Below are 55,963 nucleotides of genomic sequence, written 5' to 3'. Positions count from 1 at the left end.
CAGACCGAACTTGTCGGCGTACAGCCGTCCGAGCGCCTCCACGGCCACCTTGCTCACCCCGTAGAGGCCGTCGGGGCGTACCGGATCCCGTGGTTGCTGCTCGCCAGAACCACCCGCTCGATTCCCGCGCGTCGCGCCGCCTCCAGGACCTGGGCGCGGACCCCGGGTCGGCGCGTTCGACGCGCCGCGAGGAGCGCGACGGCCCCGACCTGCTGAGTGTGCATTCCCTGGGCGGAGATTGGTTGTTGGCCTTCGAACCCAACGGGTTCGAGGGTTTCGTGGACCTCCTGCACGAGTTGTCCGTGGGGACGGAAGTGGTCGTGTTCAACCGGAACGTCCTGGCCCACTGCCGTTTCCGGCACGTCGTCGACGGCGCAACCTGGACGTATTTCGGCGAGTTCGAGCTGACCAACGATCCGGCCTCCACCCCGACCGGCTGAACGATGCCATGCGGCGCATCGGACTCGACCCCGACGACGACCACGACGAGGACGGCATGCCCGTCGGCGGCGAGGACCCGGAGTTCGCGGGCCGGGATGAACCGGTTCTCCCGCGCGCCGAGCGGGGACGGCTGACGCTCGATCGAGCGGAAGCCGGTTTCGGTCATGCCGGGGCGAGTGTGCGGACCATCTCGGTGTACACGTCCCCGTACCTCGTCCGGGCCCGCAACAGGGCCGGCATCGCCGAGGCCGTGCTCGGCGTACTCGTGCAGCTGTCATCCCCCATCGCCGACCACCGCCCCTGCCACAGAGCCCACTTACACCGACCGTGACCTCCCGGTGAGGGCGTCGTGCTCGAAGCGCGCGGGTCCGCGTCGGAGTTCGTGGTCCCGGACGGCCGGCTCGTTGCGATTGTTCACCCGACAGGGGTCACCGACCGGCCACGGAGCGTGCCCGCGATGTGGTGGGATTGAACCGGCCCACACCCGTCACCGACGACGAAGGATCCTCATCATGGCGACCACGCGCACCGCACACACCGAGTGGGAGGGCAACCTCCTCGACGGGAAGGGGCTCGTCACCTTCGACTCCTCCGGCATCGGCGAATTTCCCGTCACGTGGCCCTCGCGCGCCGAGACCGCGAACGGCAGGACCAGCCCCGAGGAGTTGATCGCCGGCGCCCACTCCGCCTGCTTCTCCATGGCACTCGCCCACGGCCTGACCGGCGCCGGTACCCCGCCCACCAAGCTGGAGAGCAAGGCCGACGTCACCTTCCAGCCGGGCACCGGCATCACCGGCATCCACCTGACCGTCGTCGGTACGGTGCCGGGTCTGGACGAGGCGGGCTTCGTGAAGGCCGCCGAGGACGCCAAGGCCAACTGCCCCGTCAGCCAGGCCCTCACCGGAACCACCATCACCCTCACCGCCGAACTCGCCTGAACTCCCGCCCCGCCCGCCACACCCGGGCCGGAGGCCGCCGCGCCCCGCAGCGCGGCGGCCTCGGGCACGCACGCTCAGGACCACCCGCACTCCCGGACCGGTTGCCTGGTCCGGGCCGCGCCTCGCCGATGGTCAGGCGATGGCGCAGCGGGTGGCGAGTGTGTGTCGTTCGGGGGTGGTGCGCCCGCCGACGAGGAGCCCGGTGACGAGGGCGTGGGCGGCGATGTCGGTGAAGTAGCGGCAGCGGCGCTCCACCGTGGGCAGGGTCGCGGGCGTGATGGTGCAACAAGACCCGGCGTCCGCGCCGAGGCCGGATCGCCCGGGACGTCGCGGGACCATTCCGTTGTGGGCGACCGATCCACGGAGCCGCAACCGCTGTGGATCGGTCCCCACTCGGCAGGTCCGGCCGCGGGCCGGCGTCCCCGTGCCGTCGCGAAGGGGCCGACCGGTAGGGGGTTACGTGTGGGGGCGGCCCGGAGGTTGGGACGTAGGGCGTCGGGGTCGGCGTGTTGCCCTGCGGTGGGTCATGCGGCCTGTTCGCCTTCCGAGCGGGTGTGGCGGCGGGCGCGGCGGCGTCGTGCGAGGCGGCGGGCGGCCGAGGGGGCGAAGGCGGCGGCGAGTGCGGAGGGCAGGCCGGCCGCGAGGCCGATGGTGGCCTGTTCGAGGAGCAGTCGGACGAAGGTCATGGCGTCCCTCCGAGGGTTGCGGGCGGTTCCCGGTGGCGAGTGCCTCCGGTGTTTCCTTGATAGGCGGGCGCCGCCGCAGGACCGTGCATCCTGCGCGAAGTCGCCTCGCACCTGCGCAAGTTGGGGGAATGACGAGTGAGGGCGCGGAGGCGGCTCTAGGCTCGTGGGCGGGGTTGGGGGCGCAAGTTGCGGCGCAACACCGGGGGAGGGGTGCGCCGTGGCGGATCTGGAGGACGTGGACACGCCGGAGGGTTTCACCGCGGTGTTGGCGGCGCTGCTGGACGAGGCGCTGCGCACGCGATCGGCGGCTTCGTTGGCGAGGTCCGCGGGCATCGCCGAGAACAGCATCGCGAACTGGCGGGCCGGCGCGATTCCCCAGGCCGGCCCGTTGGACGAACTGCTGTCCTCGTGCCGGGTCCCGACCGAGCGTGCCAGGCTCTGGCAGCAGGCCCGCACCCGTGCCGCGCAGGCCCGCAACGCCCGCCGTGTCGACGCGCCGCACGGTCGCGGCCGACTGGGAGGCAACCACCTCCTCGCGGGCTTCGCCGGCCCCCCGGCGTGGATCGCGGTCTTCGGTCGGCCCCCCTTCCGTCTGTACATCGGCACGGCGGCGGGGGAGGAGGCCGTCGTGGACCTGGAGACCGGGGACCGGCTCGCGGACACCTCCTGGACGGACCGGCGCGCCGCGGCGCAGCGCCAGGTCGGCGAGCGCGGGTACGTCCAGGTCGACCGTGACGGCTCCGTCGCCGTGTGGGTGACGCTGCCCGACGGGAACGGGAGGGTGGAGGTCCGCAGCCCCTGGGTCGACGAGCGGGACTACGAGACGATCACCTGCACCGCGGTGGTACAGCCCGGCGACACGCTCACCCCGATCGCGTATTCGTCGGACCGGCGGTGCCGGGCCTTCGCGATCGGCGGCACCCTGTTCGTGTACCGCGGGCAAGCCCTCGCGGAGGCCCGGAGCCCGTATGCACAAAACGTGCCGAATCCACGCGACAGCTATCCGCCTTCGCGGCCGGAGCAGATCTCACACGTCGTGGTGGCGCCGGACGGCGACCTGATCGTGACCGTCTCGGAGGTCTCCGGAGTGGACCTGTGGGACCCGGCCTCCCTGCGCGTGGTCGGCAAGCCCTTCGCGGTCCCCGGCCGGGTCGAGGCGGTGGAACTGTCCCCGGACGGGACGGTGCTCGCCGTGGCCTCGGGCGGTGCCGTGCACCTGTTCGACCCCTACGGTCTGCGCGACCGGAGCGGCCGACCGCTCGACGGCCACACCGGCGAGGTCCGGCTCATGCGTTTCTCCCCGGACGGCACACTCCTGGCGACCAGCGGCATCCACGGCGGCGTGCGCCTGTGGGATCCGGCCACCGGCCGCCCGATCACGGACCGCCTGGCCCACGACCCCGACACCGTCCTGCGCTTCGCGTTCTCCCCCGACGGCACCCGGTTCGCCGTCGCCGAGACCGCCGGGATCCGCGTCCACACCCTGCACCCGAAGACCTGACGCCTCCCCACCCTGCACCCGAAGACCTGACGCCTCCCCACCGGCGACAACCCGTCCCCGCCACCAGACATCACCACCGGCCGCACCGACACCACCACGGCGCGGCGGGGAGACCCTGTGCGACCTGGCGTACGCCTCGGTGCGGATCCTTCCCGAGGGGCGCCAGAAGCGGGCTGTTGCGGGCGGTGCGGTGCTGGTTGTACGCGACCGTGTCGCGGGCATGAGGCTCAGCGTCCTCGGCGAAACGTGCACCGAGGGCAGGCGACCCCTCGGGAGCCTCGCACCACCAGCGCGGGCGGCCAGGCTGCCTCCAGTTCCGTGCGCTGCCCGCAGCTGCGGCACGCTCCGCCCCGCCCTACCTCGGCCACCTACACCAGCGGTGGAACGAGGGCCGCACCGACGGCGCCGTCCTCCGCGCGGAGATCCGGCAGCTCGCGTATCGGGGCGCCACGCGAACCGTCCGGCCACACCCACCGTACGCCTGGCCGCCCGGTGACTCGCCCGGACTGCTTGCGGTCGGGGCATCGTCCGACGGCCGTCAAGACATCTGTCCCGACGGCGTCGACGGGCGCGGTGAGGGAAGGGGGAAGGGATCAAGGCTGCTCTGCTCGCAGCGTGCCGGTGGCCGGGCGGGAGGAACGTTTTCGTGGACGACGACCAGGACACGCGATGTGGGCGAATGTTGTCCGGCCTGCTGGAGGCCAGCCATTTGATGCCGCTCGAGGATTTGCCGGCGGCGGTGAACGAGTACGCAAGGGGCGCGGGCTTCACCCGGGTGCTCGTCTACCTCGCCGATGTGCAGCGTGAGGCGCTGCAACTGCTGACCCGCGACGACCCGACCACCGACCCGGACACCGCGAGTGCGGAGACGAGGATGCGGATCGACGGCACCGTGGCGGGCCGGACGTACCAACTCGGCAAGGTCTTGTCGGCGACTCCGAACGACCCGGCGCGCGGGCCGTGGTGGGTGCCGTTGGTCGACGGTGTCGAGCGCCTGGGCGTGCTGCAGGTGAGCACCGAAGCCACCGGAGAGCACCGGCGTACCCGACAGGACGTGCACGCGCTGGCCGCGCTGATCGCGCTGCTGGTCGCGAGCAAGCGGTCCACCAGCGACTTCCACGCGCGCCTGACCCGCACCCGACCGATGGACATCGCCGCCGAGATGCAGTGGCACCTGATGCCGCCGGCCACCTACGCCGACGGCCGCGTGGTCGTCTCCGGCGTGATGGAACCGGCCTACCGGATCAGCGGCGACGCCTTCGACTACGCCCTCGCCGGACCCGTGCTGCACCTGTCGCTGTTCGACGCCATGGGCCACGACACCGCCGCCGGGATCACCGCCAACCTCGCCATGGGCGCCTGCCGCGCCACCCGGCGCCGCGGGGCCACCCTGATCGAACTCGGCGAAGCCGTCGAGAACGCCATCGTCGAACAGTTCGGGACCACCCGCTACGCCACCGGCATCCTCGCCGACCTCGACACCGACACCGGCGTACTGACCTGGATCAACCGCGGCCACCACCCACCCGTGATCATCCGCGGCGGACGCTGGATCACCCTGCTGCACTGCCCGCCCGGACACCCCATGGGCACCGCACTGGGCCTGGAGACCACGCTGTGCCGAGAGCAATTGCAGCGCGGCGACCGCCTGGTCCTGTACACCGACGGCATCACCGAGGCCCGCCGCCCCGGCGGCCCCGAATTCGGCCTGCACCGCTTCCTCGACTTCCTCGTCCGCCACCACGCCGACGGCCTTCCCGTGCCCGAGACCTTGCGCCGTTTGGTTCGAGCGGTCATGGACCACCACCACGGACACCTGGGCGACGACGCGACCGTGCTGCTGTGCGAATGGATCGGCCCGGGCTCCCGGCCCGACCCGGAGGTCGCCGCGCTCGTGGGCCTCCCGCGCTGACGCAGGGGACACCCGATCCGCGGGCGAAGCGACGCCCCGTATGCGGACGCCGGAGTGCTCGCGGGCCCGGGCTGTGGGACGCGGGGACAGGGCCGTCTCCTCGTCCGCCGGGGTCCGCTCGTCGTACAGGTGGCAGGCGACGACGGCAGGGCTCAGGCGCGGGCGGGGCGAGGAGGTGGTCACGCCGGCAAGCGCCTCGCGGGTCGGGTTCACCCGGACGTCGCCATCGGTGGTGGTCGCCGATCGGACGGCGCCGGTGTGGAGCCGCCACCGTGTGTTGTCCACCCGCTGGACGTGGGGCCGGGTCTTGACACCGGCAGGTGTCAAAGGTCGGGGGCAAGCATCACGAGGGGTCGGGTCTTGCCCGTGCTCAGCAGTTCCAGCAGGGCGGCCTCGGTGAAAAGGGCGTCGGGGGTGTGGGAGACGAGGGCCCGGAGTTTCGGGTGGCGTGCGAGTGTGCGGTCCGCGGCTCGTCGTGCCGTGCCGACCGGGTCGGGGGCTCGTGTGGCCCGGGGTTGCACCCGCAGGCCCAGGCGCAGCATGGTGCCCTCGGGTTCGGTCGGATCGGCGGGGACGGCGAGTAGTTGGGCTCCGGTGATTTCCGGGGAGTCCGCTGCGGCGAGCCAGAGGCTGTCGATCGGGAGGTCGGTGGCGTGCAGTCGGATGGTTCGGTCGGTGCGTTCGATCACGCGTACGGCCGGACGCGGGTTCGGGCAGTCGCATCGGACGGCGGCCAGTGTGTCGCCGAGGGGCATGCGCAGTGCGGGTCGGTCGGTGCCGGATTCGGCCGCGCGGGTCAACAGGCATGCGGCGGGGGACAGTTCCAGTAGTTGGTTCGGGCACAGGTGGAAGGTGCCGGGGGTGCAGGTGGGGAAGCCGACGGCGACGCAGCCGGATTCGGAGGACGAGTAGCTACCCCACAGTTCGATGCGGGGGTTCGGTTCACGCAGGGCGGCGCGGATGCCCGGGGTCATGTGTTCTCCGGTCCACAGGGCTGCGCGCAGGTTCAGCGGAGCCCCCTGGTCGAGGAGGTGCTCGGCGAGGGTCGCGAGCGTGCGGGGATAGCCGGCCGCCACGGTTACTCCGATGTCCCGGAGTTGATCGGCCATTTCGGCGACCTGGCGCAGATCGGAGCCGGCGGGGACGGTATAAATGCCGCGCCTTTCGGCGTGGCGTTCGGTGTGGAGGTAGGCGCCGCCGGCCGGATAGCAGTTCAGCAGTACGTCCCCCGCCTGGAGCGGCGGCCGGTTGCCCGTGTGTTCGTAGCTGCTGTAGTCGTCGAGTGCCGCCAGTGCGCGAACCGTGCGTCGGCCGGTGCTTCCGCTGCTCAGCAGATATTGTCCCGGCCGGGCCCGCAGGTGCTCGGAGGCCGCTTCCATGGCCTGTGTCTTGGTCATGAGCGGCAACTCGACCATGTCGCCCGCGACGATCCGGTTCGGCGGCTCGTGTACGGCTGTGGCCTTCAGCCACGACTCGCACGCAACCGTCAGGTCCGGGCAGGCGGTGGCCCACCGCACCGTCGCGCGCAACTGCTCCATGGCGAGGTCGCCCAGCACGGTATGGGCCGAAGGGGAGGAACAGTGTGTATCCGCCATGGATTCACTATCGCCACGGCGCACACCGCCCGAAAGCCCCCACCCGAGTGAGGCCGGCGACCATCGCGCCGCAACGTCGGACGACCGCTGCCACGCCCCCTGTCAATGTCGGCAAACCGGGACAAACCCTCTGGGGAAGGGAATCGGCGGCACCCGGAATCCGGTGGCCCATTACGGCCTCTGAGCAGGATCGGAACGGCTTGTAACGACATCGGCGGAGGTTCGGTCCCGGCTGGGTGAGGTCGGGCGTTTGGGCTGGTGGGTGGGCCTACGGTCCCGGCTATGCCCGCGGAATTTCTGTCTGCCGGTGCTCATGCGGTCCTCCTGCGGTGGGGATCGAACGATCATGACCGCAGTGGGCTCCGTCCGGGGGCACGTTCGGGTGGGCCCCCCGAAGGTGTGTCGCCTACGGGGACTTCAGGAGGGCGTTGACGATGGTCGTCTGGGCCGTCACCCGGAACGGGTCCAGGCGTCGAAGGCATTCGGTGAGGAGTTTCGACCGGGTTCGGGGGGACGCCGAGGTGAGGATGCCCACGAGGGAGGCGACCTGTGCGCCATCCTCGGCCACGAGGGCGCGGGGGATGTTTCGGTGGATGCCGCGGATGGTGGCGGGTCCGATGGGGAGGCAGCCGGCGAGGACGGCTTCGAAGAGTCGTTGGCCGACGGCTCCGACGGTGGAGTATCGCTCGGGGGTGAGCAGGACGGAGGCGACGCCCTGTCGGTGCAGTTCCCGGCCCACCGGGTAGCCGACGCGGCCGATGAAGTCGACGTGCGGCCATGCGTCGGTCCGGGTCCATTTTCCGGCGACCCGGTGTGGGTGTACCCGCGCGGCGGGCGCGAAGAAGGTGGTGAACGCGGGGTCGCGGCCGTACTGGTTGCCGACGTACACCAGCAACCATCGGCGTGGTGCGGCGGCGAGGGCCTCGGGGTCACATGGAACCCAGGAATTCGAATTGATCATCCACGGAGATGGACTCCTCACCCGGATGAGACACGGTCGGGAACGCGTGGGCCCGGCCGACCGGGGCGCCGCGGGTTACGGATTGTGTGGGCCCGCACCGTTTCACGCCTCGCGTGCGCTGCCAACGCCCGCAAACGGTGCGGGGTTTCGGAAGTCGCGTTGTCTGGTGGTCTTGCCTTGGGCGTCGTATTCCAGGGTGCTGCACCCGCGGATGGCGAAGGTGGTCTCCGCGGCGGCGGCAATGCGCGCCCGCGCCCTCGCCGACGTGGACGCGGCCGGGTTCATCCGGTGGCGGACAGTCGCAGCAGCAGGCGGCGGGGGCGGTAGACGACGGTCAGGCGTTGGGGGCGGGTGTCGGTGCCGTCGGCCGGCCGTATTCGCCAGTGGCTCCGGATGGTGGCCAGAGCCATGGCCGTCTCGGCCCGGCCGTAGACGTCCCCGATGCACTTGCGCGCACCTGCGCCGAATGCCATGTAGGCGCCGCGCGGAAGATCGGCGGAGCGTTCCGGGAGCCAGCGGTCGGGGTCGAAGGCGTTCGGGTCGTGATGGCTGTGTCGGTTGCGGTGCACGGCCGAGGGCGCGAAGACGATCGTTGCCCCGGCCGGAAGTCGGAAGCCGCCCAGTTCGACCGGTGCGGTGGTGACGCGCGTGGTGAGCCAGACCGGGGGATACAGGCGCAGGGTCTCGGTGACCACGCGTGCGGCGAGAGCGAGTTCGGGCAGGTCGTCGTGGCCGGCGGCGGAGCCGCCCAGCGTGGTGGCGACCTCGGCGTCGAGCCGGCGCGCCCAGTCCGGGTGGCGGGCGAGGAGGTGCAGGGACCAGCACAGCGCTGCCGCAGAGGTCTCGCTGCCACCGATGATCATGGTGATGATCTGATCGCGGATCTCGGTGTCGTCGAGCGCCTGGCCGTCCTGGTCACTGGCGTGGACGAGGGTCGAGAGCAGATCCCCGTGGTCGAGGCCGTCGCGGCGGTATTGCGCGATGAGGCGGGAGACGATCGCGTGAAAGCCGGAGAGCGCGTGCCGGTATCGACGATTGCTCGGGAGCGGGAGGTCCTGCCACCTGGGCGGCATGAACAACCGTGGCACGATGCCGTCGACGGCGATCTCACAGGTTCGGTGGATCTCCTTCATGGTGGCGTCGTCCACGTGAGCCGAGAAGAGCGAACGTGTCACCACGCGCAGGAAGACGTCGAAGAACGTCGGGTAGGCGTCGACGACTTGGTCGTTGTGCCAGGAGCCGGTCATGGCGGCGATCTCCTGCTCCATGATCGTGCCGTACCCCCGCAACCGGGTGCGGCTGAAGGAGGGCTGGAGCAGGCGGCGTTGCCTTCGGTGGTCCCGATGTGGGCAGCTGGAGAGTCCGTTGCCCACGATGTCGCGGGCCCGGTCGAAGAAGGGGCCGCCCTTGTCGAAGGTCTTGTCGTCGTTGAGCACCGTTCGCAGGAGCTCCGGGTGGCAGGGGACGTGGGCGCGGTGGGCTCCGATGCGGATCTCCACCAGGTCGCCGTACTGCGAGAGGGATTCCATGAAGGCCATCGGATCCCTCATCAGTTGCCTTCCGTGACCGATGAGGGGCAGTGCGCCGGGTGCCGTCGCTGCGGTGAAGGTGATCGGCATGGGTTCGTCCTGCCTGCGCGGTGGATGGGGGCGGGTCACAGGAGATCGGTGGGGTAGGCCGGTCGATCCGGTGGGACCGGGTGGGAGTAGCGGCGGCAGCACCGGCTCCACTCCAGATAGCCGGACATGGCCGAGCGCATGCACACGCACAGGCGACGCGCCTGCTCCGACTCGTCGGCCGACAGGTGATGGGCCTGGGCGAGCGCAGGAAGCCGGTGCTCCAGGGCGAGGAACTCTCCACACCACGCGCGGATCATCTCGCGCACCCGGTGAAGGCTTCGATCGCGAGGCAGCCGCATCTGGTTCTCGATCACCAGGACGAGGTTGTGCACGTCGCCGCGGGACTCCTCCTTCTCCAGCGAGTGGACGTCGTTGAGCGTGTCCACGACGTCCGCGGTGATGTCGATCATTCGGCCCACCTCGGGGATGTCGCGGACGCGGGGGGAGCTCTCGAACCCGTACGCCTTCTCGCTCAGGTCGAGCATGGCGTGTACGAAGCCGGAACGGCGACGCAGTGCGAAGTGCTCGTCGATGGTGGGGACGTGGCGCCTGGCCCGATTGCGGCCCTCGGCCGGATAGGCGTTCAGGTACCACTGCCAGTGCGTGGATGTGCGTTCGCGCCACGGTGTCGACGCCTGGGCGCACAGGCGCGTCCACACGTCGGCGAAGGCGGCCACGAGCGGTCGCGGGGACGTGGGTGTCGTCCCGTGGCGGATGAGCCGGAGGAAGTCCGCGCACCCCGCGGCGATGCGTTCCGGCTGGTTCGCACGGTCCCCGTCGAACTGGTCGTCGAGGATGGTGGCCACCACGACGGCGTCGACGGCCAGGTCCAGCGCGGCGCCCTGCGCGGCGGGCAGCCAGTGGGCCATCAGTCCCGCGATGTCCCATTCCAGGAAACGGTGTTCGTCGTTCGCGTTGGTGATCAGTCCGTGCCGCTGTGCCCACAGGAGACTGCGGGTGCGGGCGGCGTCCCGATCCGGACCGACGTGTGGGGGGAACGGAAGGTCGATGTCGAAGTCCTGGGGCATGTCGGCTCCCTCGGTCGACGCCGTGCTTTTGTCATGGTGGGGGCGCCCGGCCCGCGGCTGCGGATCGGCCGGTCTCGCGGACGCTCCGGTGTCGGGGCGGGCTCGCACGGCATGTCGTCGTGGACGGTCGTGTTCGCTCCTGGCCGCAGGCGCGGGTCGGTCGTACCGAATCGGGCGCAGGCGTACCGAACTTCCTCGGGCCGAGGGGCGAGATGAAGCAGAACCCGGGTGCCGGACGTGGGCCCAGGCCTGCTCGCTGCGGGCGATCGGTGGCATGGCGGAGCGTCCCCACCATCGACACGGGACGGGCCCGCGCACAACGCGCCCCGCGCGCCGCGTGCGGGTTTCACGTTCGCCGTGCCCAGGACAACTCGTTCGCCAAGTGCGTGGCATACCCGCCGGGCCGGCCCATCGGGGCCCGCGTCGCGACCTGCGGGTAGCCGAACGCCTCGACGAGGGTGTCCGTATGCGCGGCGAGATCGTCGCACCGGGCGTCGAGCGTGTCGTCGAGGAGGTCGAAACGACGCGCGTCGATGAGTCCGTCGCGGATCAGTCGACCCGCCTCTCGGTCGAGCCGGCCCAGGGCGTACACCGTAGCCAGGGTGTGCGGCAGGGCGCGTGCCTTCGGTTCGGTGACCGCCGCGGTGGTGGCGAGCGGTGTGCAGCATCGGATTCCATGCCGAGAAGGGATCCGTCTCCGCACCCGCATCCACCGTGCGCCTGCGCAGCAAGGCGACGAGGCGGTACTCCCGGGCGCGGGCCAGGTACAGCCACAGTTCCGGGTCCGTCAGGGCGAGATCCCGCGACGGCGGCGGGGCGGTGTCCAGGACGATGAGCAGGCTGTTGCCGCCCGCGTCGTTGAAGACGTGACCGAGCCCTTGGTAGGAGAGGAAGCGGTTGACCGTGAGTTCGCCGGCCACGCCACAGCGCAGCCGGCGTTCGGCGGTGGTTTCCTCGGCGGTCCACACGGTCAGCACCTTGGTCAGGGCGAGGGTGTGGTCGGTGGGTGCCCAGGGCGCCCAGGGTGCCCATGTCATGGTGCCCACCGCCGCTGCGTGAGGGTCGGCCCGGGCTTCGGACGGGCCGTACCAGGCGCGTCCCGCGTCGTTCGCCAGGCAGGTGGCCGCATAGGAGTCGGCGAGGGCGACGAAGAGCGCGCGGCGCCGAGTGCGGTAGGCGAGCGGGCCCGTCCGCGGGGCGATACGGGCCATGGTGGGGCGTCGGTCGGCGTGGGCGAGCGCGAGGGCGGTGGCGGCGCGGGCGGTGAAGGGCAGCCGCGCGTGGTCGAAGCCGGCGAGAGCGTAGTCGAAGTCGAAGGGGGCCAGGGGGATCTCGGCGGGCGCCGACATCCGCACGCCCGGCAGGGGTCCGGCGGTGTCGCTGAGGGGCACCACGAAGGGGAACACGCCGCGTTCCACGCCCTCGACGTGAAGGCTCGCGCACACGATGCCGGTGCGTCGCTCGACCCAGGCGGGGTCCATGCCCGCCGAAGCGGCGAAGTTTTCGTTCGTGCGTACCGTCCCGAAGATGCAGGCGCCGGTTGCCAGGATGCCGATACGGCGTGATGTCATCGGATGCCTCCGTGTCTTCCTGGGTCGGTGGGGCGGAGAGCCTCGGCGCGACGGGGAAGGCTGTGCGTGGCCGGCGCGCACCGGGTGCGGCGGCGGACCTGCCCGCCCTGGATGACGATCGGGGTTGCGGGCGGTGTCGTCGCTGCCCAGTTGGGTGGCGAGGACGGCTATGGCTGTCGTTGTTTGCATCGACGCCCCGTTACGGCCGACGCGAACGCGTCGGGGAGCGGACACGACGTCGGATCGGCGATGGGCTGACGACAGCCGATTGGCTGCTCCGCTTCGTACATCGCGGACCGGAGGGGAGGTGCCCGCGGCGGCGCTCGGAGCCGCAAGTGGCAACACCGGTGTTCCGCCTCGTCGATCACGCACGTAGCTGTTGTCCGAGCTGCGGTGACGGCGACTCGCGCGGGGACACCCCGGACCGGGCCGTCGTCGTGCTGTTCACGAAGGATCACCTCACCCTCATGGTGTCGAGGTGCCGACACATTCAGACCAGCACCGAGCCCGTCGAACGGATAGAGCCCTGCAGAGCGTTAACTCGAATGGCCTAATCCGCCCAGCCGTTCCAGGCACTCTGGGCTGGTGGTGCAGGGCCGGCGCCCTGAGGTAGGGACGGCGTACGGAGTGCGTGATACGTGAAGGCCGCGCATTCGGGCCTGCGCGGTGCCGGCACCCGATCCCGTCGGCGACGACACGGCAACGCGGGAACTCGCGGAACCGGACCGGTCGCCTGACACGTTCATGCGCAGCGGGGACGTGGCGGTGGTCGGTTCGGACTCCTGCGCCGATCTGTACTGCCAGTTGATGAGTGGGGAGGAGTGCGCGCCGCACGTCGCGGGGTTCTGCGAGCAGGTCGGGATCCCGGCCGACGCGACGGCCTTGGTGGCGGATTACCGGGCGCTGCTGACGAGGACCGCGCGGGAGGTCGACGCCGGGTATCCGGCGAACGTCGACCTGAGGTTAGAGGGCGGACGGTGTTGGCCCGCCGCAGGGAGCCGAGCGGTACCGCAAGCAGCGCTTTCCGAGAGGATGGGCTCAATCGGGGTAGCTGACGCCGGGGAGTCCCACCGCGTCGTAGAGGTGGTGCAGCCAGCCTCTGGCGAAGGCGTGCTCGATGCCGGTGGGGTCGGCGGTGAGGCCTGCTTCGGCGGCCCAGGCGACGGCTCCGGCGACGGCGCGTTCGCGCCGGTAGTCGGTGGGGAGTGCGTCGGGGTAGTCGCCGAGGATGCATTCCTCGGTGAATACGCCGTCCCAGCGCAGGCCGGAGGGTGTGGCGGCTTCGCCGATCGCGCAGTCGTCGGCCATGACGTAGAAGGCCATCGCGGGCGCGCCGGTCGCGGCGACCACGGCGGTGATATCGGCGTCGTCGCCGGGACGGGAATACATCCAGATCTCCCGCCACGAGCCCCTGGGATAGTCGTCCAGGACGCCGTTGCCGAACGCGGCGACGGCAGGATGCTCGGCGAGTGTGTGGTCGCCTTTGGCGACGACGATGTAGCCCCAGTAGCCCATGGCAGGAACGTAGCGGCGCGAGGTGACAGAGGTTCGGCGGGCTGTGGCAACGGAGCGAATTACCGCTGGAAGATGGCCGGCGGCTCGGTCAGGAGGACGACCCGGTCGGCCCCGACCTCGAATCCGAGCACCGGATGGCCGTGGTCGCCCTCCGGGTCCATGAGCACGGGCTTGCCCAAACCCCGCCCGATCTCCCGCAGAAATCCGCAGAACGCATCGAGTCGCTCCTGGCCCCGCAACTCCCGCAGGTCGACGTCGAAGTCGATTTCGTCGTGGGCGTGGAAACGGAAGATCGCCAACACACCAGCCGTCGGCCAGACCCGCAGGTTCGGACACTCGGCGTCGCGCGGGCGGGACAGCACGGCCCTCGCCCGAGGCATCGGCAGCACCGTCTCGCCTTCGGAGTACCGGCACTCCCAACCCCCCGCCTCGACAAGATCCAGGACCGTCTGCCAGTCCTCCACCGAGGCGTCAGGGACACGCATGTCCGGGAGGGATCCCATCAGGTCGGGATCGAAGAAGCACTTCACGTCATCCCACAGCAGATCGGGCACACCACCATGTTGCCCGGCTCCCCACCCCGAACGCAGCCCCATTTCCCTTGACGAAACCCATAGGGGCACCTTTGCGCACGGGCCAGGAGTCAGTGGACGAGCGAGAGGGCGATCCGCCGATGTTCGAGCTGAATGTCGATCACGGTGACGGTGACGGTGACGTCGTCGCCGACCTGCACGACGTCACTCGGCTGTCGGACCGGTGTCGGCGCGAGTTCGTCGAGCGGGACGAGGCCTTCGATGCCGTCACCGACGCGGACGAACGCACCGAAGGGGACCAGTTTCGTGACGGTTCCGGCAAGCCTGGCTCCCACCGCGTGGGTGTCGGCGAAGATCCGCCACGGGTCCGGAGCGACGGCCTTCAGCGACAGGCGTGCCTCGTCGTAGTGGGTGTCGAAGGCGAGGAACTCCGCGGCGATGCGTTCACCGACGTGAACGATCCGCTCCGCGTCGTCGAAGTGCTTCCACGACAGCTCGGGGAACGTGATGAAGCCCACGCCGGGAAAGACCGGGTGCTTCGGGCTGCCGTCGAGGGCCACGAAGACACCGAACCGCTCGATCGAGGCCACGGTTCCCGTGAGGACCTCACCTCGGCGGCGCCCTGCCAACCATGCCCGGACGGCGTCGCGTTCGGCGTCGCCGGATGCCGGGCCGGCAGCGCCGCCTTGCCGGTGCGATGTTCCTCCAGGACGCTCTTCGGTCGCTTCGGCCATGCGCCGAGCTTCTCACGCCGGGCAGTTACCGCCTCAAGAACCGACTCACCGCCGCCGAGGGCCAAGCCGGCGTCGCCCGACTCGTCGAACCTCTCCCACCGGTCAACGAACCACACAGACCACCGGCATCGGCAGGCGCCAGTCGCCCACGAGGCCGGCGAGCAGCCGGCGGGACGACGTGCGGATCTCGACCCATCCCGAGTCGGCGAGCAGGGCCTCGCGAGTCCGACGCCCGACGTTCTCCCGGCCGCTCATGCCCTCGAACAGCACATCGATCCTGCGGAGTTCGGCCACGACCTCCCCATCGAGGCGCCCTGCCTCCACGAGACTCGGGACGAGGCGATGGGCGTGATCGAAGTCCAACGCCAACTCGTCCGTTCCCACGCCGTACTCGTCCAGCCAGGCAAGCTGGTCGGCGGGATCCGCGGCAAGCGTGGTCAACGACTCGATCAACAGGCGCCACAGGAAGGAGACATCGAGATTTCGCACAAGCGCATCATCGCGCCGATTCGAGATCACATGACGCGCCGACAGCGCGTAGCCCGCGCCTGCCGAACCTTCGTGCCCGAGTCCGCACTGCGTGAGGGTGAGCATCAACACCCGACAAATGTCTCGGCTGCGGCTGGTGGCACCGACCGTCGACTACACGCGCGCCGCGGTCCGAGCCATCCAACCCGGCCGTCTCTACAGCGAGTTCGGCTGGGCCTGACATCGAAGACGCATCCCCGTCCGTACAGATGGGCAGTCGAGTGCGAGATGTGTGCGTCGGTCAGTCGCGGCCGGCGTGTCGGAGGTGTTCCGCTGCGCGGCGGCCGAGTCGGTCCGAGGTGGTGGGGTCGAGGCCGGCGTCGGCCGGGAGCGTGACGGTGGCGAGGTGGGGCCCGATGCGGACGAAGATCGAGTCGACGCTCCTGGTGGCGCCGCTCTGGTTCGTGACGATGGTCATGCCGAGTGTTCGTCCCCGACGGCGGGGGAGGCGACGGCACGAAAGCGTGCGGTGGCACCCGCCCACGGCACGGGCAGGTCCGCACAGCCGGACGGCATGGCGCGGGTCTTGGCCAACTGAAGCGCGGCGCCGTGCTCTTCGTATGCCTGGACGGTGGCGACCACTCGGGTTCCGGCCGTGTTCCCGAAGGTTCGCCGTGCGCCGAGGCGGACGCCGATCGGGCCGGTCGGGGGCGCCCGCCAGGGCGCGGTCGCACCCGGCGTCGCCGCCGACGCCCGAGTACGGCGCGGCGGCCGGCTTGGCCGGGTGAGTATCAGGGATCCGCGGTCATGCCGCGGGCGGCGCCGGGGGGCCGACGGCCGGGGTGCGGGAGGCGAGGTAGTCGTCGGTGATCTCGCGTAGCCGTTCGCCGGGGAAGGATGGTCCGTGTCCGGGGTGGACGATGTCGATCTCGAGTTCGCGTAGCCGGGTCATGGTGGCGCGGTACGCGGTGATGTCGGATCCGTGGAGGGCGTCGAGGAGTTCGTCGTCGTAGACCACGTCGCCGGAGTAGAGGGTGGCGGTGGCGGCCTCGTACAGGCCGAGGCTGCCGGGGCTGTGGCCCGGCAGGTGCAGGACGGTGAACCGGTGGTCGCCGAGGTCGATGGTGTCGCCGTCGGCGAGGTGGCGGTGGGCCGGGGCCGGATGCAGGCGGTAGGTGTAAGGGTCGTAGCCCGGGTGCGGGAGAGCGGAGATCAACAGGTCCGGTAGCGCGGAGTCCGGTGTGTCTTCGGCGGCCATGCCGAGCTCGTCGAGGAGGGTGGTGGCGGCCAGGGAGCCTCGCGGGGGCTGGACGGTGTTCTCCTGGTGGTGTGCCCGGCGGTCGGTGAACTCGTGGGCGCCGCCCATGTGGTCGAGGTGTGCGTGGGTGAGGACGAGGATCGGTTCGTCCGCGAAGAGGTCGGGAAAGGCGGGGCGCAGGGGGGCCACTCCGAGGCCGGCGTCGACGAGGAGGTCGCGTTCGCTTCCGCGGATGTGCCAGATGTTGGCTTGCAGGAAGGGGTGGACGTGGGGTTCGCGGATCAAGGTGATGCGGTCGTCGACGGCGGTGGCGGTGAACCAGCGCTCCGCGACGGGCAGTGGGCGGGGGGCGGAAGGGTGCGTCACGGGCGGGCTTTCGGGTGCGATGGGGACTGGGGATTCGGCTCGAGGGCCCGGCTGGACCGGCCGAGCATGGCGTAGATCACGGCGGCGACCACGGGGCCGAGGAGAGCGGAGAGGTCGAGGCCGTCCAGGGCGGAGGCCCCGGGGCCGACCAGGACGGTGGTGTTGGCGAACAGCACGGCGGCGGTGGTGCCGGCTATGAGGGCGATGATCCCGGCCGGGTTGTAGCCGTTGCGGTACCAGTGGGCGCCGCCGGGGTGTTCCTGGTGGAGGGCGATGCCGTCGTACGCGTTGCGGCGCATCACGATGTCGACGCCGTAGATGGCCATCAGGGGGCCGAGGAAGGTGACGGTGAGGGTGAGGATGTCGTTCAGGGCGGTCATGAAGTCGGGTGAGAGCAGGGCGTAGGCGCACAGGGCTCCGCCGAGGATCGCGTCGATGACCACCGAGCGGCTGCGGCTCATGCGCAGCCCGAGTGCTTGGAGGGACAGGCCTGAGGAGTACGTGGTCATGACGTTGTTGGTGACCGAGGAGACGACGATCAGGGCCAGGAAGACCGTGTAGAACCAGTCCGGCACGATCGCGCTCATCGCGGTCTGCGGGTCGCTCATGTCGACGGCGGTGCCGGCGAGGATGCCGATGCCGCCCATGACCACGGACGGGACGAAGCCGCCGGCCGCGGTGCTTGCGGCGACCTTCCACGCGGACACGTCGGCGGGGAGGTAGCGGGCGTAGTCGGCTCCGTTGGACCACGACAGCGGCGCGGCGGCGATCACGGTGAAGCCGATCAGAGCCGACACCCACAGGTCGTGACCGGCCGGCGGGGTGAATCCGGCCGGGTCGAGGTCGGCGTGCCGGGCGACGAAGCCGCCGAGGATCAACGCGCTCAGGCCCAGCACCACGGCGAACAGCACACTCGTGCGGACGATCGTCGCGTGGCCGTAGAGGGCAAGCGCGAAGGTGGCCGCGCCGATGACGACCGTGACGGCCACCTTGACCGGGGCTGTCGGGTGGACGCCGAAGGACTCCAGCAGGGCGAAGCCCGCGAGCGAGCCGATGGCCAGGTTGATGCCCTCGTACGTCACGGCGACAAGCCATTGCGAGCCGGCGCCGAAGACGCGGTTGCCGCGGACGCCGAACATCGCGCGGCTGACGACCTGGCTCGGCGTCCCGGACGCCGGGCCGCTGACGGCGAGCAGGCCCACCAGCGCCCAGAACAGGCTGCCGAGGACCAGGACGGCGAACGCCTGCGCCACGGACAGGCCCAGCACGGACAACATGCCGCCCAGCAGCAGGTACAGGTAGCCGACGTTGGACGCCATCCACACCGGGAACAGGTCGAAGGGTCGGCCGTGCCGCTCCGCCGGGGGTACGTAGTCGATTCCCCTGGTCTCGACCCGCCCGACCCTGTCCTGCCGCGCCGCGCCGCCCACGTGTGTGGAGTGCTCGGGCGGCGGAGCGGAGCGGCCGTGGACGGATTCGTTCGTACGACCCTCGTGGCGTCTGTCGCCCGGTATCTCGGTCGAGTCCGGAAGAGCCATGCCCCCACCTCCTTGTTGAGCTTGTGCTCAATTACTTGTTGAGCAGATACTCAACCAAGGGGCGGGAGTCGGTCAAGGGAGGCACCGCAATCAAGCAAACCGTCAATACACTGAGCGCATGTCGAAGAAGGGCGCGCGCCTGCCGCCGCACGAGCGCCGTCAGGAGATCGTCGACGCCGCGCTCGCGCTTGCCGACACGGTCGGCCTGGACCGGATCACCTCCCGCGACGTCGCGGACACGCTCGGAGTGACGTCAGGGCTGGTCCATCACTACTTCGCCACCGTCGACGACCTCGTCGTCGCGGCGTTCACGCAGATCGCCGACGTGCAGAACGCCCAGGATCAGGAGATCTGCCGCACGCTGCCCACCGTCGACGCGCTGCGCGCGCTGGTCCAAAGGTCCCTCGGCATGGGCAGTGCGAAGGCCCGCATCTGGATGAGCGCCTGGGTCGCGGCCCCCCGCCGTCGCGAACTCGCCGACGAAGTCGATCGGCAGATGAAGGCCGGCATCGACGTCCTCGCCGACCTGCTGCGGCGCGGCAACGACGAGGGTGTCTTCCGCGTCCCCGATCCCGCCGCCGCCGCCCTGCGTATTCTCGTCCTCGTCGACGGCGTCCTCGTCCAGATCTCCATGCGCGCCGACACCGCCTACGGCGACGTCCACGCCCTGGTCTGGGACGCGGTCGAACGCGAAGTCGACCTCCCGTCCGGGACCCTTCACCATCGCGCGGCCGACGCACACGACCGGTGAGGGGTCCGCGCTCTTCCGGGCCGCGACACGTCCACCCGGCCCGCGGGGGACCGCAAAGCGGTGGACACCGCACGGTGGTTCGGAGAATGCGGCGATGTGATCACCATGTGCGAAGACCGACCCGCCTCCGCAACGGCCACCGTGATCGACGGCCTGCCGCCGCGCGCCTGAGCTCGTCTCGCGTCAGGCGGGCTCCGGCTGCGGTCAAGTGATCCTCGAAAACCATCCGGGCCCGGATGGCGGGACCGGTACTGTCCCGACCCGATGAAGCCGGTTGGGATGAGGCCGGGGATCGAAGCGGCCCGCCTTCTCGCCCTTGCGGACTCGACATTCGGCCCAGCACGGCCGTAAACAGTCCGAGCTTCGTTTCCTGCCTCGCCTCCGTGCCCACTCGGTCACGAGCCGGGCCGGGCGTTGTGCCGGGCGCAGCCGCGGCTCGGCGGTGGTTCGGCCCCGTGCCGTGATCGCTTTCGGGGATCGGCGCAGGTCCGAGGGGCGGCTCGCCGAAACGATCGCCTCTCGGTGGTGGCGCACCCGTGCGAGCAATGCCGCCGTGTCCCGGCTCATGCGGTAGCTCGGACCGTGTCGTTCGTCCTGAATGTGCGGGAGCTCTTCGAGGTCGCGGATCACGTGGTCGACGACGCGTCGGTCACGCCGGGCGGTCTGCACCTCGGCCAGGTGAAGGTACTTCAAGGTTTCCGGCGTATCGGGGTGGTCGTCTCCCGGGCCGCGCGCGCGGCCTTCACCCGACGCCCGCGGGAGATCGATCGCTTCCGCTCCGACAGCCGTGTCCCCGCGGCCGACCCGACGAACCCCGGCTCACCCGGAGGAGAACCACAACCGTACGTGCCGACATCCACCTCGCTGACACCACGCACAGTCACAGCGCGCTTCGTGACAGTGCACACCGTGCACTGTCACGGACGACCGCCGTGATGGAGGCTCGCCCTGGCCGGCTTCACTGCGAAGCCGGCGCCTACCGGGAAGGGAACCATCGATGTTCGATACCACGGCACGGCCTCGGCTCCGCCTGACCGCATTCCTGATCGGCACGACCCTGGCCGTCGGCACGTTCACCGCGGTGGGTACTTCCACCGCTTCCGCCGTCGGCTCGCACTCGACGGGGACCACAGTGTCAGCCTCCGCCGCCTCGGACGACGGCGACGGTGGCCCCCGCAAGTGCTACGTCGAGGTGAAGGTGAAGGGCAAGTGGAAGAAGATGCGGGTGCCGTGCAACTGACCCGATGGTCGTAGCGGCCGGGCGAGGGGCGGCAACTCCTCGCCCGGTCCGCCCTCACGGTGCCATCCGGGAAACAGCGTCGCGTTTCGGGGAGGCGGCAGGGGCGAGGGATCCTGCGGATACGGACCGCGGGGCGGTCGTTGTGGTCCAAGCCACCGAACCCGCCCGCGCCGCCGGCGCGTCGTCCGTGCCCACGGGCACGACGGGGCGCGCCGGCGGGAACTCCGGGCGAGGGTCGGGGCGTCAGTGGCGGCAGAACTTGCGCTCCGCCGCCCTGGGGTCGGGCGGGATGGTCAGCGCGGCGCGGTCGAAGGAGCCGGTGAGATTGCGCAGAAAGCGGCCCGGGGTCATCGTGTCCGTGGTCGAGTGCAGCAACTCCTTGAGGTCGCCGCAGTCCAGCGCCGCCCGGGCTGCGTGAATGTCCTCCTGGGCCACCATGTTCGGCGGGACCAGCGACCACGCGGCGGGATCGACGTACAGGGCGATGTTCCAGGCCAGGGGGAGCAGCTTCTCGTGACCGGCGGCGACGTGCTCGGTGCGTTCGATGTGCGCGCCGACGGTATTGGCCAGACCCCATACGTCGACCACGATCCCGCGCAACGGGGTGACCGCACCGCCGACGCCGAGCCGGCCCATCACCAGACCCTCGGCGGCGCGCACGTCCGAGCGCAGCGGCAGCGGCGGCAGGCCGCCGGGGACGGTGAGGTAGTTGCCGTCCGGTACCAGCACCCGCCGGCCCTGCGCGTCGAGGCGGAACAGCTCCGCGTGCAACCCCGGAAGGGTCTCGCTGTGCGCGTATGACGTGGTCGGATTGGTGGTCTTGGTCCAATTGACGTAGACCATGCGCTCGTTCCAGGTCTGATACACCCCCGGGCGCGGCCCGTCGGTGGTGGTGAGCCCCGACCGCAGCGCGACACCGCACCACACCGCCCAGACCGAGACGAGTACGAGCAGTGCCACCACCCGTCGATCGACGGGCACGAGCAGTGCCGGCAGCAGAATCAGCAGCACCACCGGCAACCACATGCGCCCGTGCATGAAGTCGCCGCCGACGCGCAGTACATAGAGCGCCTGGGCGAGCGCGGCCACCACCGGCGCGGTGCCGAGGATCACGGTGCGCCGTCGGCGCGGCCGGCGCCGCAGTAGGAGCAGCACCACCGCGGCCAGGATCGACAGGGCGGGCATCCACAGGTGGTACGGACGGTCGAAGTCGAGGAGGTAGTCCCAGCCACGTCCCCACAGTTGCCGGGTCGCGCTCTTGGTCACCGCGGGCATTGGATAGGGCAGTCCGTAGTAGCCCATGCGGAACACCTGGTACCCCAACGGGAGTACGCCGGCGGCCGCACACATCCCCACGACCGCCCACCGGCCCGGCCGGGTCACCAGGGCCAGGGCAGTCAGGAACACGATCGAGGTCGCCGCCAGCTCCGGGCGGATCAGGAAGCCGAGCCCGAACACCCCCGCCACGCACGGCAGTCGCCGGATCGACCGGGCGGGCGAGTCCCCGACAAGCAGCCACCACGACAGGCCGATCCAGCCGACGAGCAGCCCGGTCTCCAGGCCCGACGTGGCGAAGTCCCAGACCGGGGGCAGCGCGACCAGGACGAGCGCGCCGGCGGGCACGAGCACCCTGTCGGTCTCGGTGCGCAACAGTCGGCGGGTGCCGGCCAGGGCGAGCCACAACCCGGCCACCGACACCACCAGCCCGGCGTAGACGGCAGTGCGCGCCGGATCGCCGGGGGTCAGCGCGTCGAGCAGGGCCAGCAGCCACTGCCACAGGGTGCCCGTGGACGTCTCCACCCGCTCGCCGGGGCTGTACACGGGGCCGTTGCCGGCCACGATCTGCCGGGCCGCGCGCACGTAGATCAATCCGTCGTCGGTGATCCACCGGCGATGCCAACCCATGACGGCCAGCACCAGCACGGGAACGGCGATGGCGACACGATCGAGGATGCGGCACAGGCCGGCCGGGCCTCGGGCCGGTGTCGATTCCGTCGGTGTGGCGGGATCGGGGAGCGCGTCGGGCGCGAGTGCGGGCGCGGTGGTGCCGGTCATGTCGTCCTTGTGTTTCGGTTCCGAGAGTGGATGGCCGTCGAGGCGGTTGCGTGCCGCCCGCGTGTGCGTGGGGTCGGTCACGACCCGGGCGTCGGCGCGGTCGCGACCGTGTGCGAACCGTCGAATCCGAACGGCGGGCCGTCGGGCATGGAGTCGACTATGCCGCTTTTGAGCATGGTGCTTTGCGACAGAATCGCCCCGATCGGGTGATCCTTTCCCGGTAGGGTCACCACGTCGCGCACGCCGAGGAGGGCCCCGGTGTCCGGGTCGAGGATCAGTTCCCGGCGCAGGCCGCTCCTCGGATCGGTACGCGCCAGGCCGACGCCCCGTCGGCCGCGCCCGTCCGCGGCCTGCTCGGTCCGCACCACGCCCGGTACCCGTGTCAACGCCTCGTACAGCGCACCGGACACTCCCGGCGGCAGCACGCCCTGCTGGAGGATTCGTCCCATGTCGTCGAAGACGTCCTGGTCGAGATTGATGGCATCGCCGCCGGGTCCCCGGACGAGCCGTTCGCGGACCGCCGTCGACAGCGCCTGCGGAGTCGCGGGCAGGGCGGAGAGTTCCAGGTAGTTCCACCGCTTCGGCGGATCGTTGATCAGCAGCCCGTACGGTCCGGCCGCGCGTTCGTCGACGAACAGGCGGCGGCCGTCCCGTGAGACCCACTCCTTGCGCGAGTGTGGCGCAATCATGATCGGCACGCCGTCCCTGGCGGACCACGAGGACGACTCCTGCTCGGTGTACAGGACCTGCCCAGGGGTGGGGATCGGCGGACCGCCGGACACGTCGAGGGTTCTCACGGTCGTCTGCGGCGATCGGGACGGGCCGGTGTCGGGCGTACCGAACAGCGTCACCCCGGCCATGAGCGCGAGCACCGCGCCGACCGCGCCGACCGCGCCGATCGGCGCGGCGAAACGCGGCAGCCGGCGGGGGCGGGCCACGCGGGTGGTGCGGGCGATGTCGCCGGTGATCTCGCGCATCAGGTGCTCTTCGAGCAGTCGGCGGCGCTCGGGAGCCGGGAAGACGGCCCGGGCCAAGGCGTGTTCGGTCGCGTCGTCGTGCGGGTGGGCACGGTCGGCCTCGACGGGCGTGCCGGTCCCTGAGGCACGCGTGGCGGGGGTGGGGGGTCGGTGTGTCATGGGGCCGGCTCCCGAAGGATCGTGCGGATGGCGGCGGGCGGCGCGACGGTCGCGCCGTGCGGAACGGAGGAGCCGCGCAGGTCGCGCAGTTCCTCCTCGGCCAGCCCGCGCAACCGGGCCCTGGCGCGGGAGAGTCGCGAGCGCACCGTGCCCACCGGCAGGTCGAGCGCCTGCGCGACCTCGGCGTAGGTCAGCCCCGAACACACGCACAGCGTGAAGATCTCGCGATCGCCCCGGCGCAACCGGCCCAGCGCGGCGCGGGCGGCGGTCAACCGCTCGTCCTCGTCGATCCGGGTGACCACGGCGTCGGCGATGTCGGGGACGACGGTGCGCCCGGGCGAGCGGGCCATCGCGTGGCGATGTCGGCGCGCCGCCCGATGGCGATTGCGCAGGACGTTGACCGCGATGCCCATCAACCAGGGCAGTGGTGTCTCACCCTCGTCGCGCAACCGTTCGCGCAGTCGCCAGGCCTCCAGGAACGTCAGCGAGACCACGTCCTCCGACGCCGCCCAGTCCCCCGTGACGCGATAGGCGTGCGCGTAGACGACCCCGTGGTGCGCCTGGAACAGCTCGCGAAACGCGACGGGATCGCCGGCGCGGATCGCGGCGTGCATCGAATAGTTCACATGCCAAGTTGTCCGCAGCGGCCGCCGAGTTCCCGTGACGTGGATCACACCATCGCCGCGACGCCCGTCCGAATCCAAGCACGACAACCACACCACCGACACCCAGTGCTTCGCCCACGACGCCAAGCTCCGTCTGAAGGAAGCCCGGACCGACACGGCCGAAACCACCCTCCCCGCCCCCAACGTCCCCGGACTCGGCGGCTGCCCCACCCAGATCCCGACCAAGACCACAGTCGGCGGCCCGGACGCCAACCGGCACCCCTTCGCCTACGACATCGTCGGCAACCGCACCCAACTCGTCGACCACAACCCCACCGACGCCCCCACCAAGAACGTCGCCACCGAGTACGGCCACCGACCCGGAGCCACGCCCACCGACCCGGCCGCGTGGAACGAGGGCGACGTGCTGTTCGGGGCCAAGCGCGTCCACAGCCACGCCTTCCACGGTCCGGCCGACGCAATCGCGTTGGCGTTCCTCCGGTTTGCCGGCCCGAGGGACCGGGAGGAGTTCGGGATCGACTTCCACTTTTTTGCCCGGCGCCACATCGTCTTCGGGGTCGACTGGGAAACCCGGGACGCCATCCGCGGAAGCCTGGCCACCCGAGGGAGGACGTCCGTGTGATCGACCACGGTGATGCGCGGGGCGAACGCTGCGATACCAGTTTCGTTTTCCAGACGAGCGCACTTGTCCTGGGCGACGGGAATGCTCGCCTGGGCCATCCTCAATCCGGCTGAGCCATCACGATTGCCGAGACCGATCCCCGCGGTGGTGACACCGATGCCGTTCGGCAGTTCGGGCGCGCTCTGGCGGTGCACCCCAGCGGCCCGGTCGAGCCAGGAGGCGGTGGACTCGTAGGGATGGGCGGCACACGGAAGGCGTCTGCTCGTGTGCAGGTCCGGTTCGCCACGCGGGTTCGGTGTGGAGATCCCGCGTCGGCAGCGTCGGGCATGTGATCGGGGGCGGTGGGAGCAAGTCGGTCGAAACACCTTCGGGACGTACGGGCATCCGATAGCTTTTCGTCCGGCATCCGGCATCCGGCGCGATCGACGCATCGGGGGAGTGCGTACGCGTTTCCGGCTCGCGTTCGGGGCCCACGGGGGAGGGGACGGCATGCCCGTCGTGTTCGTGCATGGGGTGGCCACGCGGCGCTCACCGGCGTACGAGCGGTCCTCGGCGCAGCGTTCCGCGCTGTTGAGATCGTTTCTCGCGCCCGCGCTGCGTGTACCCACGGACGCTCTGACGGTGCTCGACGCGTACTGGGGTGACGCGGCGGGCGCGTTCGCCTGGGGGCACGCGTCCCTGCCCGACGGCGGTGAGGAGAGGTTCGGGACGGCGCCGCCCGAGGAATCGCCGCTGCCGGCGCTCGCCTGTGCGGCGCATTCCGAGACGGCGGCGAACGCGCCGCTCACCGCGGTCGCTCGCACGTGCCTGGCCGACGCGATCGACCTGTTGTGGACCGCGAGCGCGGAACGGGCCGGGCCTGCGGAGGCGGGGGAGTTGGCCGAACTGGCCGTCGCCGCCGTGTCGTACGCCGACCGGCACGCCGACCCGCCGTGGTTGGCCGCGGTCACCGACGACCGGGTGTTCCTGGACCGCTTGTTGGCCCAATTGCCGGCCCGAGCCCCGGACGCCGATGGTGCGACGGAGACCTTCGGCGGGGGCCGGCGGCGGGCCGCGGTGGGTCGGCTCCGGGAAGGGCTCGCCCGCATCGCCGCCGCCGGTCCCCGGGCCGCCACCACGGGATTGGTGACGGTCGGCCGCTCCCGCACCCACCGAGCGGTCTCCCGTTTCCTCGGCGACGTCCTGAGTTACCTGCGCCAGCGGGAACGACACGGCGCCGACGGCGCGATCGCGCGGGTGATCGCCGAGACGATCGAGTCGGGCGACCGGGCACGCACCGACACGGACCCGCGGCTCGTGATCATCGCGCACAGCATGGGCGGGAACATCGTCTACGACCTGCTGTCGTGCCTGCGCCCCGAGTTGGCGTGCGACAGCCTGGTGACGGTCGGCTCCCAGGTGGGGGTGTTCGCCGAACTCGACCTGTTCCAGGCCGTCGTCGCCCCGACGGACCCGAGGGCGGACCGGGTCCCGGCGTTGCCCAACCTGGGGCGGTGGATCAACGTGTTCGATCCGGACGACGTCATGGCGTTCGTGGTCGGTGGCATCTTCGACGACGCCGAGGACTACCGCTACTCCACGGGAGCGGGACTGCTCGGCGCGCACTCGGCCTACTTCCTCCGGCCCAGTTTCCACCGTTTGCTCGCGGCACGCGTGGCCCGGGCGCCGGACTCCGACGGGGCCGGGCACCCGGCGGGGCCGAGGCGGTGATCGCGCTGTTCCACGAGGCCCGTCCGGTCGGTCCTGCGATGCACGCGCTGATCATCGGCGTGGGGGGATACCCCTATCTGCCCGGCGGGGAAAAGTCCGATCCGCGACACTGCCTCGCGTTCGACGGGATGGCCCAACTCACCTCGCCGCCGCGCTCCGCGCTGGCCTTCGCGCGACGTTTGATCGACGGTGGGGCGAGTATCGGGAATCTGCCGCTCGGCACGGTGGACCTGCTGATGTCGTGGGCCGCGGGCGACAACGTGCCCCACCGGCCGGGTCCCGCTGCTCGGGAAGCGACCATCGACAACATTCGGGACGCGTTCGAAGGATGGCTGGCCCGTTGCGCGGCCGACCCGGACAACGCCGCCGTGCTGTATTTCTGCGGCCACGGACTGCAAAGCGATGCCCAACTGCTGCTGGCCGCCGACTTCAACCGACACGGCGCGACACCGTTCGCCCAGGCCATCGACTTCGACGAGACCCGACTCGCGCTGCAACAGCGGGGGCCGCGCACCCAGGTCTTCGTCATCGACGCCTGCCGCACGGACTGCTTCGATCTACGACCCGCCGGCGTGCAGCCCCTCGCCAGACCCGACCTGTTCGCGCAGGGCGTGTGCGAGAACGAACTGACCCTGCGGATGCCCGCGTTCAGCGAGGCGTGGGGCCGGCGCGACGACGTCTCCCACCTCACCCGGGCCCTGCTGCGCGCACTCGACGGACAGGCGGCCACCACCGACGAGAGCGGACGATGGGTGGTCAGCATGGCGGGTATCCGCCGATCCATCGACCTGTTGCTGATGGAGGAGATGAACGTCGCGTCGCTCCATCGAGGTGTGGAGGCCAACAACCTCGGCGACGCCGTGGTGTGCGTTCTCGACCGTGCCCCCTCGGCCCGACTCACCGTCAGCTTTCGGCCCGCCGAACCCGACCTGCCCGCCTCCTTGACCTGTACGCCCCTGCACCCGGACGACCTCCCGGCCGTCGACTGCGGCCGGGCTCGGCACGTGCCCCGGGACGGGAGCGGGCCGGCGGCCGACGAATGGCGGATGACGGTCCGGGCGGGTATCTACACGTTGCGGGCCACCTCGGCCGCCGCCGACGTCTCGCGACCGCACAGCGTCTACCCGCCCCACTCCCGAGCCGCCTTCCAGGAGTCGCCGTGCCTCCCGGACTGACCGTCACCCTGGACGCGCCGGACACCGCGACGACCGGCACACCGGTCTGCGTCGACGTCGTCGACCTCGGCCATCGCACCGTCGCCGCCGGGATCGTCACCATGGGACGGCCGTGCCCGATCGCCCTGCCACCCGGTACCTACGCCGTGCACGCGCTGCTGCCCTCGGGACTGCGGATCGGCGGGGAGTTCGTCCGGGTGGGGCACGAACGGGCCGGTCGGTGCGAGTACTCCCTCTCCCTCGTCGACCTGGCGCCGCACGCGTGGCTGACCGAGACGGCCCTGTTGGTTCCCCAACACACCGCACACTTCGGCCGCGTGGGCGATCCGAGCTACGTCGATACCTGGATGCGCCTGTGGACCTGCGGACCGTCGGGATGGCGGACAGTGCCGTTCGAGCAACCGGCGATCGACGTGGCACCCGACGGCATCCGGGTAGTGCTCGACATGCCGGCGCCGGGTTCGGCCCTGGTCCAGATCGGCAATCCCCACACGCCGTGGCAACTGCTGCGTCTGCCACCGGGACCGCGCGTATCGGTGACAGTACGACCGTCGCGGCCGGATCCGCCACGCCTGGTGTGCGCCGTGCTCGGCGCGGATCGGGATCCGGCCGCGCACGCTTTGCTGGGCTACCTCGCGATCGGCGCCGCCCGTCAGGCGCAGGCGGTCGCACAAGAGATCGCCGACCCGCGCACCGGGATGCAGGCGATCGCCCTGGGCTACCACCTGCTGCGCATCCGACGCCCCCCCGACTCCTGGCCGCCCGCGGTCCTGGCAATGTCCGCCGGGACCCCGGACGGTGCGATCATCGCCGCGCGTTGCCTGCTGGAGCGGATGCGCGCCGACAACGAGGCCCGGTCGGTCGAAGCCGTGCGCGCCGCGTTCACGACGGCCGCCGCACAGGGCCTGCCCGCGTGTACCGAAGGGCTGCGGATCCTGGTGGAGGGCCTGCGTTCGGCCGACCTTGCGAACGCCCTCGGTGTCGCGGCACGGTATCTGGCCGCGGCGGACACCACCGCCCCACTGCTCGCGTTCCACGGCGGTGCCCCCGACGCCCCCGGCTCGCCCACGCCCGACGGCATCCCGGGCGACGCCTTCATCGTGTCCTCGCCGTCGGCGATCGGATCTGCGGGGACCCGGCGGGCGGACGGCCCCGTCGACCGGACCTCGCCGGCGTCCACACCGGCGTGGATCGACGACTTCGTCCGCAGGACGTACCCGGTCGCCGCGGCCAAAGCCGTCATGATCTGCCTCGACCGGCAACAGGCCGAAGACCTGCTCACCCGGACATATCTGATGGCGGCGCGCGAGATGGATCCCGCGATGCGAACACGGCCCGACGACTGGCTCCATCGTCGACTCGCCCGCAACGGGCTGCCGCCCCGCAGGTGGCCCGCGATCCGCGCGAAGAAGGGACTGCGCTTCAACGCGCCCCCCGAGGCGAATGCCGCCCGCACGGCCGACGCACTGAGTGCCCTGGGAGCCATGGCGGCACTCTCGCAACGACAGCGCGCCGTGATCGAACTGAACTGCCTGCAGGGGATGACCACCGGGGCGATCGCCGCCGAGTCCGGCGTCTCCCAGGGTGTCATCGCGGCCGAATTGAAACGGGCCCGTCGATCCCTGCACCGACCGCTCGTGGCCGCGATGCCCGCCGCCCGGGTCCGCCGACTCGGCGAGGACCTGGTGGCGCAACCGGCCGACGAGAACCGGGACGTGCTGTACGACCTGCTCCGGGCCTGGCTGCACCGAACCCAGGCATGGCTGCGCGCCTCGTACGACAACGACGATGCGGGACGCGGCCGCGTCGCGCACCGGGTGGCAGCGGAACGGGGTTCACCGGATCCGCAGGTCCCGCGGTGACCGGCGTCGTGGCCACGTTTCGGGCGGTGGTCGCCGTCGGACTCCTGATGGGCGTCTACGTGCTGGTCCTGGGTCTGGCGGTAGGGGACGCCGTGTTGGTCTTCGAGGTCCTGCTGACCGAGACCACGGACGCGGCGGACACCTCCAGCCCCGTCGGAGCGATGATCACGGTGCCCGTGGTCGGGGCGCTGTTCTGGGGGCTCGCCGCGGTGAGCCGACCGACGTTCACCGACGTGGGATCGGTACCGCTCACGCCCGAACAGGCACCGCTGCTGTGGCACACGACCCGGCAACTGGCCGACGCCGTCGGCACGTCGCCGCCGACCGAGATCCACCTGGTGGCGGAGGTGAACGCCGGCGTCACCGAGGAGGCGTGGCTGCTGGGCCTCGTCGGCGGACGCCGCCGCCTGTACCTCGGACTGCCCCTGGTCCTCGGGTCGACCCAGGACGAACTGCGCGCGGTGATCGCCCACGAACTCGGTCACTACGCCGGCCGACACACGCGGCTCCTCGCGATCACCCACCGATCGCGCGGGTCGCTGCACGAGATCATGCGACGGCTGGAACTCACCGCCCGGGTCGCCTCGTACACCTTCCTCTTCGTCTGGGTGGTACGCAGGTTCTTCCTCGGCTATGCCAAGTGCTTCGACCTGCTGACCCTGTCCACAGGCAGGCGACAGGAGTTCGAGGCGGACGCGGTCGCCGCGCGCGTCGCGGTGCCTCCAAAGGCCGGCTCATCCGCATCCGTCGGCGATCCGGGTACCACTTCGATCGACGGGCGCGGCGTCGTCGTCGACGCGCTTCGCACACAGGCGGCGTTGGCCTACTCCTGGGATCGGCTGATCGCAGGCTACGTGGCGCCGGGTCGCGAGCACGGGATCGTCCCCGAACGTCCCTTCGACCTGTTCGTCGACATGCTCGACGATGTCGGCTATCGGGCTACCGTCGACCGGTTGCGGATGTCGCCGCCCGAACCCGAACGCACCCGGCGGGACACCCACCCGACCCTCGCTCGACGGATCGCCGCACTGGACGCGCCGGCCGGCCACAACCGCGACCGAGTGCGGCCCGCCGCCGCCTTGCTGGGCGACTGGCACCTCCTCGCCCGCAACCTTCGGTGCGAGGGCGAGATCGAACCGCCCTTCGCGACGGCGCGGTCGCTGCCCAACGACGAGTGGCTGCACCGGATCACGGCGCTGCTCGCCGGCGACGCCGCACATCGGCTGCGGGCCGTCGCGGCCCAGCACTCCGGCGTGCCGAACCCCGGGATCGGAACGGTTCTGGAACTGCTCGGCCGCGGCCACGGAGCCCGAATGGCCGCCGCCCTGGCCGCCGAGGGGACCCCCGCCCCGGGGCGCCCGGCGCCGGACGCCCACGAACTGACCGCACACCTGACGGCCCTGGTCAACGAGGCTCTCGTTGCCGCCCGCCGGGCCCGCTGGGTGCCGTCGTGGACGCAGCCGAGCCTCGCGGAGCCCATCGGACCGATGCCGCCCTACCTGGACCTCGTACGGGCGGCACCCCACGACCCGGACGAGGCACTCCGCCTTCGCGGACTTTTGGTCTCGGTCGGCGTCGACGTCGAAGCGGGTCCCCCACCCGCACGCCACCGCGGCGCGGCCGGGCACGACGCCGAGGAGAGCGAGGACGTGGCCGGCGAAGTCGGAATCGACTTCATCCCCCGCTGGCGAAGGCTGCTCCTGCCCCGGCAAACCCGGGAAGAACGCAGAGCCAACAACGTGTTCAACGTGCTGATGTTGGCGACGATGATCGTGGGTAGCGTGGCGGTCGCGCTGTACATCGTGGTGTACGAGCCGGACCACTACATCAAGCGCCCGATCCCGACGTATCAGCCGCTGCCTCCGGGAGACGCCCGGCTGCCGGATCTCGGCACACCGGGACGCTTCACATTCGACCCGGACCTCACCTGGCCGACCAGGGCGCAACCCACGTCGATCCTTCCCCCGCTGTGGACCCTCGTCCCGAGGAACTGACCCAGGAGGGCGGCACCCGCCTACGACCTGGACGCGGTCGAGCCACCGACGTGTGTGGAGTTCCCGGGACCGGGTGCGGATCGCCGACGGTCGGAAAAAGGGCAGAGGGGGCAGACAATTCGTCCGCCGCCACGGTTCCCCGACGCGATCCGCACGGGCCACCGGTGGCACCGTCGGACGCCGCAGGCCCGAGTCCTCTGCGACCGCACGTCCTCGGGCGCTGGGGCCCGCAAGCGGGCGGTGCCTGCCCCGGCCCCGCCCTTGTGCCGGGTTCGGAGCACAGACGAACGCATCGAACGATCGGCGCACTTTTCTCGCGTTGCGCCCGGGATTCGGCCCCTCGCACGTCAATGCTGCGGTCCCGTGGGGGTCAGGGGACAAGCCATTCGCCGGTGTTGTTGGAGAGTCCACCGTTCATGGCGAACTGTGCCTTGGCGACGTGAGTCGAGGTGGGCACTTTGAAGGTGAGCCATCCGGAGCCCACCGCCCCCGTGTTGATGGTCACGCTGGTCAACGCGGGCCCGGCGGTGGTTTCGTCGAGGAGCGCGGCGTTGAACGACTGGCAGCTTGAACTGCAGCGACACCAGCCGAGAGCCCGCGTCGGGCGTGAAGAACCGATTCTTCGGCTCCGCGGGGTCGACGACCTTGACCAACGTGACGGCGAGTCTCTGCCCGCTCGATATGCCCTTCAGGGTGAGGGCGTCACCAACCGAGGCCGCTTTCCCGCTTGGTGACGGGGTGCCGCTTCCCACGGGGATGGGGTGCCCGGCTGCGAGGCGCTGCCGGGCGTCGATACGCCCGGCGGGCTCGGCTGGTTGGTGACCTCGCGCGGGATCGGGTCCGGGTCGTCACAAGTGGTTTCCCGTCGGACCGGTCAGACGTTGAAGATCGAGCTGACGCGGTCGTTCCGGACTGCGGACACCACCGGTTCGTAGGCGTAGGCGTTGGTGTTTCCCGGATACCAGAAGCCACCACCGCCGTTGTTCTCGGCCAGATGTGCGGCACAGCTGCCGGTCCGATACGACGACATCGTGTTGTCGAAGCCGTAGGAGTTCAGGTTCTGCCAGAAGCCCCGGTCGGACCGCGTGCTGCTGTCCGCGCCGGCCGGATGCTGCTCAAGGCGATGCGCGCGCACCGAATCGTCACCCCGGGCACGCTGTTGCGGTGGCACCGTCGCCTCGTCGCGGCGCGGTGGCGGCAGCCGCGTCCGCCGGGCCGGCCACCGGTTCCGGACGAGGTGTTCGCGTCGATCGTGCGGTTCGCGACCGGGAACTGGACCCGGGGCGTCGTGCGGATCCGGGGTGAGCTGCGGCGCCCGGGCCACCGCGTGGCCGCTTCCACGATCCGGAGGATCCTGCGGGCACGCAGGGTCCCGCCGCCCGGCCGACGCGACGACACGTGGCGCACGTTCCTGCGGGCACACGCCGAATCGCTCCTCGCCGTCGACTTCTTCCACGTCGACGCCGTGGCGCTCGAACGGCTGTAGGCGGCCTTCGTCACCGAACCGGGCGCCCGGTGCGTGCCACTGCTCGGGTTCACCGCACACCCGACCGGTGCCCGGGCCGTCCGGGTCGCCCGCGACCTCGCCGCCGACCTCGAGGACGCCGGCCACGGGCTTGCGTACCCGATCCGGGACCGGGACGCGAAGTTCACCGCCGCCTTCGACGCCGTACTCGCGCTGATCGGCCTGCACCTGTGTGCCCCCGACGACGACCCGAACGTGCTCGCGTTCCCGGCACGGATCGACCGGATATGCCGTCGCCAAGTCCTCGGAGGCTGCTCAACGAGTACCCATCCGCCGCATGAAATCCGACGTCAGAGCAGGTAGCCGAGTATTCGACCACCACAGGCGAGTGCGCCGAGTGTCAGACCAGTGACAGGGCGAGGAACGCGGTTATCGCGTCGTCGAGTTCGTCGGCAGCGGCCTGGCGAACTGGACGGTGGCGGGCCGGCGCAGTTCGTCGGGCAGCCGGGGGACGAACGCCCGGCGGTAGTGCGGCGCGACCTGCGCCTCGTGGCCCGTCGAGTCGTACGCCGATCCCATCCAGTACGCCGCGACCGCGTCGTCCGTGTGCCGCTCCGCGACCAGCGCGCGCACGGCCGCGACGAAAGCGGGTGTCGAATCCGGCCTACAGCGCGTCCATGCGTTGCTGCAGGTCCCGTGTGCCGTCGTCGGTCGGGACGGGGGCCGTGGTGAGCACGATCTTGCCGCGGGTACGACCCGTCTCGCTCGCTTCGTGGGCCTTCACCGCGCCTTCCAACGGCAGCACCTGCTCGACGGCGACGCGCAGTTCGCCCCGGTCGGCCAGGGCCGCGATCTCGATCAGGTCCGCGCCCGAGGGCGTGAAGCCGAGTTCGACGACGCGCAGGCCGCGTTCGGCTGCCCGGATGTGGACGTCGCCGCGGTCGGGGCCCGTCCCGCGTACGTCGACGAGGATCCCGCCCGGCGCCAGGACGTCGAGGGAACGCAGGCCGTACGGACCGCTGATCGGGTCGATCACGATGTCGATCTCGCGGATGCTCGTGGTGAAGTCCGCCTCCGTGTAGTCGACGACCTCATCGATGCCCAGCCCACGCAGGAAATCGTGGTGCGCGGCACGTGCGGTACCCACGACGTGGGCACCACGGGCCTTGGCGATCTGTACCGCGAGGTGACCGATGCCGCCCGCCGCGGCGTGGACGAGGACCCGGTGGCCGGGGCGGGTATCGGCGACCCGCACGAGCGCCTGCCACGCGGTCAGGGCGGTGACGGGCAGCGCGGCCGCGTGGATCGCGTCGACGGTGTGCGGGGCGTGCGCCAGGGAGGCGGCGGAGGTCACGACGTACTCGGCGTACGAGCCGTGCGGCGGCAGGGCCACGCCGAACACCTCGTCGCCGGGCGAGAAGCCGGGCGTGTCGGAGCCGACCGCCTCCACGGTCCCGCTCAGGTCGAGGCCCAGGACGAACGGGGGCTCGCCGAACCGGCGTACCTCGCCGGAGCGAATGCGCCAGTCGGCCGGATTGACCCCGGCGGCGTGCACCCGCACCAGCACCTCGCCGGTGCGCGGGGCCGCGGGCCGGGCCATCGTGATGACGTCCAAGACATCCGGTCCGCCGTAGGCACGAAAGTTCACGGCGCGCATGGTGCTCATGGCGATTCCAATCCTCGGTGGGGAGATCGGCGGCCGAACCGGCGTGCCGCGATATTCATCCTGGTCGGAGGGAGTACCTCTTGTGAAGAAGACACCCGATTGATATCTAGGTACCTAATGGATACCGCCTCGATGTCACCCGTGCCCGAACACGCCGCCTCCGCCGCCCGCGAACTCACGGCCGCCGAGTTGTTCGCCACCTACCGCCGCGACTGCCCCTCACGCACCGTCGTCGAAGTGCTCGCCAACAAGTGGTCGTTGTACGTCCTGGCGGCACTGCGCCGCTCGGACCGCCCGATGCGGTTCAACGAATTGCGCCGACTCCTCGACGGCATCACGCAAAAGATGCTCACCCAGACGCTGCGCACACTGGAGCGTGACGGTTTGGTGCGACGCACGGTCTACCCGACCCTGCCGCCGAGCGTCGAGTACTCCTTGACCGAAGTCGGAGCCGCCGCAGGTGTGTTGACCACAGCCATCGCCGACTGGTCGATCGCGCACGTGCACGACATCGTGGCCGCGCGCAAGCGGTTCGACGCCCGCGCGGCCGAGCCGATGGCACCGGTGGAGCAGAGCCCCTGACGCGGGAACCAGTGCTGCGCCCGCGCGGGGGGCGGTCATGCGTGCGAGCAGGGCACGCACGTGCGCGGGGACGGCGATTCGGACCTGTGTGGTGTCGAGGATCGAGTCCACGGGAGCGGTCTCCCACGTTGCGCCGTGGGGTTTCTTCACGACGAGGTAGGGCAGCGGCCGGCCCTGGTGGTCGATCGTGCCGGCGTCGTGGACGGTGACGACGCCGCCCGTGGTGGAGCGAGGCCAGGGTCCGGGCCTCGCGGGCGAACCGCCGGGCCGCGTGCGGGTATTGCACGACACTGGTGACGAACTTGATCGCCACCCGCCGGTCGAGCGTGAGGTCCACCGCCTCCCAGACCTCTCCCAAACCCCCTTGACCCAGCAGGTGTTCCACCCGGTAGCGGTCCCGACGCTCATGCCCTCGTGCACCCGGTCTCCCTCACAGGACGTCGCGACACCGCCTCGTTCGGTGTGCGTGCGGATACCGGCCCCGGCCCGCACCGCACACCGACGGGAAAGGGGCGGGACGTGGGTCAGCACAACAAGCCGGATCCGGATCCTTCGAAGGGCAGGCCGCCGCCGGGGAACAAGGACGGTGAGGTCCCGGAGGAGCCGGAACCGGACGGCCGGCACCGGAAGCCGAAGCCGTGACGAACCCCGACCCCGACCTCGACGCACATCGCCACGGCGCCATGGAGGCGATGGACGCCCATCGGGCGTGGCCGAAGCACGCGCCGTGGGTGCGCGACGCCGTCGAGGCGCTCCCGCAGCATGTGTTCGCGCCGGACCGGTTGTGGGACTGGGACGGCAACCACCGGTACCGGCTGGAACGCCACCCTGCTCGCACACCGCGTCGGCCCCACCGGCCACGTCACCACCATGGAAGCCGCCCCGACCCTCGCCGCGAATGCCCGCGCCACCCTGGCCGGGGCCGGCTTCGCCGACACCACCACCGTCGTCCACGGCGACGGCACCCTCGGCCACCCGGACACCGCCCCGTACGACCGTGTGATCGCCACCTCCGAGATCGAACGACGCGTCCGCGCCCTGCTCGCCGAACTCGCCATCGAGGCGGCATGACGGGCACCGCGACGGGCGTGCACGTCACGGCGATGCGCCCCGAACACGCCGACCCGGTCCTGGCGATCTGCTGGCTCGGCATCGACGGGGGCGATGCCACCTTCGAGACCACCGCCCCCACCTGGCAGGCGTTCGACACGACCCGACTGCGCGAACACCGCCTGGTCGCCCTCGACCGGGAAGACCACGCACTCGGTGGGGCCACCGTCGTGCCCGTCTCCGACCGCTGCACCTGCGCCGGCGTGGTCGAGCGTGACTCGGACCCGCCGACTACCCCCCGCGCCGTCCTGCGGCGGGCGCGAGGCCAGGAGTGGAGGTGATGCCGAACTCGCGCCGCAGTGCGGCTCGGGCGGCCAAGTGGCCGCCCATGCCGTGCACTCCCGGGCCGGGCGGTGTGGAAGCGGAGCAGAGGTACACGCCGGGCAGGGGAGTGCGGTACGGATGCCACGCGGGCACCGGCCGGAACAGTGACTGCGCAAGCGTCACGGCGCCCGCCCCGATGTCGCCGCCGGGGTAGTTCGGGTTGTACGCCTCGTATGCGGCCGCCGACATACCCCGCGCCGCGATCACCGTGTCCGCGAACCCGGGCGCATACCGCTCGATCCGGCGGGTGATCAGCGCGACCGGGTCGCGTACGTCCCCATTCGGCACGTGAGCGTACGCCCACACCGGGCGGCGACCCGCTACCGCGCGGTCGGGGTCCGTCACGGCCGGATCGACAACGAGCACGAACGGCTCCGGGGCCGCCCGTCCCAGGGCCGCCGCGTTCTCGGTCGCGAGGATCTCGCCGCGCGTTCCGCCCAGGTGGACGGTCCCGGCGCGGCCGACGTCGGGATGGGTCCAGGGGATCGGCTCACCGACGAGGAAGTCTGCCTTCGCGGCGCCCGGTCCGTACCGGAAGCGCTCCAACGCCCGGCGGTGGCGCTGCGGGAGGCGGTCCCCGGCCAGTGCGAGGAGTCCGCGCGGTGTGGTGTCGAGCAGCACGACGCGGGCGTCGAGTTCCGCGAGGTCGGTGACCCGGTGCCCGGTGAACACGGTGCCGCCGTGCGCCCGCAGGTCGTCGGTCAGGGCTTCGGCGATGCGGGCGCTGCCTCCGCGCGGCACCGGCCAGCCGGTCGTGTGGGCCAGGTGCCCCAGCAACAGCGCGACAGTTCCTGCGGGCAGGCTGGGCAGTCGGCCGACGGCGTGGGCCGCGACGCCGGTGAGCAGCGCTCGGGCCGGTTCGCTCCGCAGGCCGTTCACGCGCGTGAAGTGCCCGAGCACGCGCGGGCCGAGCAGCGTGGGGGCGATGAGGTCCGGTGGCAGGGAGCGCAGATCGGACAGGAGAAGGTCGGTGACCCCCAAGCCGCGTCGGATCAGCGGTTCCATCAGCCGTCGCCAGCGCGGCCCGTCCGGGCCGAGTCCGTCGCAGGTGAGGTCGAGGTCGCGGTGGGCGAGGGCGGCGGCTCCCCCGTCGAGGGGGTGCGCGTACGAGATCGCGGGCGCTGTCAGCGCGACGCCGCGCGACACGAGGTCGAACTCGCGGAAGAAGGGCGAGGCCGCCGCCATGGGGTGTACGGCCGCGCAAAGGTCGTGCCGGATCGCCGGGTCGAAGAGCGCCTCGCCGCGCAGGCCGCCACCGATGGTGTCGGCCTGTTCGTGGACGTGAACGGTGAGCCCGGCTCGGGCCATCGTGATGGCGGCGGCGAGGCCGTTGGGGCCGCTGCCGACGACGGCGACGTCCGGGCGGGTCATGCCGGCGCCTCCAGCGTAGCGAACTGCCCTTCGGCAAGCCGCCGGTAGACCTCGTCGGACACGAGCAACTCCCGATGCGTGCCGACGGCTCGCACTCCGCCGTTCTCCAGCACGATGATGCGGTCGGCGCGCACGATCGTGGACAGTCGGTGTGCGATGGCCAACACCGCGCATTCCCGCGCGACTTCGGTCATGGTGTCCCGCAGGGCAGCCTCGGTGTCGCTGTCGAGATGTGCGGTCGCCTCGTCCAGCAGGAGCACCTCCGGTCGCTGCACCAGCGTACGTGCGATGGCCAGCCGTTGCCGCTGGCCGCCGGACAACCCGGCGCCGCGCTCGCCGAGTTCGGTGTCGAGCCCGTGGGGAAGGTCCGCGACGAAGCCGTCCAGCCCGGCCAGCCGCAACGCGCGGTGGATCTCGGCTGGTTCGGGGTCCGGGTTCGCGTACGTCAGGTTGTCTCGGATCGTGCCGCGAAGCAGCGGCGCGTCCTGTTCGACGTAGCCGACCCGGGAGCGCAGTTCGGCGAGCGGGCAGGCGGCGATGTCGCGGCCCGCGACGCGGATGGTGCCCGCATCGGGCCGATGGAAGCGCTCGACGAGCTGGAACAGGGTCGTCTTCCCGGCACCGGAGCCGCCGACGATCGCGGTCAGTCCGCGACGCGGCGCGGTGAAGGACACGCCCCGCAGCACGGGAGCGTCGGCGTGGTACGCGAAACGGACCCGGTCGAACTCGACCGCGGATGCCGACTCCGACGGCCCACCAGCGGGATCACCCGTCCATCGCCTCGCGGACGTCTCGCCGCCTCCGCGCGGTTCGACCCACTCGTGCCGCGGCTCCTCCTCGTGTTCCTCCTGCGGGATCGTGCCCAGTTCCCCGACGCGTTGGATCGCCGCGCGCCCCTGCTGGATCTGGCCGATCGACAGGAACAGCAGGACCAGCGGTGTTACCAGATAGAACAGGTACGTCACGAAGGCGGTCAGGTCCGCGGCGGGTAGCGAGCCCGTGGCCACGCGAGCCATGCCCCAGCACATGACGGAGGCGAGGGTGAGCTGGGTACCGATGTTCATCGCCGGGGCGAGCAAGGAGCCGAAACCGGCGACGCGGATCCCGCTGCGCCGCGCACCATCCGCGAGGCGGGCGAGTTCCTCGGTCTCCCGCTGCTCGGCGCGCGACGCCTTGACCGTGGTGAGCGCGCCCAGCACCCGTTGCAGCCCGGAGCCGAACGCCCCCACGGACTCGCGGCTTTGGAGCGCGGCGATGCGCAGCCGGCGGGCGAGCAGCAGCGCGCAACCGGCGGCCAGGCCGAGGCAGCCGACGGTGACGAGCAGCAGTTGCCAGTCGATCCGGGCCATCAGGACGATGCCGCCGACCAGCATGAAGACCGAGGTGACCAGTTGGGTCGTCGACTGGGCGACGACCAGGCACGCGATGGACGTGTCGGACACGACCCGCGCGAAGACGTCGCCGTGCTCCAGACGGGAGAAGTCCGGGATTCGGCTGCGCAACAGGCGACCGCCGAGGTCGCGTCGGGCGTCGTAGACGATGTTCTCCCCGGCGCGGCCGATCGCGTAGGCCTGTCCCGCGGCGAGGGTGGCATCCGCGACGAAGAACAACACGATCAGCGTGATAGGCCCGACGAGCGACGCGTCGAGGGCGACGGCCTTGATCAGGCGGCCCAACATCCACGGCTGGGCGAGCTTGGCCGCGGCGCCGACCAGGCTCATGACCAGGCCCGCGAGCAACAGAACGCGGTGCCGGCGCACCGTCTCGCGGAGGTTCATGCCGGCTTGGTGTAGGAGGCGACGAAGACCCCGCCCTCGGGGGCGTAGTCGTGCAGCCGCCAGTCGCCGAAGTGCCCGTCGGGCCGCAGCCCGGCGCTTCCCGCGTAGGCGTCCACTTCGCCGGGCGTGAGCAGGTGCGCGATCTCGGTGCCGATGCGGTGGGTGCCGTCGGCCTCGAAGAGGATGGTGGACACCTGCCAGATGCGGTTCCCGGCGAGGAGTGTGGCGTTCAACTGGACGCCGGTGTCCGGGTCGGGGTACGGCATGAATATCGTCGTGCGTGCCTGCCCCTGGTGGAGTGCCTCGACACCGGGACGGTTGTGCGTCTCGACCAACAGCCTGCCGCCGGGCCGCAATCGCGCCGCCGCGCGCGCGATGACTTCCCGCTGTCCGTCGGGGTCGAGGATCAGGGCGAGGGTGGCGCAGACGCAGTAGACGAGGCCATATTGCCGATCGTCGGCATAGGTGCGGATGTCGCCGAGTACGGCGGTCACCACTCCCTCGTCTGGCTTCTTCTCCAGCACCGCCAACATCTCGGGCGAGGAGTCCACTCCGGTGATCGGGCCGACGCGGTGCGACAGCGGCAGCGCGATGCGGCCGGTGCCGACGCCCAATTCCAGTGTGCCCCAGTCGAGTTCGGGGTGCAGCGAAGCCAGGGCGGTGACGGTGGTCCGGGTCGCGGCTTCGTCTTGGAACATGCGGTCGTACCAGGCGCCGAACTGCCTGCCGTAGCCGTTGTCCGCGATCGTCATGAGTTCTCCGTTTCCGTGATCGGTCGCGGTTCAGGCGACGGGTGCCGCGACGGGCCGAGGCGTTGTGGGCCGGGATACGGTGCGCCGGGCCGGCGCGTCTGGACGCGCCACCGGCCGCGGTGCGACGGCCAGTTCGCACCTACGTCGGGTCAGCACGTAGTGAATTGCCGGGTGTGTGGCGCCGAACGCGAGGACGAAGCGGTTGAGCCCCATGAATTCGCCGATGCCGATGTGGAACGCCGTCATCGTGCCGAGGTAGACGCGGGCCGCAGGCTTGGGGAGCACATAGATGAGGGGGAACCCGCACTCGATGGCGATCGTGCCCCAGCACAGTGCCTTGGCGAGCGTCGGGTAGCGGGACAGGACCTTGTGCGCACGGGGGTCTCCGTAGTTCTTGGTGCGGATCACTCCCGCCACGGCCTCCCCCTTCAGCCAGACCGGGGAGACGAGTTTCACCAGTCCCGAGGACACGTAGGAGATCGTGGTCTCCAGCGCGAGGGTGCGCATCGCGAGGTCGTCGGCCCGTGCGCGGTTGGCGATCAGCCCGGTGGAGGCCATGGTGACATTGATGACCATCTGCAACTGGTCGGCACCGTCCCGGCCGAAGGGGATGACCTGGGCCTGCACGCTCTGCAGGGCGGCCAGCGTGGCGCCGCCCACGACGCGGAGCGCACGGTTTCTCGGCCAGATCAGGGTGGCCGCGGATATCGCGGCCTGCGCGCCGAAAAGGGCGTACGGGAACGCCGTCGACGCCAGCGCACGATGCAGGCCGGGCAACCGCGTGGCGAACTCCGGTTCCAAGGCGTCGATCTGGCTCCCCAGTAGATCACCCTTCGCGAAACGTTCGTGCCGGCTGAGCGTCTCCAGTGCGGCGATGAGTGTCCCGGCGGAGGCGAGTCGGCGCGCGGTGACGGTGGGGTCCGGCGGGGTAAGGGACGCGGCCCTCCGGGCCAGACGACGGAGCACGGGTTCTCCTTGCGGTCTCGTAGTGGGCAACGGTCGGGCACGGGTACGGCACGTGCGCATGTCCGGTACAAGGGCGGGTACCGCCGACGCCGACGCGCACGCGCGTCGGCGTCGGCGGTCTCGAATGCCGGACCGGCTGTGTTCAGGCCGTCGGCCGGGTGTCAGCCGTTGCGGGAGACATAGTTGTAGACGTTCGCCGCCAGCGCCCCGGTCGCGGCGCCGACGAGGGCGACCACCTCGGGGCAGGTGACGGTCAGGAAGGTGGCCATCACGGGGTCGGCAGGGGACTCGAGCCCCGTGGCGACATCGGCCGCCGTGAGCAGCCCCGGCGACACCTCGATCAGGCGTTCGTTCGCGAACTCGGTGACGAGAGACATTCGATCCATACCTTTCTTGTGGATCCGGTGACGGATCTCCTTGATGGTGCTTGGACATGACGTCGACCACTCCCCAGCGGCGCGTCAGGCGCCCGCTTCGGCTGGGGATTCCGTCCTCACGCGCGCAGGCGACCAGCGCGTACGGTGGCCTGAGGGCGGAATCCCCGGTCGACGCGACCTACCGCGCAAGGACGGCCGCGGGGGTGTCGGCCGGCGGTTGCGCGGGCTTGAGTGGTATGTGCTCGGAGGCGAACATGGGCTGCACCCGGTACCGTTCGGCGGTCTCGGGATGCCCCTGCAACATCATGAACTGCGTGTGTTGGGCGCCTGGTTCGTGTGCGACGCACGTCGTCAGGTAGCGCCGTATGAGCCGGTAGCCGGAGCTGGCGACGAGGTTGGGCATCTCGGAGCCGGACTCGTGGGCTGCCTTGACGATGATTTGGAGAGCGTCGAAGACGACCTTGGGGACTCGGTTGCCCGCGTTCCAGAACAGGCTGTACCAGGGCCGCTCCCGGATCGCCTCGATCTCCGACCAGGGAGTGGCCGCGCCGTCGACGATGTCGCGGTAGAGCAGATGCATGTCCGACACCCCGGGATTGGGCCCGAAGAAGCGCCAGTTGGGTGCCCGCAGGAGGCGCATCGGCCCCTTTTCGAGCAGGTGGTCGAACCGTTGGTCCGGAAGTTGCCCGGCGGCGGTGTTGACGAGCCACACGGCGAGCCCCGTGGATACCGCCGCGTACACGGCGCGTTGCCCGTTCACGGCCGGCTCTCGGGGGAGGCCAGGTGCGCGAGAGCCTTCGCACACCTCTCGTCGGCGACGACGCCCATGTGGTCGACGTCCTCGTACACGTGATGTCGGGAACGCTCCGACAGCGCCAGCATCCGTTGCTGCGAGGCCAGGTGGCGCTCGGCGATCGTGCCCTTGAGGGCGGTCACCACGTGCAACGGCACGCCGAGGCCGCGGACCGGTCGGTAGGAATGCGCGGCCAGGTACTCCCGGTACGCGGTGGCCCATGTGCGAGGCTGCGCGTGATACTGGGTGAGGCCGGCCCTGATCTCGTCGGAGAAGTGTCCTCCGAACGATCCGAGGGGCCGAAGGACGTTGAGTCCCGCCACCGCCCACACGCGTTCCATCAACAGCCGTTGCCGTGTCCACGCGTCGGCGGAGTCGCCGGCCCGGGCCCGGAGGTCGGCGGTGACGGTGGGATCCACCATGACGACGTGGGACAGCCCCGTGTCACCGCGAAGTTCGGCGTACGCGGCGGCCAGGTGGCCCCCGAGCGAGTGCCCGACGAGGACGACCGGCAACCCGTCGAGGTAGCGGTCGCGCAGCTCGTCCACGATCTCGAAGTGTTCTTCCAGGGTGACCCCGTCGCGCGGGCTGCTGAGGCCGTGGCCGGGCCGGTTGTAACCGACGTGTGCGGCGGTCTCGGGCAGATACCGGCGAACACCGGTCCACTCCTCGTGTGGCAGGCCGAGTCCGTTGAAGAAGACCACGCCGAACGCGGCGTTCGCCGGGCGCCGTTCATCGACTTCGACCACGGTGCCGTCCCCGCGCGGCATCACGGAGAACTCCGCCTCGCGTCGGCGCTTGCCGGCGCGCCTCGCACGCGCACCGATTGCCCAGCTCCACGCGGACAGTCCCGCCACGCCGATGGCGAACTTCCGTTCGAGCGACGTCGTCGTCACCGTCGACGCACCTCCTCTCGTTCGTGGGTGCCGAATCGTGTGTTGTGATTGGGGTTTCGAACATGAGCACGCCCGACCGACCCCTTATAGGCCGATTGATCGTTCCGAACGGGCACCAGACTTGTCCGTATTGAACGAAGCCACCTGTACGAAGGCTCGTCCGCAGTCACGAGGATCGATCATTCCCCGGAACCAGTGTGTCGAGGAACGATCGGAAAGTTCTTGTCGTGGCCTGCACGGTTCTTGTCAGTTCTCGCACGACACCAAATTCGTGAAGGTGGCGGTAGTCTCCGGGAGGCATGCCGTATGCAGTTCGAAAGGCGCGGCTGAAGTGGGGCGCCATCCGTGAAACCCCACCGAGCTGCAACGGCCAGGATCGTGTGGGAACGCAGAGCAGGATCGGCGAGATCGTGTCTGCAGCGTTCAAGCCGACTCTTCTGCGGATCCCGTCGGCCACTGAAAGGCCCTGTCCTTGGAAGAGCTTGTAGAGGTGGCGAGTGGAAATACGCGTACTCATTTCACTTTGACCGGCCTCAACCACGCTCATGGACGGGGGAGTTCACGACACCGGCGCTTGGCGTCGTCGGCGCGGGTCGGACGGGGACGCCACGGACGATCCCGATCCACGACCTCGAGGGCTTTGCGGAGCGCACCCGGATCGTCGTGACGATGTGCCCGCCGTGGTGATCGCAGGATGACGAGCGCCCGACATGATCGAGGTCGCCATCGCAGACTTCGGGGGAAGGCATGTCCATGCGCTCGTCGGGCACATCGATGCCCGGGGGACCATCGGTGCGCGGACCCGTTCGGGACGGCGTCCCGGTGCCCGGGGTCGAGACGCGACCTTCGGCCACGTACGGGCCGGCCCGTACCCGCCGGGGATCGCCCCGGACGCAAATGGTGCGAGCCCGCCGCCGATGATCCGCCGGAGTCGGGGGCACCGGACGCGCCCGGCCGAGGCACGAACCGCCCTGCCTGGCCGGGCGCGACGCGGACGTACGGCATCGAGGGACCGTGAGCGTCCGGTCATGTTCACTCGGGCGAATCGCCTCAGCAGTTGCCGTCGGTGTAAGCCAGGTACACCGACTTCGCCGTCATGTTGCCGTTCTTGTGCCCGGAGTCGATACAGAAACTGCCACCGGAACCGTTCGACCCCACGGCGACCGCTGCATCGGTGTCGCGGTTGTTGTACACGGATCGCGCCGTGAAGCGGAGATTCTGCCAGTAGCCGGGGTTTTGGTACTGGAGTTTTTCCCCGTAGCCGCCCGTCTGGCTATAGAGGCAGATCCAGCCGCTCGGGCAACTGTATGCCGCGGCCGTGGTCTGCGCCGAAGCCGCAGGGACCGCGAGCAGGCCGACGCTCATCGCGGTGGCGGCCGCGACGGTGGTGATCTTCCTGATTCCGTTCATTGGTTACTCCTCTACGTGTCGTGGTGTGGGTCTCGGCTGTCGGGGTGGACGTGCGCCCCCGGTGCATGGGTCCCGATGACAAGACGAAAGGCTGGCCAATCCCCGGAGACCCAGGCAAGGACGGACCGTCGTCCCGGACAGTCCGGGAGCCGTTCGGCCTGGTCAGCGCCTTGTTCGGAACGTGTCCCGTTCTTGTTCGGGACGCCGGACGCGGGACGAGAAGGGGAAGTCCCCTTCTCGCGGGGAGGCGGCCGTGTCGGCCGGTGCGTGGGTTCCGAGAGCCGATCCGGCCGCGGTGCAAGCTCTTCGTCGTCGCTCAGCCGTGGGATCGGTCGTTCCTCGCGGGCATGTTCACGGGGTTGGGCGAGGACAGAGAAAGGGCGTTCGTTCCGCACTTCGACGCTGTCGGGATCCGCAGTCGGTTCCCGGAGGACCTGTCCGAGGAGTCGCGCGCCGTTGCGCGTTCCGGGAATGGCGGCATACCCGGCGACCTTTTCGATCGGTACGAGGGCGGCGAACCGCGCACCATCTCGACGACGTAGGGTGCCCGGCCCCGAAGTCCGGGCGGGGCGGGTGCCCGAACGGGAAGTGCGGTACCCCGACCGGGAGTCCGCCGTTGCGGGCCTCGGGCAGTATCGAAGCCCGAGGGTCGACCGGGTGCTCCAACGGTGCTATAGCTGCCCGCGGTGCCGCGGGTGGCACCCGACGAGTCGCGCGTAGCCGTTCCGGGGCTCTGGGCCGGCGGTGCAGGGCCGGTGTCCCGCGATCACGGCAGGCGTGTGTCGGAGGACTCCGTGGAGGGTTTCGGGGTTCCATCGTCGGGTCAGGCCGTCGGAGTGCATGACCAGCGCGCTGCCGGGAGGCAGTGGGTGCGCGGTGGTGCGGGGGGCGCGCGTGTGGTGTCCGACGATGCCGGGCTGCGAGGGCAGGTCGGTCTTGGACGTGGGGGTCACGATCGCGGCGGCGGTGTCGCCGACGCCGCAGAAGAGCACGTGCGCGCGGTCGAGTTCGACGCGTGCCACGGCCACCGCAGCGCCGCGTGTGCCGGCCAGGGCCTGGTGGATCGTCCGCACGATCTCGTCGGGTCGGGTGCCGCCGGTGTGGAAGGCGCGGATCGCGGCCCGGGCGGCGGTCTGCGCCGGGGGCCGTGGCCGAGTCCCTCACACAGCATCACCAGCACCGCGGGCCCCGCCCCGAAGGCAGCGAGGGCCGGCACGGGCACGGTCCGGTCCGGGGCGGGGACACAGGCGCCTGCCACCGCGTTCCGCGCGGCCGGCCCGGGCGCCGATGCCTCGGTGCCGTCCGGGCGGGCCGCCCAGCCGTCCCCGCACGCGGGCGGGGCGTCGCCCCGCGCCGGTGTTCCGCTGATGGGCCGGGTCACTCCTGCCACCACGCATCGCGGCGGTGCGCCGCCGGCGCCCGCGCGGCGCGACGTCGCGTCCCGGGGCCAGAAGCGGGCGAGCATTACGGTTCCGTGCCCGGGGGCGGAGTGCAGGTCGAAGGTGTCCGCGAGTCGGGCGACCATGCCCAGGCCGATGCCCAGGGTGCCGGCCGTCGAGCATCGCGGCGCCGACGTCCGCCATCCCCGGTCCGCTGTCCAGGGCCAGGACCTCGATCCCGGCGTGCTGCCCGGTGCGCACGATCCGCAGCACGATCGCCCCGTCGACGGCGTGCTTGACCAGGTTGGAGGCGGCCTCGGACATGGCCAGGGCGACCTCGCCGGCCCGGTGCTCGCCCATCCCGATCCGGGCCGCCAGCCGGGAGGCGGCCTCCCGCGCGCCGACGAGGTTGTCGCGGAACCACGCCACGTCCTCGCTCTCCAACGGCACGACGCTCACGGCGTGCGCCCGGCGGCGCGGGCGGGGACGGCGGGCCGCCCCGTGCCGATACGGCTGTGGTCCACGACGACTCCCGGGCTGAAAGGGCCTACCGGCGGGGATCCGCCGGTTCTGCCGGCGGCAGTCTGCCCCCGAACGCCCACGATGATCGCGTTCGGGCGAACCCGATCGACCGGGGGGCACCTCTCGGAAGAAGGTCACGGCCGGCGAGGGGCCGCGGAGGGGGCAGATTTTGTGCGCTTCGAATCATCAAAAATCTATGCTGGCTGGAGTAGACATCGGATGGTGGTGTGGTTATGGTTTCTGTCGTAGCCAAGAGAGACGGAAGGGCCTGGCAGAGACGAACTGCCGGCCGCAGTACGGCAGTACAGGTAGTCGCAGTGCGCAGGACGGTGTGCTTGTGGAGTCCCGGAGTCAGGGTTGTCGCAGGACGGCGACGGGACTGACGGCCGCACCGGGTGGCCCGCGATAGCCGGGGCCGCCGTGAGCAGTACCGCAGTTCGGTATTCGCAGTACCCGCAGTCGCAGTACCCGCAGTTGGAGTAGGTGAGCGGTACCTCGGTGAAGGCGTCGGCTGCGGACGCGCGCACCGGGAGGTTCGGCAGTGGGGTTCCACGCCAAGCGGATGCAGGATGGGCGATCGGGGCTGGCTGCCGAAGGTGGCGCAGTGAAAAGCCACCGAGCAGTACGTATCACCCGCAGTACGCAGTAACCGATAGAGCAGTACAGGCAGTACGCAGCACCCGCAGTACGTATCACCCGAAGTCGCAGTACCCGCAGTACGCAGTAGCAGTTGATGTCACAGAGGAAACGACGAAGGAGTGGAAGCGCCATCGGATCGCCCGGGTGGGAGTGTCGGCCCGGGTACCGCAGGACATCGATAGTGAGGTGGTCTCCGGTCACGCATCCGCGATCCCCGCACCCCCGACGGAAGTTCGGTCGGGCCTGCGGAAACAGAGGGCCGGCGCAGTGCCAGGGCCGGCAGATGGTGTAGCAGTTCCTTCGGGGCCCTGGTGCCAACGGCACCAGGGCCCCTCCACGTGCAACTCCACGACCGGACACGGACGGACAGAGAGGTGCGATGACGGCAGACGACCCGCACAGCCGTCTCGACGACGACCACCACCCCGCCTACACCACCGGCCTCGCCGCCGAACTCCTCGGCACCACCCCCGGCTTCCTGCGCGCGATCGAGCAGACCGGCCTCATCACCCTGCGGCGCTCCGCCGGCGGACACCGCCGCTACTCCCGCCACCAGCTGCGCATCGCGGCCCGCGCCCGGGAACTCGCCGACCGAGGGGCCTCCATCGAGGCCGCCTGCCGCATCGTCACCCTCGAGAACCGACTCGAACAAGCCCGGCGCCTCAACGCCGCACACCGCCCCACCCTCGAAGCGGCGAACCCCACGGCCGCCGCCTGAAGACGACCGGGACCCGTACCCCCATCGGCCGCACGGACGCCGCCCGCACACCCCGCCCGAAACGCCCGGCGTTCCGGGCGACTTCACCCCCGGCGGCAACGGAACCGAGAATCCGGGCGCGAGCACACCCCTCGACGACCAAAGTGATCCTCTTCCCGCCGTCGGACTCAACGACCTCACGCCCGGCCTGCCGCGCCCGGACCCGGAGTCGACGGGGCCGTTCGATCGACGGATCGAGACCATCACCATCGGATCCGGCGGGGCGAGGCGGCATGGACTCGTCCGCGGGCCACCGGTGATCCCCCCACCGATGGCCCGCGCGACGAACCGGAACGGCTCCGACCGCACACGCGGTCGGAGCCGTTCCCCTCCCCGCCCGCGGGGCACAGCCCGCACACCACACCACACCGCGAGGCGAAAGTGTGGACCCCACGAAAAGGACACCCGCCCACGGTGCCGGCGCCCGAGGCCTGGGCGGGCGTGTTTCACCCGAACGAGGCGAACACGCCTCGGAAATCCGGCCCCGGCCGGCACGCCCCGCCTCGCACACCCGTGGGCTTGGGCCGAGGCCCGTCCGGCGTCCCCGGTGTCGACCGCTCCGGCCGGGTGGGTCCTCGTGCGCGGACGCCCGCGATCGGGCGGTGCGGTGGGGGCCGGCGGGCGGTGGTCGGTTGGCGCCGGTGTCGGGCCCGGCCGGTTTGCGTCGGGGGCGTGGCCGGGAGGTCGCTGGCCGCGGGGGCGGCGAACGGTCAGTGTGGGAGACGTGGTCGGCGCGTGTGGGCGGGTTCGGGCCGAGGCCGGTCCGGTGTCCGCCGGTGGGGTGCGTCGGCTGTGTCGCGCCGTCGCGGGTGTCCCGGGTCGACGGCCCGGACCGGGACGGCGCCGAACAGGGGGGTACCCATGAACACCTTGATCCCATCCGTCCCGCGCGATTCGCACGCCCCGCCGCCCCGGCGGTGGGGCCGATTGCGGATCCTGGCCGCCGCATTCCTACTGGCCGCCGCCGGCGTCGTGGCCACGGTGACGCCCGCGCACGCCGACGCGTACGTGACGATCACCGACTCGGCCGACCCCGTCCCGGTCGGCACCCCCTACACCTACACCGTCGCCTACACGGGCCTGCGCAACGTCACCGACGCCTCGATCACCCTGACCGGTGCGACCGCGACCGTCACCGCCGTCACCTCCTCGAACCCCGACCTGGACTGCGTGGCCACGACCGGCACCACGGTGGCGTGCGACGGCCAGACCGGCGGAATCAACAACGGCACCGTCACCGTGACCGTGCTGCCCACCGCGGCCGGCACCGTCACCGCGAACGCGTTCTTCAACGACTGCTGCGTCATCGGCACCGACTCCGAGAACACCACCGTCACCGCCGCGAACGCGGACCTGGGCGTGTCGGTGGCCGCGCTGCCCCACCTGGGCATCCTCGTCCCGTACCTCTCCTACACCGTCACCGCCCACAACAACGGCCCCGGCGACGTCACCGCTGCCACCCTGACCGCGACCCTGCCCGCCGGGAAGACCGCCACCAACCTCTCCACCGGCTGCACCTCCATCCCCGGCACCGTCACCTGCACCTACGGCGCCATCACGAACGGGGCGAGCGCGACCTCCACGTTCCGCCTGCCGATCGGGATCCTGTCCCTCGGCCACGTCACCGTCGCCGCCACCCGCACCGCCTCCACCCCCACCGACAACAACGCGGCCAACGACAGCGCCACCGCCACCTGCACCGTCGTCTCGATCGTCCTCGCCACCTGCCCCTGACCGGACCCACACCCGGTGGCGCGGCGGACCACCGCGCCACCGGACACACCTCCCGAGGCCGCCCGCGCGTGACCCCGGACGTGCCGTGCGCGGGATCCGTACCGGCCCGTGTGGTTCGAGGGACCGGCCGCCCCGTCGCGCCGGGAAACGACAGGACGGGCCCGGGTGTCCGGGCCGTAGGGGGCGGATGCGCACCCCGACGGGCGCGCGGCCCGGATATGGGGTTCATCGTGAGTAACCCCTTCCACCCACCGGCCGGCCCCACCGCCCACACTCACGTTCAGGGCATGCCGAGCACGTCCAGCGCTGCGATCGCTCGGCCGACGGCTTCGCCCGCCTGCTCCTGGTCGTGGAGTCGTCAGTGCTCTGCGGACGGCCTCTCTCGGGAGGGCGTCGAGGGCCCGGCCCGCCCTCGTCGGTGGCGTGGGGGTGGCCTGCTTCGACCGGGCAGGGGGCTCGGGCCGGGGTCGGTCAGGGGTCGGATGTCGGGATCGGCGGGGCTCGCAGGTCGGGGGCCGTGGTGAGGGCGCTCAGGGCGCGGTCGCGTCTGCGCAGTGGGGTCGAGTGCTGCTGACGCGGGAAGCGACGCAGCGCTTGGCGCATGCGCGTGCGGGCGTGCTCGACCTCGGAGGAGTCCAGGTGGGGGTACAGGTCGAGGAAGAGGTTCCAGTGGGAGCAGGCGGTTTCCAGGTGCCCCATGTCGGCGAGGGTCTCGGCGATGGTTGCCTCGGTGAGTGCGGTGGCTCGTCGGCTGGGCGGGGTGCGATGGCGTGCGGCCTGGAGCGACGTGAGGGCGTTGGCGGGGTCGCCGAGGGCTCGGAACGTTTGTCCGCTGCGGAAGTGCAGTGCTGCGGGGGTGTAGGTGGTGAACGCGCCGGGCGGGGCGGCCTGGGAGCGGTCGAGGTGGCGTTCGGCTGCGGCCAGGTCCGTTCGGGCGGGTCCTGCTCGTCCGGTGATGGCCGCGGTGTGTGCGCGTTGGGTGAGCAGGAACGCCATGACGGGGTGGTCGCAGGCGGCGCCGGCTCGGGTCACTGCCGCGTCGGCCAGTTCGAAGGCGTGGTCGTGGTGTCCCAGGCGCATGGCCTGGACGCTCATGGCGCGCAGGGTGATCGCGTGCATGCGGTCGTTGCGGGCTTCGTCGGCGAGGTCGAGGGAGGCCTCGAAGTACTTGCGGGCGAGTCCGGGGTGGCCGGAGTCGGCCGTCATGTCGGCGAGCAGGTGGGCCAGTTGTGCGACGTCGACGAGCAGTTGCCTTCGTAGGTCGTGCGAGGCGCAGGCGTCGGGCAGGTGGCCGGCGTCCTCGGCGAGGTAGAGGCCCAGCCAGGTTCGGGCCCGTCGGCCGCCGTGGCGGGCGGCGAGGTCGGCGAACGTCTGTGTCATCTCGCGTGTGGTGCAGGAATCGACGGCTGTGGTCCTGCGCCCGGAATCGAGCCGGACGAACGGCTTCGGGCGGGCCGCCGGTCCGGGGTGCTCCCGGGGCGGCCGGTGGGGATCCGTGGGGCTGAAGACGGTTCGGGCGGTCTCGGCGCGGCGGGCGGGGTCGACGTCGGCGCGACACAGGTCGGTCAGGCGCCCGGCCGCGCCCGGCCCGCGCGCCCGGTCCGCAATCGGCGGTGCGTGTGCGGGTGTGGGCACGAGGCCGGTCTCCTGTGGTGTGATCAGTCGGCCGCAGCGTCGGCTGAGGACGGAGGCGACCAGGGCGGGGACCGGGTGGCGTGGTCTGGATCCACCGAGCCAGTGCGCGACGGTCGAGCGGTTGTATGTCAGGGTCACGCCGTGCGCGGCGCCCGCCGTGTTGACCTGGTGGGCGAGGGTTGCTGCGCTCCAGTCGGCCTCGGTCAGCAGCGCGGCGAGACGTACGTTGGGCTCGCGGTTCGACATGCCCACCCCCGGGGACGCCGGTATCCGGTTTGACCGAAGTGTTCCACTGGCGTGTTGCGGGCGCAATGGTCGTCACCACCGCTTGGGCGATGCGGGACGGAAGGTTCGGCGACGTCTTTGCCGGCGCGGCGCGCGTGGGGCCGGTTGCCGACTTCGCGTCGCCGTTCCCGCCGGGCCGGTGCCCGGTTTTGGTGCCTGTCGCGCGTCGGACACCTGCGACAGCCCGGGGCCGGTCGAGTCGGCCCACCGCCTGCCGAAGAGGTATTCGCGGTTGCGGCGGAGCACCAGAACGTCACCGAAGGGCGTGGCGAAGTACACCCACCACATGCCGTAGGTCAGTCCGACGCCGGCGATCACGACGGCGATTGCGTTCCCGCTCCGGTGTGTTCCGTCGGCTCCGCCGAAAAACTCACCGGAGGAGGCGACGGTGCCGACGACGCCCTCGCCCAGAACGATGATCGTGAGCAACCCGTACCGTTCGGCCACATGGCGGGGATGCCACGGGGTCCCTCCCGCGCTGCCCTGGGTGAGCACCCTTTCCGAGCCAACCGGCAGCGCGAGCTCCAGCGTTCCGAGCACGACGAACGCGGCGAAGACGGCGAAGACGGCGGCCGGCACTCTCGGGTCACACGCCACCACCGCGGCACCATCGCGAGCCGCATCACGACGTAGCCCAGCACCATGACGCGCGGTTCGAGGTGTCCGCCCTCGTCGACCGAGTGAAACATCGCGGGCAGGCCGAGGGAGACCCGACCGTGTTCCTGTGGGTCGCGACCGTCATGGGAGTCAGTCGTCGCGGCCGTGCGCGCTTGCCGGCGTTGCCGGTGTCCTGGGGAGCGTTCACGGCGCCATCGTTTCCGAGTTCGTCATACAGGGTTGTCGACGACCACGTGGGTGGGTGATCGGGAGCCGGTGTCGGGCGGCGGTCGACGGGACCTGCGGCGAGGACGGAGCGGAGCCGTCGCAAGCCTCGACACCGTTCGTGGCCCGCATGGCCGGGTGCTTGCCCGAGGCGTCCGGTGCGGCGCGGCCATCATGGATCAAACCAATCGTATGGTTTCCCTATGGAGGATCCTCTGTCACTTGCCTGCCTCGCCGGGTGGGACTGGCGAACCGCCCCACCCCGACCGCCGGACGACGTGCCCGGGTCGGAGGCCGAGACCCCCAGTGCGCCTCGCACCCGCGCCGAGCGCCGGCCCGCGGCGTTGCCGGTCGAGGCCGCGCGGCATCGCCCGGGAGGGTAGCGGCCGTCGGACTCGACCCCGCCGCGATGGAACACCCCGGTCGAACCCCGGGGGACGCGGAGGCCGTCCGCTCCCGCTGCGGCCACCTCGGCCTCCGACCGCCTTCGTGTGTGACCGGCGTCGACCGGGCCCGGGCTCCCCACATTCGGGCGAGGCCGCCGCCTTCCGCGCACCGACCACCGCTATCGGCCCCGCCGATCCCAACGCTCGCCTCCCAGCCGCACGCTCTCGGAAACCGAGCCTCGCAAAGTCGCGCACGCGTCCGAGACGCGGTCGCCGCCGCGGACAACGGCCATGGCGGGAGACCCCCAACGCCTCGCCGACATGGTCCATCGCCGGTCGTGGAGGCGGGGGTTCCGACGAATCTCATGGTCGCCGGTGACGTTCCGGCGGGCGCCCTCGGGAGCTGCGATCGCCCCAGCTGCCCTCGGTTGCGTACCCAGCTACCGTGCCCCGCGTAACGCCCTGCGGCGGCAGCCGTGCCCGAAGGCCCCGCCGGCGTACGCGTATCGATGTCGAACACGGCGTCGCCCGGCCGCTCGAACGCACCCGGCGCGCCGGGTATGCCGGCGTGTTCCCGCGCGAGGTGTGGAGGACTTTCGCCGGCCGGCCGGGGATCCGCACGTCGACGTCGGGCCGCGGCCTTCTCGCGGGACGCAAAGCGTTGCCGCAACGCGCCAACGGGTCCGCGCCCGTTCGCCTTCACGGCACCTCCGGGGCCGGTGCGCGGGTGTGCGGGTTGCCCCGTGGCCGCCGGGGGGTCGGGTGGTCGGCAATCCGGCGGCGTTCTCGGCATCGCCGGGCAACCGCGGAAATCGGCACGGGTGCAACGCCGGCCTCGAAGGCACCCGCGCACCGCGCGCACGACCCGAAGGTGTGGCGCCGAGATGTGCGAGTGCCGATCGCGACGCGCCGGCCGCCCCCGCACCGGGTGTTGCGCCGTGTCCGCCCGGCGATCGGTTCGGGAGATCGCGAACTCACGTAATTCACAAGCGCGCAAGCGTTCAACGCGTTCACTCATCGCGCGGCCGGGCCGGGTTCCTTTCCGGGTGTACCGGACAGGCGCCCTGGTGCGCAGACCGGTCCCGGTCGGTCGTTGCAACCACCGCCCGGAGGAGCGGACGTGATGACCATGCAGGCCGACACCCCTGCGGAGAAGGTCATCACCTTCTGCGCACGGCGCCCGTCGAGGAGACACCGCAGCGGCGCCCACCGGCCGCGAGCGCGCCCTCCACTCGTCCGCGCCCGGCCAGCCACAAGCCCCAGGGAGGCGCAATGAGCAACATCCCCAGGTTGGTCGTCCTTCGCGACTGCCCCGCGGACCTGGAAGGGGTCCGCAAGGCCGCAGCCTGCGTTGCCGTCGACACCGAGCGGGTCATCGTCGCCCACGGCGGAAACAACGAACACTTCACCGCCACCGGGCGGTCCGAGTCCGTCGACGGCGTATCGGTACCGATCTACGCATGGTCGTACACCACAGCCATCGCCGAATGACTATTCCTCAAGGAGCACTGGTGAAGCAGCCCGATGAACAGCACCTGGCAGTGATCGGAGCCGGTTGTCGGCTGCCCGGGGGCGTCGACTCCCCGACTTCCTTCTGGCAACTCCTCGCCGACAAGCGGGACACCGTCCGGGAGGTCCCCGACGACCGGTGGACCCAGGAGGAGATCTCCGGGCTCCCGCCCGAGGTTGCCGCCCGCCTGAAGTGGGGCGCGTTCCTGGACGAGGACGTCTACGCCTACGACCCGGCGTTCTTCGGCATCAACGCCCACGAGGCCGACTGGGTCGACCCCCACCACCGGCTCCTCGCCGAGACGTTCTGGGTGGCGGCCGAGCACGCGGGAATCCCGCCCCGATCCCTGGCGGGCAAGCCGGTGGGAACGTACTTCGGCATCTACAACAAGGAATACCTCCTGCGCGCCCAACGCCCGCTCGAGGAGATCGACGCCTACGCGATGAACAGCAGCCTGCACTCCATGGCCGCCGGCCGCATAGCGTTCCTCCTCGACCTGCAGGGTCCCCAGATGACCGTGGAAGCCGGCTGCTCCTCCGGGCTCGTGGCCGTGCACTCCGCCTGCCAGGGACTCAAAAACGGGGACGCCGACATCGCGTTCGCCGGTGCCGGCGTACTCATCCTCGGCCCCGAGGAGTCCGTGCCCCCCGCCCGCTGGTCGTTCTTCTCACCCACCGGACACTGCAATTCCTTCGACGAGGCCGCCGACGGCTACGTACGCGGGGAAGGCTGTGTCGTCCTGGTCCTCAAGCGGTTGTCCGACGCCGTTCGCGACGGCGACCGCATCCTGGGCGTGATCCGCAGTTCCGCGGTCAACCAGAACGGCGGCCGTTCCACCCGCCTGACCGCCCCCTCCAGCGACGCGCAGATCGACGTGTGCCGCCAGGCCCTGCGCGCCGCGGACGTCAGCCCCGCCGACATCGGCCTGGTGGAGGCGCACGGAACCGGCACCGAGGTGGGCGACCCGCT

Annotated in this window: 56 protein-coding genes and 3 pseudogenes (2 of these 59 cut by a window edge); 23 read left to right on the top strand and 36 right to left on the bottom strand. The window is 71.0% G+C overall.

Going from position 1 to position 55,963, the window contains the following annotated elements:
* Positions 1-57, bottom strand: partial view of a hypothetical protein gene (locus ACMXN5_RS00760; protein ID WP_439673487.1) — the beginning only. The gene continues 138 nt to the left of window position 1, outside the view; the window shows 57 of its 195 coding nt (coding positions 1-57); its start codon is at positions 55-57; the stop codon falls past the left edge of the window.
* A 32-nt stretch (positions 58-89) separates the two neighbouring features.
* Here ACMXN5_RS00760 and ACMXN5_RS00755 point away from each other — a divergent pair, with 32 nt between their 5' ends.
* From ACMXN5_RS00755 to ACMXN5_RS00745, 3 genes are all read left to right on the top strand, one after another.
* The gene (locus ACMXN5_RS00755) at positions 90-440 is read left to right on the top strand and encodes a DUF6461 domain-containing protein (protein WP_439673486.1); all 351 of its coding nucleotides are present in this window, start codon (positions 90-92) and stop codon (positions 438-440) included.
* An 8-nt stretch (positions 441-448) separates the two neighbouring features.
* A complete protein-coding gene (locus ACMXN5_RS00750; RefSeq protein WP_439673485.1) occupies positions 449-772 on the top strand; it encodes a hypothetical protein in 324 nt (107 codons plus the stop codon).
* 181 nt (positions 773-953) lie between these two features.
* Positions 954-1,379 carry an OsmC family protein gene (locus ACMXN5_RS00745; RefSeq protein WP_439673484.1) on the top strand — a complete coding sequence of 142 codons (426 nt, stop codon included), beginning with the start codon at positions 954-956 and terminating at the stop codon, positions 1,377-1,379.
* A gap of 132 nt (positions 1,380-1,511) precedes the next feature.
* On the opposite strand, the gene ACMXN5_RS00740 is transcribed toward ACMXN5_RS00745, so the two are convergent.
* Together ACMXN5_RS00740 and ACMXN5_RS00735 are read right to left on the bottom strand one after the other, a co-directional pair.
* Positions 1,512-1,634, bottom strand: coding sequence for a hypothetical protein (locus ACMXN5_RS00740; RefSeq protein ID WP_439673483.1), 123 nt, complete (start codon positions 1,632-1,634; stop codon positions 1,512-1,514).
* 269 nt (positions 1,635-1,903) lie between these two features.
* Positions 1,904-2,065 carry a hypothetical protein gene (locus tag ACMXN5_RS00735; protein ID WP_439673482.1) on the bottom strand — a complete coding sequence of 54 codons (162 nt, stop codon included), beginning with the start codon at positions 2,063-2,065 and terminating at the stop codon, positions 1,904-1,906.
* A 217-nt stretch (positions 2,066-2,282) separates the two neighbouring features.
* Between ACMXN5_RS00735 and ACMXN5_RS00730 the strand changes: the two genes are divergently transcribed.
* Both ACMXN5_RS00730 and ACMXN5_RS00725 read left to right on the top strand, forming a co-directional pair.
* Positions 2,283-3,566, top strand: coding sequence for a WD40 repeat domain-containing protein (locus tag ACMXN5_RS00730; RefSeq protein ID WP_439673481.1), 1,284 nt, complete (start codon positions 2,283-2,285; stop codon positions 3,564-3,566).
* 646 nt (positions 3,567-4,212) lie between these two features.
* The gene (locus ACMXN5_RS00725; RefSeq protein ID WP_439673480.1) at positions 4,213-5,478 is read left to right on the top strand and encodes a PP2C family protein-serine/threonine phosphatase; all 1,266 of its coding nucleotides are present in this window, start codon (positions 4,213-4,215) and stop codon (positions 5,476-5,478) included.
* Between the two features lie 323 nt (positions 5,479-5,801).
* On the opposite strand, the gene ACMXN5_RS00720 is transcribed toward ACMXN5_RS00725, so the two are convergent.
* From ACMXN5_RS00720 to ACMXN5_RS00680, 9 genes are all read right to left on the bottom strand, one after another.
* Positions 5,802-7,073 (bottom strand): hypothetical protein, encoded by a 1,272-nt coding sequence (locus tag ACMXN5_RS00720; RefSeq protein WP_439673479.1) that lies wholly within the window; start codon positions 7,071-7,073, stop codon positions 5,802-5,804.
* A gap of 406 nt (positions 7,074-7,479) precedes the next feature.
* Positions 7,480-8,034 carry a hypothetical protein gene (locus ACMXN5_RS00715; RefSeq protein ID WP_439673478.1) on the bottom strand — a complete coding sequence of 185 codons (555 nt, stop codon included), beginning with the start codon at positions 8,032-8,034 and terminating at the stop codon, positions 7,480-7,482.
* 281 nt (positions 8,035-8,315) lie between these two features.
* Positions 8,316-9,653, bottom strand: coding sequence for a cytochrome P450 (locus tag ACMXN5_RS00710; RefSeq protein WP_439673477.1), 1,338 nt, complete (start codon positions 9,651-9,653; stop codon positions 8,316-8,318).
* A 35-nt stretch (positions 9,654-9,688) separates the two neighbouring features.
* Complete coding sequence (locus ACMXN5_RS00705) at positions 9,689-10,681, bottom strand: terpene synthase family protein (protein WP_439673476.1); 993 nt, start codon at positions 10,679-10,681, stop codon at positions 9,689-9,691.
* A 346-nt stretch (positions 10,682-11,027) separates the two neighbouring features.
* The gene (locus ACMXN5_RS00700; RefSeq protein ID WP_439673475.1) at positions 11,028-11,390 is read right to left on the bottom strand and encodes an acyl-CoA dehydrogenase; all 363 of its coding nucleotides are present in this window, start codon (positions 11,388-11,390) and stop codon (positions 11,028-11,030) included.
* A 1,900-nt stretch (positions 11,391-13,290) separates the two neighbouring features.
* A complete protein-coding gene (locus ACMXN5_RS00695; RefSeq protein ID WP_439673474.1) occupies positions 13,291-13,767 on the bottom strand; it encodes a hypothetical protein in 477 nt (158 codons plus the stop codon).
* Between the two features lie 59 nt (positions 13,768-13,826).
* The gene (locus ACMXN5_RS00690; RefSeq protein WP_439673473.1) at positions 13,827-14,363 is read right to left on the bottom strand and encodes a hypothetical protein; all 537 of its coding nucleotides are present in this window, start codon (positions 14,361-14,363) and stop codon (positions 13,827-13,829) included.
* A gap of 47 nt (positions 14,364-14,410) precedes the next feature.
* Complete coding sequence (locus ACMXN5_RS00685; RefSeq protein ID WP_439673472.1) at positions 14,411-15,034, bottom strand: S1 RNA-binding domain-containing protein; 624 nt, start codon at positions 15,032-15,034, stop codon at positions 14,411-14,413.
* 102 nt (positions 15,035-15,136) lie between these two features.
* Positions 15,137-15,523: a hypothetical protein gene (locus ACMXN5_RS00680; protein WP_439673471.1), complete on the bottom strand. Its 387-nt coding sequence runs from the start codon at positions 15,521-15,523 to the stop codon at positions 15,137-15,139.
* A 97-nt stretch (positions 15,524-15,620) separates the two neighbouring features.
* Between ACMXN5_RS00680 and ACMXN5_RS00675 the strand changes: the two genes are divergently transcribed.
* The gene (locus tag ACMXN5_RS00675; RefSeq protein ID WP_439673470.1) at positions 15,621-15,743 is read left to right on the top strand and encodes a hypothetical protein; all 123 of its coding nucleotides are present in this window, start codon (positions 15,621-15,623) and stop codon (positions 15,741-15,743) included.
* Positions 15,744-15,803: 60 nt separating this feature from the next.
* Here ACMXN5_RS00675 and ACMXN5_RS00670 read toward each other — a convergent pair whose 3' ends face one another.
* From ACMXN5_RS00670 to ACMXN5_RS00655, 4 genes are all read right to left on the bottom strand, one after another.
* Positions 15,804-15,980, bottom strand: coding sequence for a hypothetical protein (locus tag ACMXN5_RS00670; RefSeq protein WP_439673469.1), 177 nt, complete (start codon positions 15,978-15,980; stop codon positions 15,804-15,806).
* A complete protein-coding gene (locus ACMXN5_RS00665; RefSeq protein ID WP_439673468.1) occupies positions 15,977-16,144 on the bottom strand; it encodes a hypothetical protein in 168 nt (55 codons plus the stop codon). Before ACMXN5_RS00665 ends, ACMXN5_RS00670 begins: the two co-directional genes overlap by 4 nt.
* A 163-nt stretch (positions 16,145-16,307) precedes the next feature.
* Entirely contained in the window at positions 16,308-17,126 is an 819-nt protein-coding gene (locus ACMXN5_RS00660) for an MBL fold metallo-hydrolase (RefSeq protein WP_439673467.1), read from the bottom strand.
* A complete protein-coding gene (locus ACMXN5_RS00655; protein WP_439673466.1) occupies positions 17,123-18,664 on the bottom strand; it encodes a purine-cytosine permease family protein in 1,542 nt (513 codons plus the stop codon). The genes ACMXN5_RS00660 and ACMXN5_RS00655 overlap by 4 nt, the downstream gene beginning before the upstream one ends.
* Positions 18,665-18,782: 118 nt before the next feature.
* On the opposite strand from ACMXN5_RS00655, the gene ACMXN5_RS00650 reads away from it, so the two are divergent.
* The 3 genes from ACMXN5_RS00650 (at position 18,783) to ACMXN5_RS00640 (ending at position 20,655) form a co-directional block, all read left to right on the top strand.
* On the top strand, positions 18,783-19,415 hold the full coding sequence (locus ACMXN5_RS00650; protein ID WP_439673465.1) for a TetR/AcrR family transcriptional regulator: 633 nt from the start codon (positions 18,783-18,785) through the stop codon (positions 19,413-19,415).
* A gap of 582 nt (positions 19,416-19,997) precedes the next feature.
* Positions 19,998-20,351: a hypothetical protein gene (locus ACMXN5_RS00645; RefSeq protein ID WP_439673464.1), complete on the top strand. Its 354-nt coding sequence runs from the start codon at positions 19,998-20,000 to the stop codon at positions 20,349-20,351.
* Between the two features lie 61 nt (positions 20,352-20,412).
* A complete protein-coding gene (locus ACMXN5_RS00640) occupies positions 20,413-20,655 on the top strand; it encodes a hypothetical protein (protein WP_439673463.1) in 243 nt (80 codons plus the stop codon).
* Positions 20,656-20,898: 243 nt separating this feature from the next.
* Here ACMXN5_RS00640 and ACMXN5_RS00635 read toward each other — a convergent pair whose 3' ends face one another.
* The 3 genes from ACMXN5_RS00635 to ACMXN5_RS00625 form a co-directional block, all read right to left on the bottom strand.
* The gene (locus ACMXN5_RS00635; RefSeq protein ID WP_439673462.1) at positions 20,899-22,710 is read right to left on the bottom strand and encodes a hypothetical protein; all 1,812 of its coding nucleotides are present in this window, start codon (positions 22,708-22,710) and stop codon (positions 20,899-20,901) included.
* A gap of 77 nt (positions 22,711-22,787) precedes the next feature.
* Positions 22,788-23,846 carry a CU044_5270 family protein gene (locus ACMXN5_RS00630; protein WP_439673461.1) on the bottom strand — a complete coding sequence of 353 codons (1,059 nt, stop codon included), beginning with the start codon at positions 23,844-23,846 and terminating at the stop codon, positions 22,788-22,790.
* Positions 23,843-24,472, bottom strand: a complete 630-nt coding sequence (locus ACMXN5_RS00625) for an RNA polymerase sigma factor (RefSeq protein ID WP_439673460.1) — start codon at positions 24,470-24,472, stop codon at positions 23,843-23,845. Before ACMXN5_RS00625 ends, ACMXN5_RS00630 begins: the two co-directional genes overlap by 4 nt.
* Positions 24,473-24,506: 34 nt before the next feature.
* Between ACMXN5_RS00625 and ACMXN5_RS00620 the strand changes: the two genes are divergently transcribed.
* The 5 genes from ACMXN5_RS00620 (at position 24,507) to ACMXN5_RS00600 (ending at position 31,835) form a co-directional block, all read left to right on the top strand.
* The gene (locus ACMXN5_RS00620) at positions 24,507-25,094 is read left to right on the top strand and encodes a hypothetical protein (protein ID WP_439673459.1); all 588 of its coding nucleotides are present in this window, start codon (positions 24,507-24,509) and stop codon (positions 25,092-25,094) included.
* Between the two features lie 489 nt (positions 25,095-25,583).
* Positions 25,584-26,804 (top strand): hypothetical protein, encoded by a 1,221-nt coding sequence (locus tag ACMXN5_RS00615; protein ID WP_439673458.1) that lies wholly within the window; start codon positions 25,584-25,586, stop codon positions 26,802-26,804.
* On the top strand, positions 26,801-27,979 hold the full coding sequence (locus tag ACMXN5_RS00610; RefSeq protein ID WP_439673457.1) for a caspase family protein: 1,179 nt from the start codon (positions 26,801-26,803) through the stop codon (positions 27,977-27,979). Before ACMXN5_RS00615 ends, ACMXN5_RS00610 begins: the two co-directional genes overlap by 4 nt.
* Entirely contained in the window at positions 27,964-29,841 is a 1,878-nt protein-coding gene (locus ACMXN5_RS00605; RefSeq protein ID WP_439673456.1) for a sigma-70 family RNA polymerase sigma factor, read from the top strand. Before ACMXN5_RS00610 ends, ACMXN5_RS00605 begins: the two co-directional genes overlap by 16 nt.
* Positions 29,838-31,835: a M48 family metallopeptidase gene (locus ACMXN5_RS00600; RefSeq protein ID WP_439673455.1), complete on the top strand. Its 1,998-nt coding sequence runs from the start codon at positions 29,838-29,840 to the stop codon at positions 31,833-31,835. The genes ACMXN5_RS00605 and ACMXN5_RS00600 overlap by 4 nt, the downstream gene beginning before the upstream one ends.
* Before the next feature lie 370 nt (positions 31,836-32,205).
* On the opposite strand, the gene ACMXN5_RS00595 is transcribed toward ACMXN5_RS00600, so the two are convergent.
* Positions 32,206-32,340 (bottom strand): hypothetical protein, encoded by a 135-nt coding sequence (locus tag ACMXN5_RS00595; RefSeq protein WP_439673454.1) that lies wholly within the window; start codon positions 32,338-32,340, stop codon positions 32,206-32,208.
* A 369-nt stretch (positions 32,341-32,709) separates the two neighbouring features.
* Positions 32,710-32,970: a hypothetical protein gene (locus ACMXN5_RS00590; RefSeq protein ID WP_439673453.1), complete on the bottom strand. Its 261-nt coding sequence runs from the start codon at positions 32,968-32,970 to the stop codon at positions 32,710-32,712.
* Here ACMXN5_RS00590 and ACMXN5_RS00585 point away from each other — a divergent pair.
* A complete protein-coding gene (locus ACMXN5_RS00585) occupies positions 32,959-33,321 on the top strand; it encodes a hypothetical protein (RefSeq protein ID WP_439673452.1) in 363 nt (120 codons plus the stop codon). The genes ACMXN5_RS00590 and ACMXN5_RS00585 overlap by 12 nt on opposite strands.
* A gap of 33 nt (positions 33,322-33,354) precedes the next feature.
* On the top strand, positions 33,355-33,663 hold the full coding sequence (locus ACMXN5_RS00580; RefSeq protein WP_439673451.1) for a hypothetical protein: 309 nt from the start codon (positions 33,355-33,357) through the stop codon (positions 33,661-33,663).
* 66 nt (positions 33,664-33,729) lie between these two features.
* Here the strand turns inward: ACMXN5_RS00580 and ACMXN5_RS00575 are convergent, their stop codons facing one another.
* Together ACMXN5_RS00575 and ACMXN5_RS00570 are read right to left on the bottom strand one after the other, a co-directional pair.
* Entirely contained in the window at positions 33,730-33,933 is a 204-nt protein-coding gene (locus ACMXN5_RS00575) for a tetratricopeptide repeat protein (protein WP_439673450.1), read from the bottom strand.
* A gap of 31 nt (positions 33,934-33,964) precedes the next feature.
* Positions 33,965-34,966, bottom strand: a complete 1,002-nt coding sequence (locus ACMXN5_RS00570) for an NADP-dependent oxidoreductase (protein WP_439673449.1) — start codon at positions 34,964-34,966, stop codon at positions 33,965-33,967.
* Between the two features lie 132 nt (positions 34,967-35,098).
* Here ACMXN5_RS00570 and ACMXN5_RS00565 point away from each other — a divergent pair, with 132 nt between their 5' ends.
* The 3 genes from ACMXN5_RS00565 to ACMXN5_RS00555 all read left to right on the top strand — a co-directional run bounded on the left by ACMXN5_RS00565 (position 35,099) and on the right by ACMXN5_RS00555 (position 36,939).
* Positions 35,099-35,548 carry a winged helix-turn-helix transcriptional regulator gene (locus ACMXN5_RS00565; RefSeq protein WP_439673448.1) on the top strand — a complete coding sequence of 150 codons (450 nt, stop codon included), beginning with the start codon at positions 35,099-35,101 and terminating at the stop codon, positions 35,546-35,548.
* A gap of 762 nt (positions 35,549-36,310) precedes the next feature.
* Positions 36,311-36,619: a hypothetical protein gene (locus tag ACMXN5_RS00560; protein ID WP_439673447.1), complete on the top strand. Its 309-nt coding sequence runs from the start codon at positions 36,311-36,313 to the stop codon at positions 36,617-36,619.
* Entirely contained in the window at positions 36,616-36,939 is a 324-nt protein-coding gene (locus tag ACMXN5_RS00555) for a hypothetical protein (RefSeq protein WP_439673446.1), read from the top strand. Before ACMXN5_RS00560 ends, ACMXN5_RS00555 begins: the two co-directional genes overlap by 4 nt.
* Here ACMXN5_RS00555 and ACMXN5_RS00550 read toward each other — a convergent pair.
* From ACMXN5_RS00550 to ACMXN5_RS00500, 11 genes and pseudogenes are all read right to left on the bottom strand, one after another.
* Complete coding sequence (locus ACMXN5_RS00550) at positions 36,890-38,353, bottom strand: phytoene desaturase family protein (protein ID WP_439673445.1); 1,464 nt, start codon at positions 38,351-38,353, stop codon at positions 36,890-36,892. The two genes, ACMXN5_RS00555 and ACMXN5_RS00550, sit on opposite strands and share 50 nt — an antisense overlap.
* A complete protein-coding gene (locus ACMXN5_RS00545) occupies positions 38,350-40,131 on the bottom strand; it encodes an ABC transporter ATP-binding protein (RefSeq protein WP_439673444.1) in 1,782 nt (593 codons plus the stop codon). The genes ACMXN5_RS00550 and ACMXN5_RS00545 overlap by 4 nt, the downstream gene beginning before the upstream one ends.
* The gene (locus ACMXN5_RS00540) at positions 40,128-40,883 is read right to left on the bottom strand and encodes a class I SAM-dependent methyltransferase (RefSeq protein WP_439673443.1); all 756 of its coding nucleotides are present in this window, start codon (positions 40,881-40,883) and stop codon (positions 40,128-40,130) included. The genes ACMXN5_RS00545 and ACMXN5_RS00540 overlap by 4 nt, the downstream gene beginning before the upstream one ends.
* Positions 40,884-40,913: 30 nt before the next feature.
* Positions 40,914-41,849 (bottom strand): hypothetical protein, encoded by a 936-nt coding sequence (locus ACMXN5_RS00535; RefSeq protein ID WP_439673442.1) that lies wholly within the window; start codon positions 41,847-41,849, stop codon positions 40,914-40,916.
* A gap of 161 nt (positions 41,850-42,010) precedes the next feature.
* Complete coding sequence (locus ACMXN5_RS00530; protein WP_380029518.1) at positions 42,011-42,226, bottom strand: linaridin-like RiPP; 216 nt, start codon at positions 42,224-42,226, stop codon at positions 42,011-42,013.
* Positions 42,227-42,404: 178 nt separating this feature from the next.
* Positions 42,405-42,986 (bottom strand): hypothetical protein, encoded by a 582-nt coding sequence (locus tag ACMXN5_RS00525; RefSeq protein WP_439673441.1) that lies wholly within the window; start codon positions 42,984-42,986, stop codon positions 42,405-42,407.
* Positions 42,983-43,915 carry an alpha/beta fold hydrolase gene (locus tag ACMXN5_RS00520; protein ID WP_439673440.1) on the bottom strand — a complete coding sequence of 311 codons (933 nt, stop codon included), beginning with the start codon at positions 43,913-43,915 and terminating at the stop codon, positions 42,983-42,985. Before ACMXN5_RS00520 ends, ACMXN5_RS00525 begins: the two co-directional genes overlap by 4 nt.
* A 166-nt stretch (positions 43,916-44,081) precedes the next feature.
* Positions 44,082-44,420: pseudogene (locus ACMXN5_RS00515) on the bottom strand (helix-turn-helix domain-containing protein); the annotation flags it as partial.
* A gap of 545 nt (positions 44,421-44,965) precedes the next feature.
* Complete coding sequence (locus tag ACMXN5_RS00510; protein ID WP_395797637.1) at positions 44,966-45,325, bottom strand: peptidase inhibitor family I36 protein; 360 nt, start codon at positions 45,323-45,325, stop codon at positions 44,966-44,968.
* Positions 45,326-45,996: 671 nt separating this feature from the next.
* Positions 45,997-46,443 (bottom strand): annotated as a pseudogene (locus tag ACMXN5_RS00505) (SpoIIE family protein phosphatase); the annotation flags it as partial.
* A gap of 42 nt (positions 46,444-46,485) precedes the next feature.
* Positions 46,486-47,163 carry an ATP-binding protein gene (locus tag ACMXN5_RS00500; RefSeq protein WP_439673438.1) on the bottom strand — a complete coding sequence of 226 codons (678 nt, stop codon included), beginning with the start codon at positions 47,161-47,163 and terminating at the stop codon, positions 46,486-46,488.
* 1,081 nt (positions 47,164-48,244) lie between these two features.
* Here ACMXN5_RS00500 and ACMXN5_RS00495 point away from each other — a divergent pair.
* Both ACMXN5_RS00495 and ACMXN5_RS00490 read left to right on the top strand, forming a co-directional pair.
* Positions 48,245-48,583, top strand: coding sequence for a MerR family transcriptional regulator (locus ACMXN5_RS00495; protein WP_439673436.1), 339 nt, complete (start codon positions 48,245-48,247; stop codon positions 48,581-48,583).
* Between the two features lie 900 nt (positions 48,584-49,483).
* Entirely contained in the window at positions 49,484-50,356 is an 873-nt protein-coding gene (locus ACMXN5_RS00490) for a hypothetical protein (RefSeq protein ID WP_439673435.1), read from the top strand.
* Positions 50,357-50,827: 471 nt separating this feature from the next.
* On the opposite strand, the gene ACMXN5_RS00485 is transcribed toward ACMXN5_RS00490, so the two are convergent.
* Together ACMXN5_RS00485 and ACMXN5_RS00480 are read right to left on the bottom strand one after the other, a co-directional pair.
* Positions 50,828-52,237 (bottom strand): tetratricopeptide repeat protein, encoded by a 1,410-nt coding sequence (locus ACMXN5_RS00485; protein WP_439673434.1) that lies wholly within the window; start codon positions 52,235-52,237, stop codon positions 50,828-50,830.
* Between the two features lie 252 nt (positions 52,238-52,489).
* Positions 52,490-52,983: pseudogene (locus ACMXN5_RS00480) on the bottom strand (low temperature requirement protein A); the annotation flags it as partial.
* Between the two features lie 1,773 nt (positions 52,984-54,756).
* Between ACMXN5_RS00480 and ACMXN5_RS00475 the strand changes: the two are divergent.
* Positions 54,757-54,975 carry a DUF5988 family protein gene (locus tag ACMXN5_RS00475; RefSeq protein WP_439673433.1) on the top strand — a complete coding sequence of 73 codons (219 nt, stop codon included), beginning with the start codon at positions 54,757-54,759 and terminating at the stop codon, positions 54,973-54,975.
* A gap of 20 nt (positions 54,976-54,995) precedes the next feature.
* On the top strand, positions 54,996-55,963 hold the 5' end (the start) of the coding sequence (locus ACMXN5_RS00470; RefSeq protein WP_439673432.1) for an SDR family NAD(P)-dependent oxidoreductase. It continues 5,392 nt past the right edge of the window; only the first 968 of its 6,360 coding nucleotides appear in the window; its start codon is at positions 54,996-54,998; the stop codon falls past the right edge of the window.

The organism is Embleya australiensis, from assembly GCF_051903075.1.
Lineage (GTDB): Bacteria > Actinomycetota > Actinomycetes > Streptomycetales > Streptomycetaceae > Embleya.
This window is presented reverse-complemented; position numbering and strand designations above follow the sequence as displayed.

Excerpts from the sequence above, each read along its gene's own strand:
- ACMXN5_RS00750 (WP_439673485.1), top strand. The coding sequence starts at position 449 with ATGCGGCGCATCGGACTCGACCCCGACGACGACCACGACGAGGACGGC.
- ACMXN5_RS00745 (WP_439673484.1), top strand. The coding sequence starts at position 954 with ATGGCGACCACGCGCACCGCACACACCGAGTGGGAGGGCAACCTCCTC.
- ACMXN5_RS00735 (WP_439673482.1), bottom strand. The coding sequence starts at position 2,065 with ATGACCTTCGTCCGACTGCTCCTCGAACAGGCCACCATCGGCCTCGCG.
- ACMXN5_RS00720 (WP_439673479.1), bottom strand. The coding sequence starts at position 7,073 with ATGGCGGATACACACTGTTCCTCCCCTTCGGCCCATACCGTGCTGGGC.
- ACMXN5_RS00715 (WP_439673478.1), bottom strand. The coding sequence starts at position 8,034 with ATGATCAATTCGAATTCCTGGGTTCCATGTGACCCCGAGGCCCTCGCC.
- ACMXN5_RS00710 (WP_439673477.1), bottom strand. The coding sequence starts at position 9,653 with ATGCCGATCACCTTCACCGCAGCGACGGCACCCGGCGCACTGCCCCTC.
- ACMXN5_RS00705 (WP_439673476.1), bottom strand. The coding sequence starts at position 10,681 with ATGCCCCAGGACTTCGACATCGACCTTCCGTTCCCCCCACACGTCGGT.
- ACMXN5_RS00700 (WP_439673475.1), bottom strand. The coding sequence starts at position 11,390 with ATGCGGGTGCGGAGACGGATCCCTTCTCGGCATGGAATCCGATGCTGC.
- ACMXN5_RS00695 (WP_439673474.1), bottom strand. The coding sequence starts at position 13,767 with ATGGGCTACTGGGGCTACATCGTCGTCGCCAAAGGCGACCACACACTC.
- ACMXN5_RS00690 (WP_439673473.1), bottom strand. The coding sequence starts at position 14,363 with ATGGGGCTGCGTTCGGGGTGGGGAGCCGGGCAACATGGTGGTGTGCCC.
- ACMXN5_RS00685 (WP_439673472.1), bottom strand. The coding sequence starts at position 15,034 with ATGGCCGAAGCGACCGAAGAGCGTCCTGGAGGAACATCGCACCGGCAA.
- ACMXN5_RS00670 (WP_439673469.1), bottom strand. The coding sequence starts at position 15,980 with ATGACCATCGTCACGAACCAGAGCGGCGCCACCAGGAGCGTCGACTCG.
- ACMXN5_RS00655 (WP_439673466.1), bottom strand. The coding sequence starts at position 18,664 with ATGGCTCTTCCGGACTCGACCGAGATACCGGGCGACAGACGCCACGAG.
- ACMXN5_RS00650 (WP_439673465.1), top strand. The coding sequence starts at position 18,783 with ATGTCGAAGAAGGGCGCGCGCCTGCCGCCGCACGAGCGCCGTCAGGAG.
- ACMXN5_RS00640 (WP_439673463.1), top strand. The coding sequence starts at position 20,413 with ATGTTCGATACCACGGCACGGCCTCGGCTCCGCCTGACCGCATTCCTG.
- ACMXN5_RS00635 (WP_439673462.1), bottom strand. The coding sequence starts at position 22,710 with ATGACCGGCACCACCGCGCCCGCACTCGCGCCCGACGCGCTCCCCGAT.
- ACMXN5_RS00630 (WP_439673461.1), bottom strand. The coding sequence starts at position 23,846 with ATGACACACCGACCCCCCACCCCCGCCACGCGTGCCTCAGGGACCGGC.
- ACMXN5_RS00615 (WP_439673458.1), top strand. The coding sequence starts at position 25,584 with ATGCCCGTCGTGTTCGTGCATGGGGTGGCCACGCGGCGCTCACCGGCG.
- ACMXN5_RS00585 (WP_439673452.1), top strand. The coding sequence starts at position 32,959 with ATGCGCGCGCACCGAATCGTCACCCCGGGCACGCTGTTGCGGTGGCAC.
- ACMXN5_RS00570 (WP_439673449.1), bottom strand. The coding sequence starts at position 34,966 with ATGAGCACCATGCGCGCCGTGAACTTTCGTGCCTACGGCGGACCGGAT.
- ACMXN5_RS00565 (WP_439673448.1), top strand. The coding sequence starts at position 35,099 with ATGTCACCCGTGCCCGAACACGCCGCCTCCGCCGCCCGCGAACTCACG.
- ACMXN5_RS00560 (WP_439673447.1), top strand. The coding sequence starts at position 36,311 with ATGTGTTCGCGCCGGACCGGTTGTGGGACTGGGACGGCAACCACCGGT.
- ACMXN5_RS00555 (WP_439673446.1), top strand. The coding sequence starts at position 36,616 with ATGACGGGCACCGCGACGGGCGTGCACGTCACGGCGATGCGCCCCGAA.
- ACMXN5_RS00550 (WP_439673445.1), bottom strand. The coding sequence starts at position 38,353 with ATGACCCGCCCGGACGTCGCCGTCGTCGGCAGCGGCCCCAACGGCCTC.
- ACMXN5_RS00545 (WP_439673444.1), bottom strand. The coding sequence starts at position 40,131 with ATGAACCTCCGCGAGACGGTGCGCCGGCACCGCGTTCTGTTGCTCGCG.
- ACMXN5_RS00540 (WP_439673443.1), bottom strand. The coding sequence starts at position 40,883 with ATGACGATCGCGGACAACGGCTACGGCAGGCAGTTCGGCGCCTGGTAC.
- ACMXN5_RS00530 (WP_380029518.1), bottom strand. The coding sequence starts at position 42,226 with ATGTCTCTCGTCACCGAGTTCGCGAACGAACGCCTGATCGAGGTGTCG.
- ACMXN5_RS00510 (WP_395797637.1), bottom strand. The coding sequence starts at position 45,325 with ATGAACGGAATCAGGAAGATCACCACCGTCGCGGCCGCCACCGCGATG.
- ACMXN5_RS00495 (WP_439673436.1), top strand. The coding sequence starts at position 48,245 with ATGACGGCAGACGACCCGCACAGCCGTCTCGACGACGACCACCACCCC.
- ACMXN5_RS00490 (WP_439673435.1), top strand. The coding sequence starts at position 49,484 with ATGAACACCTTGATCCCATCCGTCCCGCGCGATTCGCACGCCCCGCCG.
- ACMXN5_RS00485 (WP_439673434.1), bottom strand. The coding sequence starts at position 52,237 with ATGTCGAACCGCGAGCCCAACGTACGTCTCGCCGCGCTGCTGACCGAG.
- ACMXN5_RS00475 (WP_439673433.1), top strand. The coding sequence starts at position 54,757 with ATGAGCAACATCCCCAGGTTGGTCGTCCTTCGCGACTGCCCCGCGGAC.